This is a genomic window from Comamonas sp. SCN 65-56 (assembly GCF_001724135.1).
In the GTDB taxonomy this organism is placed as follows: Bacteria; Pseudomonadota; Gammaproteobacteria; order Burkholderiales; family Burkholderiaceae_C; genus Comamonas_C.
In genome coordinates, this window is record NZ_MEDS01000007.1 from 1 (window position 1) to 55,675 (window position 55,675).

The 55,675-nt window shown below is 64.0% G+C and carries 56 protein-coding genes (1 of these 56 cut by a window edge); 38 read left to right on the top strand and 18 right to left on the bottom strand.

Translation table 11 applies throughout. From position 1 onward, the window contains the following. Positions 1–10 precede the first annotated feature (10 nt). Positions 11–472: a JAB domain-containing protein gene (locus tag ABS45_RS04675; RefSeq protein ID WP_366246624.1), complete on the bottom strand. Its 462-nt coding sequence runs from the start codon at positions 470–472 to the stop codon at positions 11–13. Positions 473–926: 454 nt separating this feature from the next. Here ABS45_RS04675 and ABS45_RS04680 point away from each other — a divergent pair, with 454 nt between their 5' ends. Next, positions 927–2,183: an SIR2 family protein gene (locus ABS45_RS04680; protein ID WP_201395685.1), complete on the top strand. Its 1,257-nt coding sequence runs from the start codon at positions 927–929 to the stop codon at positions 2,181–2,183. Further along, positions 2,180–3,925: an ATP-binding protein gene (locus ABS45_RS04685; RefSeq protein ID WP_201395684.1), complete on the top strand. Its 1,746-nt coding sequence runs from the start codon at positions 2,180–2,182 to the stop codon at positions 3,923–3,925. Before ABS45_RS04680 ends, ABS45_RS04685 begins: the two co-directional genes overlap by 4 nt. Before the next feature lie 52 nt (positions 3,926–3,977). On the opposite strand, the gene ABS45_RS04690 is transcribed toward ABS45_RS04685, so the two are convergent. The 4 genes from ABS45_RS04690 to ABS45_RS04705 all read right to left on the bottom strand — a co-directional run bounded on the left by ABS45_RS04690 (position 3,978) and on the right by ABS45_RS04705 (position 8,723). After that, positions 3,978–4,280, bottom strand: coding sequence for a DNA-binding transcriptional regulator (locus tag ABS45_RS04690; RefSeq protein WP_201395683.1), 303 nt, complete (start codon positions 4,278–4,280; stop codon positions 3,978–3,980). After that, positions 4,264–4,647, bottom strand: coding sequence for a type II toxin-antitoxin system RelE/ParE family toxin (locus ABS45_RS04695; protein WP_201395682.1), 384 nt, complete (start codon positions 4,645–4,647; stop codon positions 4,264–4,266). Before ABS45_RS04695 ends, ABS45_RS04690 begins: the two co-directional genes overlap by 17 nt. A gap of 139 nt (positions 4,648–4,786) precedes the next feature. Further along, positions 4,787–5,989, bottom strand: a complete 1,203-nt coding sequence (locus ABS45_RS04700; protein ID WP_291553520.1) for a site-specific integrase — start codon at positions 5,987–5,989, stop codon at positions 4,787–4,789. 238 nt (positions 5,990–6,227) lie between these two features. Then, a complete protein-coding gene (locus ABS45_RS04705; RefSeq protein WP_291553523.1) occupies positions 6,228–8,723 on the bottom strand; it encodes a heavy metal translocating P-type ATPase in 2,496 nt (831 codons plus the stop codon). A gap of 159 nt (positions 8,724–8,882) precedes the next feature. On the opposite strand from ABS45_RS04705, the gene ABS45_RS04710 reads away from it, so the two are divergent. Further along, positions 8,883–9,512: a DUF6806 family protein gene (locus ABS45_RS04710; protein ID WP_291553525.1), complete on the top strand. Its 630-nt coding sequence runs from the start codon at positions 8,883–8,885 to the stop codon at positions 9,510–9,512. 7 nt (positions 9,513–9,519) lie between these two features. On the opposite strand, the gene murI is transcribed toward ABS45_RS04710, so the two are convergent. Further along, the gene (murI, locus tag ABS45_RS04715; protein WP_291553528.1) at positions 9,520–10,392 is read right to left on the bottom strand and encodes a glutamate racemase; all 873 of its coding nucleotides are present in this window, start codon (positions 10,390–10,392) and stop codon (positions 9,520–9,522) included. Positions 10,393–10,522: 130 nt separating this feature from the next. Here murI and ABS45_RS04720 point away from each other — a divergent pair, with 130 nt between their 5' ends. From ABS45_RS04720 to ABS45_RS04805, 18 genes are all read left to right on the top strand, one after another. Next, positions 10,523–11,314, top strand: coding sequence for an SDR family oxidoreductase (locus ABS45_RS04720; protein WP_291553531.1), 792 nt, complete (start codon positions 10,523–10,525; stop codon positions 11,312–11,314). A 5-nt stretch (positions 11,315–11,319) separates the two neighbouring features. Beyond that, on the top strand, positions 11,320–11,751 hold the full coding sequence (locus ABS45_RS04725; protein ID WP_291553533.1) for a PaaI family thioesterase: 432 nt from the start codon (positions 11,320–11,322) through the stop codon (positions 11,749–11,751). Positions 11,752–11,823: 72 nt separating this feature from the next. Continuing rightward, a complete protein-coding gene (locus ABS45_RS04730) occupies positions 11,824–12,840 on the top strand; it encodes an NADP-dependent oxidoreductase (protein WP_291553535.1) in 1,017 nt (338 codons plus the stop codon). A 9-nt stretch (positions 12,841–12,849) separates the two neighbouring features. Further along, on the top strand, positions 12,850–13,752 hold the full coding sequence (locus tag ABS45_RS04735) for an SDR family oxidoreductase (protein WP_291553537.1): 903 nt from the start codon (positions 12,850–12,852) through the stop codon (positions 13,750–13,752). A gap of 50 nt (positions 13,753–13,802) precedes the next feature. Then, positions 13,803–14,690, top strand: coding sequence for an EI24 domain-containing protein (locus ABS45_RS04740; protein ID WP_291553539.1), 888 nt, complete (start codon positions 13,803–13,805; stop codon positions 14,688–14,690). Continuing rightward, on the top strand, positions 14,687–15,508 hold the full coding sequence (locus tag ABS45_RS04745) for a molybdopterin-binding protein (RefSeq protein WP_291553541.1): 822 nt from the start codon (positions 14,687–14,689) through the stop codon (positions 15,506–15,508). The genes ABS45_RS04740 and ABS45_RS04745 overlap by 4 nt, the downstream gene beginning before the upstream one ends. 39 nt (positions 15,509–15,547) lie before the next feature. After that, positions 15,548–17,167 (top strand): PAS domain S-box protein, encoded by a 1,620-nt coding sequence (locus ABS45_RS04750; RefSeq protein ID WP_291553543.1) that lies wholly within the window; start codon positions 15,548–15,550, stop codon positions 17,165–17,167. Continuing rightward, positions 17,167–17,787, top strand: coding sequence for a response regulator (locus ABS45_RS04755; protein WP_291553546.1), 621 nt, complete (start codon positions 17,167–17,169; stop codon positions 17,785–17,787). Before ABS45_RS04750 ends, ABS45_RS04755 begins: the two co-directional genes overlap by 1 nt. Before the next feature lie 324 nt (positions 17,788–18,111). Further along, entirely contained in the window at positions 18,112–20,094 is a 1,983-nt protein-coding gene (locus ABS45_RS04760) for a hydantoinase/oxoprolinase family protein (RefSeq protein ID WP_291553548.1), read from the top strand. Between the two features lie 15 nt (positions 20,095–20,109). Continuing rightward, positions 20,110–20,505, top strand: coding sequence for an acetophenone carboxylase subunit beta (apcB, locus tag ABS45_RS04765; protein WP_291553550.1), 396 nt, complete (start codon positions 20,110–20,112; stop codon positions 20,503–20,505). Further along, positions 20,502–22,694 (top strand): hydantoinase/oxoprolinase family protein, encoded by a 2,193-nt coding sequence (locus ABS45_RS04770; RefSeq protein ID WP_291553553.1) that lies wholly within the window; start codon positions 20,502–20,504, stop codon positions 22,692–22,694. Before apcB ends, ABS45_RS04770 begins: the two co-directional genes overlap by 4 nt. Before the next feature lie 24 nt (positions 22,695–22,718). Beyond that, positions 22,719–24,773 (top strand): hydantoinase B/oxoprolinase family protein, encoded by a 2,055-nt coding sequence (locus ABS45_RS04775; protein WP_291553555.1) that lies wholly within the window; start codon positions 22,719–22,721, stop codon positions 24,771–24,773. Positions 24,774–24,794: 21 nt separating this feature from the next. Continuing rightward, a complete protein-coding gene (locus ABS45_RS04780) occupies positions 24,795–25,691 on the top strand; it encodes a hypothetical protein (RefSeq protein ID WP_291553557.1) in 897 nt (298 codons plus the stop codon). Continuing rightward, on the top strand, positions 25,688–27,037 hold the full coding sequence (locus ABS45_RS04785) for an AMP-binding protein (RefSeq protein WP_291553559.1): 1,350 nt from the start codon (positions 25,688–25,690) through the stop codon (positions 27,035–27,037). The genes ABS45_RS04780 and ABS45_RS04785 overlap by 4 nt, the downstream gene beginning before the upstream one ends. Positions 27,038–27,099: 62 nt before the next feature. Next, positions 27,100–28,290: a thiolase family protein gene (locus ABS45_RS04790; protein ID WP_291553561.1), complete on the top strand. Its 1,191-nt coding sequence runs from the start codon at positions 27,100–27,102 to the stop codon at positions 28,288–28,290. Then, the gene (locus tag ABS45_RS04795; RefSeq protein WP_291553563.1) at positions 28,290–29,330 is read left to right on the top strand and encodes a GTP-binding protein; all 1,041 of its coding nucleotides are present in this window, start codon (positions 28,290–28,292) and stop codon (positions 29,328–29,330) included. Before ABS45_RS04790 ends, ABS45_RS04795 begins: the two co-directional genes overlap by 1 nt. 69 nt (positions 29,331–29,399) lie before the next feature. Next, on the top strand, positions 29,400–30,815 hold the full coding sequence (gene glnA, locus ABS45_RS04800) for a type I glutamate--ammonia ligase (protein ID WP_291553565.1): 1,416 nt from the start codon (positions 29,400–29,402) through the stop codon (positions 30,813–30,815). A gap of 80 nt (positions 30,816–30,895) precedes the next feature. Beyond that, positions 30,896–31,369 carry a hypothetical protein gene (locus ABS45_RS04805; RefSeq protein WP_291553567.1) on the top strand — a complete coding sequence of 158 codons (474 nt, stop codon included), beginning with the start codon at positions 30,896–30,898 and terminating at the stop codon, positions 31,367–31,369. Here the strand turns inward: ABS45_RS04805 and ABS45_RS04810 are convergent. The 3 genes from ABS45_RS04810 to ABS45_RS04820 form a co-directional block, all read right to left on the bottom strand. Then, entirely contained in the window at positions 31,362–31,814 is a 453-nt protein-coding gene (locus ABS45_RS04810) for a low molecular weight protein-tyrosine-phosphatase (protein ID WP_291553741.1), read from the bottom strand. The two genes, ABS45_RS04805 and ABS45_RS04810, sit on opposite strands and share 8 nt — an antisense overlap. Before the next feature lie 65 nt (positions 31,815–31,879). Further along, positions 31,880–32,659 (bottom strand): exodeoxyribonuclease III, encoded by a 780-nt coding sequence (locus tag ABS45_RS04815; protein WP_291553568.1) that lies wholly within the window; start codon positions 32,657–32,659, stop codon positions 31,880–31,882. Positions 32,660–32,697: 38 nt separating this feature from the next. Further along, the gene (locus ABS45_RS04820) at positions 32,698–33,378 is read right to left on the bottom strand and encodes a sulfite exporter TauE/SafE family protein (RefSeq protein ID WP_291553570.1); all 681 of its coding nucleotides are present in this window, start codon (positions 33,376–33,378) and stop codon (positions 32,698–32,700) included. Between the two features lie 154 nt (positions 33,379–33,532). Here ABS45_RS04820 and ABS45_RS04825 point away from each other — a divergent pair, with 154 nt between their 5' ends. From ABS45_RS04825 to ABS45_RS04875, 11 genes are all read left to right on the top strand, one after another. Then, positions 33,533–35,866 (top strand): cation-translocating P-type ATPase, encoded by a 2,334-nt coding sequence (locus ABS45_RS04825; protein ID WP_291553572.1) that lies wholly within the window; start codon positions 33,533–33,535, stop codon positions 35,864–35,866. Beyond that, positions 35,866–36,003: a cbb3-type cytochrome oxidase assembly protein CcoS gene (gene ccoS / locus ABS45_RS04830; protein WP_291553574.1), complete on the top strand. Its 138-nt coding sequence runs from the start codon at positions 35,866–35,868 to the stop codon at positions 36,001–36,003. Before ABS45_RS04825 ends, ccoS begins: the two co-directional genes overlap by 1 nt. A gap of 65 nt (positions 36,004–36,068) precedes the next feature. Beyond that, the gene (gene ccoN, locus ABS45_RS04835; RefSeq protein ID WP_291553577.1) at positions 36,069–37,508 is read left to right on the top strand and encodes a cytochrome-c oxidase, cbb3-type subunit I; all 1,440 of its coding nucleotides are present in this window, start codon (positions 36,069–36,071) and stop codon (positions 37,506–37,508) included. A 29-nt stretch (positions 37,509–37,537) separates the two neighbouring features. Beyond that, positions 37,538–38,155 (top strand): cytochrome-c oxidase, cbb3-type subunit II, encoded by a 618-nt coding sequence (gene ccoO / locus ABS45_RS04840; protein ID WP_291553579.1) that lies wholly within the window; start codon positions 37,538–37,540, stop codon positions 38,153–38,155. A gap of 20 nt (positions 38,156–38,175) precedes the next feature. Next, positions 38,176–38,358 (top strand): cbb3-type cytochrome c oxidase subunit 3, encoded by a 183-nt coding sequence (locus ABS45_RS04845; protein ID WP_291553581.1) that lies wholly within the window; start codon positions 38,176–38,178, stop codon positions 38,356–38,358. Further along, positions 38,355–39,275, top strand: coding sequence for a cytochrome-c oxidase, cbb3-type subunit III (gene ccoP / locus ABS45_RS04850; protein ID WP_291553584.1), 921 nt, complete (start codon positions 38,355–38,357; stop codon positions 39,273–39,275). Before ABS45_RS04845 ends, ccoP begins: the two co-directional genes overlap by 4 nt. A gap of 64 nt (positions 39,276–39,339) precedes the next feature. Continuing rightward, positions 39,340–40,728 (top strand): cytochrome c oxidase accessory protein CcoG, encoded by a 1,389-nt coding sequence (gene ccoG / locus ABS45_RS04855; protein ID WP_291553587.1) that lies wholly within the window; start codon positions 39,340–39,342, stop codon positions 40,726–40,728. Between the two features lie 4 nt (positions 40,729–40,732). After that, positions 40,733–40,996, top strand: a complete 264-nt coding sequence (locus ABS45_RS04860) for a hypothetical protein (protein WP_291553589.1) — start codon at positions 40,733–40,735, stop codon at positions 40,994–40,996. Between the two features lie 36 nt (positions 40,997–41,032). Continuing rightward, positions 41,033–41,290, top strand: a complete 258-nt coding sequence (locus tag ABS45_RS04865; protein WP_291553592.1) for a hypothetical protein — start codon at positions 41,033–41,035, stop codon at positions 41,288–41,290. A 107-nt stretch (positions 41,291–41,397) separates the two neighbouring features. Continuing rightward, complete coding sequence (gene lipA, locus ABS45_RS04870; RefSeq protein ID WP_291553594.1) at positions 41,398–42,432, top strand: lipoyl synthase; 1,035 nt, start codon at positions 41,398–41,400, stop codon at positions 42,430–42,432. A 44-nt stretch (positions 42,433–42,476) separates the two neighbouring features. Further along, complete coding sequence (locus tag ABS45_RS04875) at positions 42,477–42,884, top strand: hypothetical protein (RefSeq protein WP_291553597.1); 408 nt, start codon at positions 42,477–42,479, stop codon at positions 42,882–42,884. Here ABS45_RS04875 and ABS45_RS04880 read toward each other — a convergent pair. Together ABS45_RS04880 and ABS45_RS04885 are read right to left on the bottom strand one after the other, a co-directional pair. Beyond that, the gene (locus ABS45_RS04880; RefSeq protein WP_291553599.1) at positions 42,881–43,117 is read right to left on the bottom strand and encodes a hypothetical protein; all 237 of its coding nucleotides are present in this window, start codon (positions 43,115–43,117) and stop codon (positions 42,881–42,883) included. The two genes, ABS45_RS04875 and ABS45_RS04880, sit on opposite strands and share 4 nt — an antisense overlap. Positions 43,118–43,145: 28 nt before the next feature. Next, on the bottom strand, positions 43,146–43,640 hold the full coding sequence (locus tag ABS45_RS04885) for a dihydrofolate reductase (RefSeq protein WP_291553602.1): 495 nt from the start codon (positions 43,638–43,640) through the stop codon (positions 43,146–43,148). A gap of 61 nt (positions 43,641–43,701) precedes the next feature. Between ABS45_RS04885 and nudB the strand changes: the two genes are divergently transcribed. From nudB to ABS45_RS04910, 5 genes are all read left to right on the top strand, one after another. Further along, positions 43,702–44,157: a dihydroneopterin triphosphate diphosphatase gene (gene nudB / locus ABS45_RS04890; RefSeq protein ID WP_291553604.1), complete on the top strand. Its 456-nt coding sequence runs from the start codon at positions 43,702–43,704 to the stop codon at positions 44,155–44,157. Beyond that, the gene (locus ABS45_RS04895) at positions 44,154–44,945 is read left to right on the top strand and encodes an endonuclease/exonuclease/phosphatase family protein (protein ID WP_291553606.1); all 792 of its coding nucleotides are present in this window, start codon (positions 44,154–44,156) and stop codon (positions 44,943–44,945) included. The genes nudB and ABS45_RS04895 overlap by 4 nt, the downstream gene beginning before the upstream one ends. Positions 44,946–44,952: 7 nt before the next feature. Continuing rightward, positions 44,953–46,182: a cardiolipin synthase ClsB gene (gene clsB, locus ABS45_RS04900; RefSeq protein ID WP_291553608.1), complete on the top strand. Its 1,230-nt coding sequence runs from the start codon at positions 44,953–44,955 to the stop codon at positions 46,180–46,182. A gap of 89 nt (positions 46,183–46,271) precedes the next feature. Further along, positions 46,272–46,982, top strand: a complete 711-nt coding sequence (gene folE / locus ABS45_RS04905; RefSeq protein ID WP_291553611.1) for a GTP cyclohydrolase I — start codon at positions 46,272–46,274, stop codon at positions 46,980–46,982. 19 nt (positions 46,983–47,001) lie between these two features. Further along, entirely contained in the window at positions 47,002–47,835 is an 834-nt protein-coding gene (locus ABS45_RS04910; RefSeq protein ID WP_291553613.1) for a DUF429 domain-containing protein, read from the top strand. On the opposite strand, the gene ABS45_RS04915 is transcribed toward ABS45_RS04910, so the two are convergent. Both ABS45_RS04915 and ABS45_RS04920 read right to left on the bottom strand, forming a co-directional pair. After that, positions 47,807–48,433, bottom strand: coding sequence for a hypothetical protein (locus ABS45_RS04915; RefSeq protein WP_291553614.1), 627 nt, complete (start codon positions 48,431–48,433; stop codon positions 47,807–47,809). The two genes, ABS45_RS04910 and ABS45_RS04915, sit on opposite strands and share 29 nt — an antisense overlap. Before the next feature lie 23 nt (positions 48,434–48,456). Further along, a complete protein-coding gene (locus ABS45_RS04920) occupies positions 48,457–49,236 on the bottom strand; it encodes an IclR family transcriptional regulator (protein ID WP_291553616.1) in 780 nt (259 codons plus the stop codon). Between the two features lie 79 nt (positions 49,237–49,315). Here ABS45_RS04920 and ABS45_RS04925 point away from each other — a divergent pair, with 79 nt between their 5' ends. After that, on the top strand, positions 49,316–50,446 hold the full coding sequence (locus tag ABS45_RS04925; RefSeq protein WP_291553618.1) for a homogentisate 1,2-dioxygenase: 1,131 nt from the start codon (positions 49,316–49,318) through the stop codon (positions 50,444–50,446). Positions 50,447–50,722: 276 nt separating this feature from the next. Here the strand turns inward: ABS45_RS04925 and ABS45_RS04930 are convergent, their stop codons facing one another. From ABS45_RS04930 to pth, 5 genes are all read right to left on the bottom strand, one after another. After that, positions 50,723–51,706 carry a TRAP transporter substrate-binding protein gene (locus ABS45_RS04930; protein WP_291553619.1) on the bottom strand — a complete coding sequence of 328 codons (984 nt, stop codon included), beginning with the start codon at positions 51,704–51,706 and terminating at the stop codon, positions 50,723–50,725. 62 nt (positions 51,707–51,768) lie between these two features. Continuing rightward, positions 51,769–53,046 carry a TRAP transporter large permease subunit gene (locus tag ABS45_RS04935; RefSeq protein WP_291553621.1) on the bottom strand — a complete coding sequence of 426 codons (1,278 nt, stop codon included), beginning with the start codon at positions 53,044–53,046 and terminating at the stop codon, positions 51,769–51,771. Next, entirely contained in the window at positions 53,043–53,609 is a 567-nt protein-coding gene (locus tag ABS45_RS04940) for a TRAP transporter small permease (RefSeq protein WP_291553622.1), read from the bottom strand. The genes ABS45_RS04935 and ABS45_RS04940 overlap by 4 nt, the downstream gene beginning before the upstream one ends. A 108-nt stretch (positions 53,610–53,717) precedes the next feature. Then, a complete protein-coding gene (locus ABS45_RS04945; RefSeq protein ID WP_291553624.1) occupies positions 53,718–55,127 on the bottom strand; it encodes an amidase in 1,410 nt (469 codons plus the stop codon). Then, positions 55,124–55,675 carry the 3' portion of an aminoacyl-tRNA hydrolase gene (gene pth / locus ABS45_RS04950; protein WP_291553626.1) on the bottom strand. The gene runs 24 nt beyond the window's last position, so the window shows 552 of its 576 coding nt (coding positions 25–576); its start codon lies off the right edge, out of view; the stop codon is at positions 55,124–55,126. Before pth ends, ABS45_RS04945 begins: the two co-directional genes overlap by 4 nt.

Below are 55,675 nucleotides of genomic sequence, written 5' to 3' on the forward strand. Positions count from 1 at the left end.
CGGGCTTCCATTATGTGCCCAGCCAGTGCTTGGAGACCATTGCGGTATGCCATGTTTCTAATGCCCGGCCACATAAGAAAACAGGGCACATAAGGCGCATTATGTTCCGCGCCACATAATGCGAAACGATGACCGCCGCCGCATTGAGCCGCAGTGCCTCCTTGACCAGCTCGCGCGGGTACACCGATGCACTGTCGATGATGCCGCGGAACATCTCGGCGTATTCGATCAGGCGATGCTGCGAATCGAGGAACAGCACCGCAAAGACTTCGTGCTCGTAGCCGGCCAGCTTGGCGCACAGGTACTCCTTGACCGCCGCCGGCGAACTGAACGCTTCACCGCGTTGCATCTTGTGCTCGATGGCCTGGCGCGCAGCCTCCAGAATCAGGTCAGTCGTCGCCAGCAGGTAGCGGCCCTGTGCGTCACGCACCATCAGCGAGGTATCGAACGAGGAAAAGGACAGTTGCGACATGATCGTGCTCCGGTTGCTCGGGCGGAATTGCCCGGAACCGTTGCCAGCACGGCGCAGCGCAAGCAGTCAGGGGGGCGTAGCCGGCCGCCAGGACGCAAGCGCGCATGGCGCGCGCTGCCCTTGACGGCGAGAACGCCGTGATACGGTGAAGGGAACAGCAAGACCGCCCACACCCGCCCACAGCACACAGTCGGCTTTCGGGGCAAGCGGAGCGCGCAGGCCCGAGAGGGCCGGAGGCGTCAGGGGTCAAAGCCGAATGGCCGCGATTCGGCACGAAGCGCGGGGCGCAGTTCGCGAACCCGACGGCGTATCGCGCCGGGACGCACGGCCTTGGCTTTCACAGATATTGGGGCGCGGGTCGGCCAGAATGTGCGAAGCGTTTTGTTACTATTCCAAAGGCAAGTCCGGGGCGATTGGGTATCCGGAAGTATCCAAATACATTTGTAGGGACGACATGACGACGCCACAGCCGACCACCTTCGGTCAACAACTTTTCTTCAGTCCGGAAGCCGGCACTTGGAAGGCGCTCAGGCCGGACGTGACTGGCGGGGCCGACGATGTGAAGAGGCAGCAGGTGCTATCGGAAGCTGCTGCCGCGCGCGAAGAACTGAAAGCAGTATTGCTGTCCTCGCTTCAGATGCAGCATGTGGTCGCCCTCGCAGGCAGTGGAACATCTCTGGGGGAGATCAACGGCCCTTCGATGTGGACGCTGTGGGATCACTGCGTGAACTCGAATCCTGATACTGGAAAGGATGAGCGAAAGCCGACCGAGCAGGCTAAAGCCGTCATTGCTGAGATCGGCTATGAGACTGCCGTCGAACACGAGAACATCGAGGCCTTGCTTTCGCGGTGCGATGCATACCTTCAGATCAAGAAAAGCGAGCAGGTCGAGAAATTCGTGTCCGCCTCAAAAGCCGTGATTCTGAAGAAGTGCTCCGCTTTTCTCGATGGCGCGGACGATTCCAAACTGGCCAGCCATCGCACGTTCTTGCACCGACTGTCTCGTCGCCGCGTCCGCGACTCGCGGATGAAGCTGTTCACGACGAACTACGATTTGTGCTTTGAACACGCTGCTGGCAAGCAGGGGCTGGTCTTGCTCGACGGCTTCTCGTTCACGCAACCTAGGCAGTTTGATCCGCGGTTCTTCCTGTACGACATCGTCCGCCGACCTTCAACAGGCGATGAAGTCGGCAACCCGCTGGAGGGCGTGTTTCACCTCTACAAATTGCATGGCTCGGTCAACTGGGATCAATCCAGTTCGGGCGATATCGAGATCAAGACAGATCCGACGCCAGCAACGGCCTGTCTCATCTATCCCGCCAAAGGCAAATACCAGCAGTCCTACGTACAACCGCACCTGGAGCTAATTTCCCAGTACCTGGCGGCGCTGCGTGAACCGAATACCTGCCTCATCGTTTCGGGCTTCGGCTTCAATGACGATCACTTGTCTGAACCCATTGTCGCGGCGGTTCGCACCAACCCGCATTTGCGGTTGATCATCGTCAATCCATCGGCGGACGACCTGGCCTCCCGGCCCAAGGAAAACAACCGATACTGGGATGCGCTCTACGGCCTCGCCAAGCAGGGCGAGGACGTGTGGCTGATCAATGCCACGTTCAGCGAGTTCGCCGAGATGATCCCGGATCTCAAGTCGCTGACGCCCGCGCAGCGGCTTACGCGCGACATCAAGTCGCTGGTCAAACCGACATGAGTACCGCGTTCGACGTTGCCGACGCCTTTCCGCGCGGCTTGCTCCGGCCAGAGTTGTATGTCGGCCAACTGTGCGCCGTCTCCGCCCAGGCGGTGAAGTTCAATCTCAACGAGGCGGGCTCGCCCAGCGGCTCCCACTTTCTCGGCGGCCGGTACGGAAAAGGTGAGGTGGGAGAGTTCGTCCTGATCGAAGGACAGATCAACTTGCTGCTTGGGCGGGTCGTCGAGATCCACTTACCGGACGCCGACCGGCGCCTGATCGACACCTCGCACGGCAGGGTGCCGGACCTGGATGGCATCGGGACGATCCAACTGCTGGGCTCCATTGCAATGGACTCGCTTCGGATCTCGGCGGGCGTTGACTCGTACCCTCGCTTGGGTGATCGCGTCTACGCGGCGCCGCACAGCTTCATCGCCAACCTGCCGAAGTTCATGGAGGCCGCGGAGGCTGAGGCTAGCCACGTCCTTCTCAAGCTGGGGTCGATCGATGTCGCGCCTGAAAGCTATGTGTCGGTGAAGCCAGAGAAGTTGTTCGGCCGGCATTGCGCGATTCTTGGTGCCACCGGCGGTGGCAAGAGTTGGACGACCGCTCGGATCATCGAAGAATGCCTGCGCTACAAGACCAAGATCATCTTGCTTGACGCGACGGGGGAGTATCGCGGGTTCGATGGAGAGCACGTCGCCAACTTTCATCTGGGCGCGCCGGTCAACACTGCGAAATCTTCCGCCCCTTGCACCTTGCCGCAAACGTCTTTCATTGAATCGGACTTCATCGCGCTGTTTGAGCCTGCCGGCAAGGTTCAGGGACCAAAACTGCGCGCGGCGATTCGCAGCCTTCGACTCGCCGCTCTCGCTCCCCACGTTGCGACGGGCGGGATCATCAAGAAGATTGATCAGTCCAAAGTCCCGATCATGACCGAGGAAGCCAAGGCGGGCATCGCGGAGAAGCTTGATGATCCGCAGCAAGCTTTCGACGTGTGGAAGCTCGTCTCTCAGATCGAACAGGAGTGCGTTTACCCAGATGGCTTCGGGTCAGCCAGGGGGCAGAAGGACTTCACCAAATGGGGTGGCGACTCGGGCGAGGTCTCGTTCTGCCTGTCCTTGATGTCGCGCATCAACGGCATTCTCAGTTCATCGTCCTTCGAGTGCGTCTTCAAGTCGAAGGCTCCCGCGTTGACCGAGAAAATCTCGTCCTTCGTCTCAAACGAGGATCGGTTGCTCCGGATATGCCTCAGCGGCGTTGCCTTCGAGTTCAAGGCCCGCGAGATCGTCGCGAATGTAATCGGACGGCATCTACTCAACATGGCGCGCAATGGCGCGTTCAAGAGCCGTCCTGTGGTCGTTATCGTCGATGAAGCGCACAACTTTCTCGGGCGACAGATCGGAGCCGATGATGCAGTCGCTCGCCTAGACGCATTTGAGCTGATCGCCAAAGAGGGCCGGAAGTACGGACTCAACATTTGTCTGTCGACTCAGCGCCCACGCGACATAACGGAGGGTGTTCTGAGCCAGATGGGAACACTCGTTGTGCATCGGCTCACGAATGATCGGGATCGCGAGGTTGTCGAACGCGCCTGCGGCGAAATCGACCGATCGGCATCGTCGTTTCTGCCCAATCTGAAGCCCGGCGAGGCTGCGATCATCGGCGCCGATTTCCCCATCCCGTTGACCATTCAAGTCTTCCCGCCGAGCGCGAAGCCTCTTTCTGACGGTCCCAACTACCAGACCAACTGGAAGGTATAGGGTTCTTTTCGAAACACTAATGACCGCAGCGGTCAGTAGATACGAATAGGCATCAGATAATGGCCTGCAAGCCCTTGTCGGCGATGACGTTGAGCAGTTTGAGTGCTGGCCCCGTGGGATGGGTGTCGCCTTGCTCCCACTTGCGTACGGTCGAGGCCGATGTGTGCAAATGAAGAGCGAACACCGGCTGGCTGAACTTCAAGGCTTCGCGCAGGCGTTTGATGTCGGCAGCGTTGAACTCCCGCACCGGCGGCGGGCAGATCGCGTCGAACTCGCGCATCGTCACCTTGCTGATCGCTCCCGCTTCGTGGAGCGCAGCCAGGTCGCCACGCAGGGATTCAATGATCTTGCTCACAATGCACCTCCAATAACACGCCCGACTGCAACGCCTTCGACAAGGCTTCGGCGGACAGTTCCAGGAACACCTTGCCGGCGAACTGCAGCGCCTTCTTTTCGTCCTGTGTGATGTTCGCCTTGTCGCTCTTGGGGAACCCATACAGGAACACGTAGCGGCTACCGAACCGGGCCGACAGCAGCGTGCGATAGCCGCCACTCTTGCCACCGCCGGGGCGGGCCACCCGCTTCTTGTAGAGGAAGCCGCCCAAGTCCGCGTCAATCAGACCGCTTTCCATCTCCTGAACCGCCTTGCACAAGGTGGCATCAGGCAGCTTTTCGCCCGCCTGCCACCGCGCAAAGTCCCTCCGCTTGAGGACGATAGTCATCTTGACCCCCAAACTATACCCGAAACGGGTACACTTTTCCAGGCCCCAGCGCGATGTACGGGCGGGGAGGGCCGCCGAACCACTTGACTTGACGGCGACACGGCAATCAGGGCCGGTATGGCGAGTTTCTGCTCACTGATCATGTGGTTACCTCTTTCGGTTCTTGGCGCGTGCTGACGACCGACTTGCGCCGGCTCGCTACCAACTCGGCCGCCTTACGCACCGGGTCGTCCTCGGTGTGGACGTAGCGCATGAACATCGCCACGGTCTTGTGCGCGGTCAGCGCCATGCCGACCTTGACGGGGATACCGGAATTGGCAATGTCGGTCGCCGAGCGGTGGCGGATACCGTGGGTGCCGACCTTCGGCACACCAGCACGATCAAGGATGCGCCGCCATGCCTGATAGTAAGAATGGGGGCCGAGTGGCTTGTCATGGTCGAGGATAGCCGGGCAGACGTAGGGCGACTGGCCATAGCGAGGCGCGTTCGTCAGTAGCTGGCGGACTTCCTCGCTCAACGGCTTGGACATATCGCCCGTCTTGCTGTCCGGCCAGACAACCCGGCCATTGGGCAAGTCAAGCCAATCCCACTGCAACAGCAGGATCTCCGACATGCGGGCTGCGAACTCGAATTGCAGCCGGACGGCCAGCAGATAGATCGGATGTTCCAGCCCCTCGGCCTCGGCCTTGCCCAAGTAGGCGAACAGGCTGACCATCTGTTCGTCGGTGATGAGCCGGGTCGAGCCTTTTTCCGGGTACTTGGGCACGTGGCGGCAGGGATTGGACCCGTCGGGCCGATAGCCCCAAAGTTCGGCCAGGTTGAACATCTTTCGGACGAGCGACAACACGCGGTTGGCCTGGGTGGGCGACTTCTCCATGCGCTTCATCAGCGCGGTGATGTCGTGGCGTGTGACCTCGTGAACCTTCTTGCTACCGAAGGCCGGGATGACGAAGCTGTCGATCTGGTACTGGTAGCCGGCCTGCGTGCTGGGCTTGTTGTGCGGCTTGGAGTGGTCGTCCATGAACCGGCCGCACAGTTCCTTGACCGTCGGCGCCTTGCGGGCTTCGGCCTTGTTGTGGCCAGGGTCGCCGCCGCGCCGGACTTCGGCCAGCCAGTCTTGCGCCAGCGACCGGGCTTGTTCGACCGTCAGCTCGCCGAATTGACCGAGTGCCGGCTTGCGGCGTACGCCCGAGTTCGTACGGTACTGAAGCATGAACACCTTGCGCCCAGCAGGTGTAATCTTGCACAAGAAGCCGGGAACAAGCGTATCCCGGAGTTCAACATCGCAGGTTTTGGCCTGCGCAGCGTCAATGAGGCTCTTTGTCAGTTTGATCTTTGCCATGAGGTGCTCCTGAAAGGCACCGATTCCAGGAGCCAGCTAGGAGCCAGGCGAAAGGGAACCGGGGCGGTTTGCATCGCGCACCGGGATATGATCGAAGCCATTAGCCTCGGGGAAAACCTGCTACAGCAAGCCTCATCCAAGCCCAGCGTTAACCCGGTGCGGATGCCATGCTCTGGCTTAAAATCCGCCGCTTTCCTGAAAAGGGGCGTGTCGGTTCGACCCCGGCCCGAGGCACCATTCATATCGCCGCCTGCTGCTGACGCAAGGGCGGCTGAAACCGCCTGAGGCGCAGCGCATTGCCCAGCACGAATACGCTGGACATCGCCATCGCTCCCGCGGCAAAGATGGGTGAGAGCAGCAGCCCGTAAACCGGATACAGCACACCGGCTGCCAGCGGAATCAAGGCGGTGTTGTAGCCAAAGGCCCAGAACAGGTTCTGACGGATATTGCCTATCGTCGCCCTGGAGAGCGCGATCGCATTGGGCACGCCCCGCAGATCGCCGGACATCAGCACGACATCGGCAGACTCCATCGCCACGTCGGTGCCAGTGCCGATCGCCAGGCCGACATCGGCCTGCGCCAGCGCCGGTGCATCGTTGATGCCGTCGCCGACATAGGCAATTGGGCCGTAGCTGGCACGCAGACGCTCGATGGCCTGCACCTTGCCTTCGGGAAGGACTTCAGCCACCACCTCGTCAATGCCCAGCTGCCGTGCAATCGCCTGCGCGGTGCGTGCGTTGTCCCCGGTGACCATGGCGACCTTGAGGCCCAGCTGGTGCAGCGCGGCGATTGCCGCGGGTGTGCTGGACTTGATCGGATCGGACACCGCGATGATGGCGGCCAGCCGCCCGTCGATCGCCGCGTACAGCGGCGACTTGCCCTCGGTGCCAAGACGTTCGGCCACGGCAGCAAAGCTCTCCACGGCCAGCCCCAGGCTGCGCATGAAACGGTCGGCGCCCACTTCCACCCGCACGCCCTCCACGCTGGCGCGCACGCCCATGCCGGTGACGGATTCGAACGCGTCGAGTGTGGGCAGTGCACGGTCTCGTGCGGTGGCAGCATCCACGATCGCACGTGCAATCGGGTGCTCCGAGCGTGCCTCTACCGCCGCAACCAGCGCCAGCACCTGGGCGCGCTCAAAGCCCGCTGCGGTCTCCAGGTCGGTCAGCACGGGCCGGCCCTCGGTCAGCGTGCCGGTTTTGTCCACTGCGACCACTTTCGCGCCCTTGAGCAGTTGCAGCGCCTCGCCCTTGCGGAACAGCACGCCGATTTCAGCACCGCGGCCGGTGCCCACCATGATGGATGTCGGCGTGGCCAGCCCCATCGCACAGGGGCAGGCGATGATGAGCACTGCCACGGCGTTGACCAGCGCGAAGCTCAGTGCCGGCGAGGGGCCAAAGGCCAGCCAGGCGAGGAAGGTGAGCAGCGCAGCCAGCATGACGGCAGGCACAAACCACAGCGTCACCTTGTCCACCACCGCCTGGATAGGCAGCTTGGAGCCCTGCGCCTGCTCGACCATGCGAATGATCTGCGCCAGCATGGTCTGCCCGCCCACAGCGGTGGCGCGCAGCGTGAGCGCGCCCTTCTGGTTGACGGTGCCTCCCACGACGGCATTGCCAAGCGATTTCTGTACAGGGATGGGCTCGCCGGTGACCATGGACTCATCGACAAAGCTGTTGCCCTCGGTGACCTCGCCATCCACCGGCACGCGCTCGCCTGGGCGCACCTGCAGCACATCGCCCAGCACTACGTCGCCCAGGGGAATATCCACGCTGCGGCCATCGCGCACTACGTGTGCAATCTTGGGTTGCAAGCCGATCAGCCGCTGTATGGCCTGCGATGTTCGCCCCTTGGCGCGTGCCTCCAGAAAACGTCCGAGCAGGATCAGGGCGACGATGACGGCTGCTGCCTCGTAGTAGACATTCACCGTGCCTTGCGGCAGCAGGCTGGGCGCGAAGGTGGCGACCACGGAGTAGCCGAAGGCGGCGGCGGTGCCAACAGCCACCAGCGAGTTCATGTCGGGTGCCAGGCGCAGCAACGCAGGGAAGCCTTGGGCGTAGAAGCGCCGCCCCGGAATGGCCAGCACCAGCGCGGTCAGCACGAACTGCAGATACCAACTGGGGTAATGGCCGATGGTTGTCATCACCCACTCGTGCATTGCGGGGATCAGGTGCGAACCCATTTCCAGCATGAACACTGGCAGCGACAGCGCGGTCGCCAGCAGCAGATCACGCTGCAGCCGGGCGCGCTCGGCGTCCTTTTTCTGCGCGGTTTCCTCGGCTGCGCCCGAGCTGGTATCGAGCGGGCGTGCCGTGTAGCCAGCCTTGGCGATGGCCGCCAGCAGATCGGCCGGCGCTGCCACGCCGCGCACACTGGCGCGTTCAGTGGCAAGGTTCACCGCCGCTTGTTCCACGCCAGGCACGGCTTTGAGTGCCTTCTCCACCCGGCCGACGCAGGAGGCGCAGGTCATGCCCTCGACGGCCAGCTCGATGCTGCTGGCAGGCACCGTGTATCCGGCCTTCTCGATGGCCTGGATCAGCGCCATCGGGTCGACGCGCCCGGCGGGGCGGATATCCGCCCGTTCGGTGGCAAGGTTGACGGCGACGCTGCCGACGCCGTCGACCCTGGAAAGCGCCTTCTCGACCCGGCCGACGCAGCTGGCGCAGGTCATGCCCTCGATCGGGAGGCTGATGAAAGGTGCGGCGACGGCGCCGTTGGCTCCTGGGCTGCTCATGGTCCGTTTCCTGTATCCAAGTTCACGATGCTGCAAGCGTAATGATTACCATCATGTCAATGTCAAGGGGCGTGCGAAAATACGACCTCTTGCGAGCGTTCAGTGCGTTCCCGGAATCGCACCCGCAGCCTCTCGGCTCAGGAGACCAAAGAAGGTTTTATGTCAGATTACAACGCTCCCTTTGAAATTCATGTCCACGGCCAGGTGCAGCTGCGCGCCGACGTGGATTTCGCGCAATTGCAGGACGCACTCAAGCCGCTGTGGCAGTACGCCGGGGCGCGCTCCCTGGCGGACGGCGCCACCAGCGCCTATGAGGAAGAGCCGGGCATTCAGTTTGATCCCAAGGAGCACCTGTTGCAGATGTGCTGGACGGTGCGCGGTGACGACGACTTCCGCCAGTCGCTGGACGAGATGTGCATGAGCCTCAATGAGCTGGCCGACCAGGGCGCCGCGATCGAGGTGACGTTCTACGACACCGAGTTCGACGAGGAAGAAATCGACGATGAGGCCGACGATGAGGCCGAGTCGCGTGACGATTTCGTGATGCTTTTCGTCGGCCCGACGCCGGCGGCCATCATGCAGGTGCAGCGCGACATGCTGGTGCAGGATGTGGTGAACGTGATGGAACGCCACTTCGATGCGGCCGAACTCGGCGGTGTCGTGGCCGAGATCGACAAACTGTTCACCCAGCGCTTTGACGCGCTGGTGAGTTCGCTGGATCTGGGTCGCCGGCCGCGCGGCGCCGGCGGACGCAGCGGCGGCAACCGCCGGCCGCGCCATCTGCACTGATCCGGTTTCAGGAAAATCCGGGTACTGAAATGCTGGCGCACTGCCCGGGGGGCAGTGCCAGCCAGCGCTGCGCCGCGGCCTGCAGCGCGGGGAGTTGACCGGTGGTGTACAGAGCGATGGCTGCTGGCTCGGCGCCGGGTGCGGCTTCCGGCAGTAGCAGCCCGGCCTGATCCAGAATGCGCCGGGTTTGCCGCGCCACCGCGGCTCCGGTTTCGATGATGCGGACTTGCGGCCCCACGAGCGCGCGCAGAGTGTCCAGGGTGAACACATAGTGGGTGCAGCCCAGGACCAGCGTATCCATCATCCCGGTTTGTGTGCCAAATACCCCCAAAGCGCTTGTGTAGCGTGCGCAAAGCGCTCTTGTTTTGGATAGCGCTTCGGTGTCGTCGACGCCTGTTTCGGTGCTTCTCTCAATCGCGTGGGCCAGTCCGTCGCAGGCCTGCACCGCAAATCGCGTGCGATCGCCATGCTGGGCCAGCAGATGCGCAAACCGCGCGCTCTGCGCCGTTCCGCGCGTAGCCAGCACGCCGACGTGGTGGGTGCTGCTGGCGAGTGCGGCGGGTTTGAGTGCAGGCTCCACACCCACCATGGGCAGTTCGGGCAGCGCCGCGCGCAAAGTCGGAATCGCCGCGGCGGTGGCGGTGTTGCAGGCGACGACCAGAGCCTTGATGGCATGGCGCTGGTGCAGATGCCGCGCGATGGCCAGGCTGCGCCGGCAGACAAAACCATCGCCCTTTTCGCCATAGGGCGCATGGCCGCTGTCGGCGAGATAAATGAAGTGTTCGTGCGGCAGTTCGGCGCGCAGCGCCTGGAGCACGCTCAGGCCGCCGATGCCGCTGTCGAAAACGCCTATCGGTGCGCTGCTGGGAAGGGGAGGCATGAAAGAGGGGGATGAGAGGCGGGCAAGCATACCGCGTTCACACAGGCGACAACGGCGGCGCGGCAGCCGCGCCACAATGAGCCATCCGGGCAGCATGGCCCGGCAACCACCCCTCAGGAGACGCTGCGCCATGGCACGCACGATTCAGCAATTGTTTGATCTTTCCGGCAAGACGGCGCTGGTCACGGGCGGCTCGCGCGGGTTGGGCCTGCAGATGGCGCACGCGCTGGGCGAGGCGGGTGCGCGCATCATGCTGGCAAGCCGCAAGGCCGCGGAGCTGGAACAGGCCGCCGCAGAGTTGCAGGCGGCCGGCATAGCTGCGCGCTGGATCGCCGCCGATTGCGCCCAGGAGGCAGACATCCACCGGCTGGCGAGCGAGACGCTGCAGCGCCTGGGCGACGTCGACATCCTCGTGAACAACGCCGGCGCGAGCTGGGGCGCTCCGGCCGAGGAGCACCCGACGAGTGCCTGGGACAAGGTGATGAATCTCAACGTGCGTGGCTACTTCCTGCTCTCGCAGGCCATCGCCAAGGCCAGCATGATCCCGCGTGGCAGGGGCGCCATCATCAACGTGGCCTCGATTGCCGCGCTGGGTGGCAACCCGGTCGGCATGAAGACCATTGCCTACAACACTTCCAAGGGCGCGGTGCTCAATTTCACGCGGGCGCTGGCGGGGGAATGGGGGCCTTACGGCATTCGCGTCAATGCCGTTTGCCCGGGTTTTTTCAAGACCAGGATGGCCGAGGTGCTGATAGAGCGCCTGGGCGAGGAGCAGATGAAGGCGCATGCGCCGCTGCAGCGCCTGGGCGATGATGAAGACCTCAAGGGCCTGGTGCTGCTGTACGCCAGCGATGCGGGCAAGCACATCACCGGCCAGTGGATGGCGGTGGATGGCGGGGTCAGTGCCATCGTCGCAGGGTGAGGGCGATGGATCGCCTGGGGTTTGACATTGACATCCCTTTTGTTCAGGCGCTGGGCATCACGCTGGCGGGCATGGGCGAAGGCAGCTCCGAACTGCATTACGAGGCCCGGCCCGAGCACCTGAACTCCTGGCGCATCACGCATGGCGGTGCCTTGATGACGCTGCTGGACGTGACGCTGGCGATGGCTGCGCGCAGCAGCACGCTGGTCAGCGGCATGGGCATGGTCACGGTGGAGATGAAAACCAGCTTTCTGCGTCCGGCCCAGGGCAAGCTGGTGGCGCGCGGCACGCTGCTGCACCGCACGCGCAGCCTGGCATTCACCGAAGGTACGGTGTTCGATGCCGAGGGCCGTGCCTGCTGCCATGCCACAGGGACGTTCAAGTACGTCTCGCGTATGGGAGACTCCACGGGTGGCGTGGCATCCACCGAAATTTGATAAAACACGGCGGTAGCACTTGTGCAGCAATCGCTAAACGCTCTTCTAAAGATAGTAAAAGGAGTCTAAAACATGCCCAGCAACCCGCAGATTCTGCTCGCCAGCCGCCCCCGGGGCGCGGCCACGGTGGAGAACTTCCGCCTCGTTGTCGGTGATACGCCGCCGCTGGAGGACGGCCAGGTGCTGGTGCGTCACCACTACCTGAGCCTGGACCCCTACATGCGCGGACGCATGAACGAGGGCAAGAGCTACGCTGCGAGCCAGCCGCTCGGTGAAGTGATGATGGGCGGCACCGTGGGTGAGGTGCTCGAGAGTCGCAACCCGCGCTATGCCCCGGGCGACAAGGTCGTCGGCATGGGCGGCTGGCAGGAGTACGCGGTGGTGGATGCCAACGCCCCGGGCGCGCTGCGCAAGGTGGATGGCAGCCAGGTGCCGCTCTCGTATTACCTGGGCGCCGTCGGCATGCCGGGCGTCACGGCCTGGTATGGCCTGACGCAGATCATTGCACCCAGGGCGGGCGAGACCGTCACCGTGAGCGCCGCCACCGGCGCTGTGGGCAGTGCCTTCGTGGCGCTGGCCAAGGCGCGCGGCTGCCGCGTGGTGGGTATTGCCGGCGGCCCCGAGAAGTGCCGCTACGCGACCGAGGCGCTGGGTTTTGATGCCTGCATCGACCACCGCCAGCACGGCGATGTGAAAAGCATGTCGCGGGCGCTGAAGGAAGCTTGCCCGGACGGCATCGACGGGCATTTCGAGAACGTCGGCGGCACGATTCTGGATGCCGTGCTGCTTCGTGCCAACGCATTCTCGCGGGTGGCGCTGTGCGGAATGATCGCGGGCTACGACGGCGCGCCGCTGCCGCTGCAGAACCCGGCGCTGATGCTGATCAATCGCATGCGCGTGCAAGGCTTCATCGTCAGCGAACACATGCAGCTTTGGCCCCAGGCCTTGCAGGAGCTCGCTGGTCTGGTGGTGGCAGGCCAGCTGCATCCGCGCGAGAGCATTGCGCAAGGTCTGGCGAGTGCGCCGGCGGCCTTCATCGGGCTGTTGCACGGCCAGAATTTCGGCAAGCAGCTGGTCAAGCTGATCTGAGGAAACGGGATGATCGAGGAATTTGCAGGCAGGACGGCGGTGCTCACGGGCGCCGGTTCCGGCTTCGGGCTGGAGTGCGCGCGCATTGCCGCACGGCGTGGCATGCGTCTGGTGCTGGTGGATGTGCAGCAGGATGCGCTGGACAAGGTGGCGGCGGAATTGAGCGATGCAGGCGCGGAGGTGCTGGCACGCCGCGTCGATGTGGCAGATGCCGCCCAGATGCAGGCGCTGGCCGATGCGGTGGCCGAGCGCTTTGGCGCGCCGCACCTGGTCTTCAACAACGCCGGCGTGGGCTCGGGCGGTCTGGTCTGGGAGAACACGCTGGCCGACTGGCAGTGGGTACTGGGCGTCAACCTCTGGGGCGTGGTGCACGGCGTGCGCCTGTTCACGCCGATGATGCTGGCGGCCGCCAGGGCCGATCCGGCCTGGCGCGGTCATATCGTCAACACCGCCAGCATGGCAGGACTGCTGACGCCGCCCAACATGGGTATCTACAACGTCAGCAAGCATGCGGTGGTGGCGCTGACGGAGACGCTTTACCAGGACTTGAGCCTGGTGACCGAACAGGTCGGCGCCAGCGTGCTGTGCCCCTACTTCGTACCGACCGGGATCACGCAAAGCGATCGCAACCGGCCGCAAAGCCTGCGCGATGCCGCGCTGACGCCCAGCCAGCGCATCGGCCAGGCCATGATCGACAAGGCCGTGGCCAGCGGCAAGGTCTCCGCTGCCGAGGTGGCGGCCAAGGTCTTTGATGCAGTGGCGAGCGGCACTTTTTACATCTACAGCCACCCGCGGGCACTGGGCAATGTAGAAAGTCGCATGCAAGCCATCGTCGAAGGACGCAATCCGCCAGACCCCTTCGCCGAGCGGCCCGAGGTGGGAGAGCAGCTCAAGGCAGCGCTGCGACGCTGAGCGCCGGAGGACGCCATGGTGATGGTGCCCGACACTACACTAACGCGACCATGGGTCCATTGATCGATTCCTTCTGGCGCGCGGTGGGCTATTGCCTGATGCCGCGCATCATCGCGCTGTCGCTGCTGCCGCTGGTGCTGATTGGCGCGGTGGCCGGACTGGGTTGGTACCTGTTCTGGACACCTGCCGTCGCATGGACGCAGTCGCTGCTCGATGGCATGGCTTGGTTGGGCACGGTCTGGGGCTGGCTCGCGCACTTGGGGGTGAGCGACGTTCCCTCCATGTTGGCGCCGCTGTTGCTGGTGATGGTCACCACGCCCGTCGTTGTCTTTGCGTGCGTGCTGGCGGTCGCTGTGCTGATGGTGCCGGCCATCGTCGATCTGGTGGCCAAGCGGCGCTTTCCCGAGTTGCAACGCGTCAAGGGCGCGGGCTTCGTCGGCAGCCTTTGGTGGTCGCTTTCCTCGACCGTGCTGGCGCTGGTAGCGTTGGTGCTGTCCATGCCCTTGTGGCTGATCCCTCCGCTGGTATTGATTTTGCCGCCGCTGATCTGGGGTTGGCTGACTTATCGCGTGATGGCGTTTGATGCGCTGTCCGAGCATGCCAGCAAGCAGGAGCGCAAAGCCCTCTTTCAGCAGCATCGTGGCAGCCTGTTGGTGATCGGCGTGTTTTGCGGTTTTCTGGGTGCTGCGCCGGGCATTGTCTGGGCCTCCGGCGTGGTGTTCGCTGCCGCCTTCTTCATTTTGATTCCGATCGCGATCTGGATTTACACCCTGGTGTTTGCGTTCTCGTCGCTGTGGTTTGCGCATTTTTGCCTCGCCGCGTTGCAGCAGATGCGCGGCCAGCAGGCACCGGTGCCAGTCGCGCAGCCGCCCGTCAGGGCTCCCGATGTGATCGACGTGCAGGCCAAGCCGCTGCTGCCCGGGGGCGATGCATCGTGATGCCGGCGTTCGGTCTCATCATCGTTGGCGACGAAATCCTCTCGGGCAAGCGCGTGGACAAACATCTGCCCACGGTCATTCGTCTGCTGGGCGAGCGCGGGCTGTCTCTTTCGTGGATGGAGTTGGTGGGTGACGACCGTGAGCGCATCACCGCTGCGCTGCAGCGAGCCTGTGCAGGCAGTGACGTGGTCTTCAGCTGCGGCGGCATTGGCGCCACGCCCGACGACCACACGCGCCAGTGCGCGGCGGCGGCGCTGGGCGTGCCACTGCAGCCGCACGCCGAGGCGCAGGCCCTGATCACCGAGCGCATGCAGGATGTGGCACGCGAGAAGGGCGAGGCGTTCGAGGCGCAGCGGCCAGACAACCGGCAGCGCCTGCAGATGGGGGTGCTGCCCGAGGGCGCGCGCATCATCCCCAATCCGTACAACAAAATTGCGGGTTTTTCCTGCGCCGGGCGGGGTGGCAGTCAGGTGCATTTCGTGCCTGGTTTCCCCGTCATGGCCTGGCCGATGATCGAGTGGGTGCTGGAGAATACCTGCCGGCCGTGGTTTCACCGCGCGCCGCAACTGGAGCAATCGGTGGTGCTGTACGGCGCAATGGAGTCGGCCTTGACGCCGCTGATGGAGCGCATCGAGGCCGAGCACCCGGACATCAAGGTCTTCAGCCTGCCCAGTGTCGATCACCCGGTGCATGGCGCGCACATCGAGCTTGGTGTGAAAGGCGCGGCGGCGCGCGTGCCGGCGGCCTGGCAGGCGCTGCTTGCGGCGCTGCACGAGATGCGGGTGAGCATGGGGCCGGAGATCGAGCGACGGCATTGAGGCCGCATCCGCGTTGACACATCCGATAGCCTTGCCCCGATGTCACAAGCGCCGCCACCGTCTTTTGCCGACAAGCCGTCACGGCACATGCTTTGGCGGATCGTCCTTGAAAACACCATCGTCGGGATCTCGTACATGCGCGACCGCAAGCTGGTGTGGTCCAACCCGCGGATGGCGCAGATCTATGGGTACGAACCCGGCGAGCTCGATGGACAACCGGTGCGCATCCTGTATGCCAGCGATCACGATTACGCTGAAGTCGGGCAAATGATCGCGGCGAAATTCAACAACCACGAGTTCTATACCCACGAGCGTTCGCAGATTCGCAAGGACGGCGAGGTTATCTGGTGCCGTATTTCCGGCAGATTGCTGGAGCCCTTGGGGAAGGCATCGGCATCGGTCTGGGTTATCCAGGAGATCACCGACAAAAAACGTGCGGAAGACCAGATTCGCCGCATCAATCAGCGCCTGGAGCAAACTGTCGCGCGCCGCACGCTCAACCTCTCGCGCAAGAATGCCGCGTTGCGTGAAGAGATCGAGCGACGACGGGCCGCGCAGGCGGCTTCGGTGGAGAGTCGGGAAAAGTACCAGACCCTGTTTCGCCACGTGCCTTTGGGTTTACTGGTTTTGGATGCCGGCGGCGAGGTGGTCGAGGTCAATCGTACGCTGCAGCAGTACCTTGGCGTTTCCACGCGTTCCGCTCTGGCCAAGGCATTGAGCGATTCCTCTTATGTGCAATTACCCGATGGAGGAACGACATCATTGGCATCCTTGGTTCGGGAGCATCGTTATGTCCCTACATCCGCAGATCCGTTGATCTTCGTTTGGGAGCGATCCAGTCGCAGGAGAAGGGTCATCACCATGGTGGCCACCGCCTTGGCGCACGGACTCGGCCATGCGTTCGTGTTCACTGATGTGACGGAACAGCGTCGGCGCAGCGAGCGTGAGCGGGTGCAAGAAGCCGCGCTGGCCCATGCGGGTCGGCTCTCGTTGATGGGACAGATGACCTCGGCGCTGGCGCACGAGTTGGGCCAGCCACTGAATGTGGCCCAGAGCTATCTGGCTGGGGTAATGCGGCGCTTGGACGCGGATGCGTCGCCCGAGATCGTGCAGGCGATGGCCAAGGCTGCCGCACATCTGGAGCAGGCCGGTGCGATCATTCGCAATGTCCGGGGGTTTGTTTCGCGCCAGCACTACCGACCTGCGCAGGCAGTGGATTTGCCGGAGTTGCTCAATCAGACGCTGACACTTTTGGAACATCCCTTGCGCTCGGCGTCGACCCGCGTGAAGACATCGATTGATGATGGGCTAGTACCCATCAATGGCAATGCCGTCGAGGTACAGCAGGTTCTGGTCAATCTGGTGATGAACGCGATCGAGGCCATGCACGGCACCCCGGCGGCCGAGCGCTGGGTCGAGATCAGGCTGGCACAGGAGGCGGATGCGTTCGCGTCCGTCACGATTGCGGACCATGGCCCGGGCGTACCCGCCGAACTTGCGCCGCGATTGTTTGATCCCTATGTCACCACCAAGGCCGATGGCCTGGGGATGGGGCTCATGATCTGCCGGACCATCATCGAATCGCACGGTGGTGCATTGCGGCTGCTCAATGCCCGCCGTGGCGCGGTCTTCCGTTTTACCCTGCGCCAAACCAAGTGATGGAACCGAGATCTGTTCTCGTTTTGCTGGTTGATGACGAGCCAGACGTGACGAATGCGTTGAGCTGGCTGCTCGATTCCGTCAAGCTGCGTTCGCGTGCATTCAATTCTCCGCGCGCGTTTCTTGACGCTTTGTGCGATGTTCCGCAACCGGCTTGCGCGGTGCTCGATTTGCGCATGCCCGAGATGAGTGGCCTGGAATTGCAGGTCAAGATGGCGGAAATGGGTTTGGATTTTCCCCATCTTTTCCTCAGCGCCCACGGCGATGTGCCTGCGGCGGTTCGGGCGATGCAGGGAGGGGCCGTCAATTTTTTGCAAAAGCCCTTCAATCCCGAGGAATTCCTCAATGCGGTTCAAAAAATCGTCCGGATTGCCCGCGAGCGTTACGAGTCGCAAACCCGTGAACGGGATTTGAAAGATTTGCTGGAACGCCTGTCCGGCCGCGAGGCCGATGTCCTGGGCGAATTGGTGCGAGGGCGCACTAGCAAGGAAATTGCCAGGGCATTGGCCATCAGCCCCAAAACCGTCGATGCCCATCGTGCCAACATCATCCGAAAGCTTGACGTGCGCAATGTCGTCGATCTAGTTCGCATGGTCCAAAAGCTGCACAGCCAGCCGTAGCCACTCTTCCCTTTGCGTGTATCAATGAGGCATCTGCACGCCTGCCAAATAGTTGCAGGAAGGCAGAGCCTCAGGGTTTTTGCCTAAGGCAAATCCCTTAGGAAAATGGCTTGTGCGCATGGTAGTCGATCCGGATGCCAAGCTTGGCGCGCGCTCGTAAAGTGACGCCAGTCCTGCAGAGGCGCACTTGGATCAAAGGCGATGGTGGCAGCCGGCGGCACTTCCAAAGGGAGTGCTGCAACCTTGGCTGAGGCACTGTCTGCTGGCTTGACTGGCGCGAAGCTCCCGGGCTCCCCCTCGATTGGATCAACAAAGGAGACATTCATGATCACCGTGGACATTGACACGGGCGGCACGATGACCGACGCACTGGTGTCGGATGGTGTGGCGCGCCATGCCTTCAAGGTAGACACCACGCCGCACGACTACACGCAATCCTTTCTGGGATGCCTGCAAGAGGCGGCGCGCGTGCTCGACTACCCGAGTGTCGAACAGTTTCTGGACAAGGTGGGGTTGATCCGGTGGTCCTCGACCATCACCACCAATACCCTGGCCGAGCGCCGGGGCTCCAAGGTCGGCCTGTTGGTGGGCGAGGGCCAGGAGGAGCGCCTGTACGGTCCGGTGCGCTCTCCCGTCGTCGGCGAGTTGGTGGACGAAGAATCCATCATCGGCCTGCCCGACAACCCCACGGCCACCGATATCCTGGTCGGCGTCAAGCAACTGCTGGAGACCGGCGTGCGTCGCATTTGCGTGTGCATGCCCAACTCGTTTCCCGACAATGCGCAGGAGCGCGCCATAAAGACAGTCATCGAAGGGCAATATCCGGATCACATCATCGGGGCCATTCCCGTCATGCTTGGCAGCGAGATGGCACCGCTGCGGCACGACCAGACACGCGTGCATTACTCGTTGATGAACGCCTACACGCACACGCAGCTTGCGTCGTCGTTGTTCAAGGCCGAGGACATGTTGCGTGACGACTACCAGTTCCGCGGGACCCTGCTGATCGGCAATACCAGTGGCGGCGTCGCGCGCATCAGCAAGACCAAGGCGGTGGACACGATGGAGTCCGGCCCGGTGTTTGGCACCTTTGGTGGCGCGCACATGGCGGGGCTTTACGGGCTCAAGGACGTGCTGTGCTTCGATGTCGGCGGCACCACGACCAAGGCTTCGGTCGTGCGCGATGGACACCCGGTCTACCAGCGCGGCGGTGAGCTCATGGAAGTGCCGGTGCAGACCTCCTTTGCCATGCTGCGTTCGGCGGCTATAGGCGGCGGCTCAATCGCCAGCGTCCGCGACGGGGCGTTGGCGCTGGGCCCCAAAAGCATGGGCGCAGCCCCCGGCCCAGCCTGCTACCAATTAGGCGGCAAGCAGGCCACCTTGACGGACGCCCTGCTGGTGCTGGGCTACATCGATCCGGCAAATTTCCTGGGAGGACACCGTCAGCTCAGCGTGGACGCGGCTCGCTCCGCGATCGAGCAGAACGTGGCCAAGCCGATGGGGCTTTCGGTGGATGCGGCGGCACTCGCGATTCGCGAGGAAGCCGTGGAAATGATGGCCGACCTGGTGCGCAATCTTCTGGACGAGGCCAAGCTCGAGGCCAAGTCCACGACGCTATTCGGTTTTGGCGGCAACGGCCCGATGTTCATTGCCTTTCTTGCGGAAAAGCTGGGCATGCCATCGGCCTATGCGTTTGACCTGGGGCCGGTGTTTGGCGCGTTCGGTTCATCCATCTCCGACGTGGTGCACGGCTATGAGCGCGGATTGTCCATGCGCTGGGGCGGCGATGACGCGCAAGCCCGTTTGCCCGGCATCGTGCAGCAGATGAACGATCAGGCGCACCGCGACCTGCGTGGCGAAGGGTTTGATCCGAATGGAGCGGCGTACGACTGGGAGCTTGATCTGGGCGCTGGCGCGGACGAGGTTGCCACGGTCCGGGCCAGGACTGAGCCATCGGCGACGTCCGATGCGGTTGTCGCTGCCCTGGGCACCAGCGTGGTGTCGCAGGGGTTGGGCAAACCGCTAGTGTTGGCGATCCGCTTGGCCAGCCGCTTTTCAGTCGGTTCACACGCTGTGGCCGAAAAAAAATCAGCGGGCGTGAAGGCCAAGGCGGCATCGCGCGCGCTGCTGTTCGGCATTACGCCCGTGGCCGATGCGCGGGTGTTGGGCTGGGAGGCCATGAACCCCGGTGATGCCGTGCAGGGTCCTGCCGTGATCAATGGCGCCACCTTCACCTGCCCGGTGCCCCCGCACTGGACGCTGCGCATGGACAAGTTCGGCAACGCCCAACTCAGTCCGACGAAATAAACACGGAGACACATCATGGCCTACGAACGAATCCGCTTTACCGAATATCTTGATCTCGACATGAACGATGAGCACTGGCTTTGTCACGACTGCGGGACAAAGCTCATATCGGCACGGGAAAACTACAAGAAAGGTTGCATGGTCGCCGAGCGCATGCCCGAAGAAATCCACAACCCGGTGATAGAGGGTGAGTATTCCTTCGCACCCGACAAGGACTGGGTCCGCATCGTGGAGTTTTATTGCCCGGGGTGTGCCCGGCAAATCGAAACCGAATATTTGCCCCCGGGACATCCGATCACGCACGACATCGAGCTTGACATCGACAGTCTCAAGCAGCGCCTTGCCAGCGGCGACTTGGTCGTGCGCGAGGGCAAATTGGTCAAAGGCAAAAAGCAAGGAGAGCACGCATGACTTCGCTGACGATACGTGACGCAGTCGATTCGATCGACATCGACATCGGCGGTACGTTCACCGACCTGGTGCTGACTTTCAACGGCGAACGCCATATCGCCAAATGCCCGACCACGCCACACGACCTGTCGGTCGGCTTTCTAAATGCGATCGAGGCGGCCGGAGAAAAGGTCGGCTTGACCACCGAGGAACTGCTGCCCAAGATCGACATCATGCGCTACAGCACCACCGTGGCCTTGAATCGCTTGCTGCAGCGCAAGGGCCCGCGCATCGGCCTGCTGACTACGGAAGGCCATGAGGACGTGATCCTCATCGGTCGCGGTGCCCAATGGACCGATGGCAAGCGCGTGACGGAACGGCGCAACATCGCCATCCAGACCAAGCCGCTGCCGCTGGTCGATCGGTCACTAACCCTGGGCGTGCGCGAGCGCATCGACTCGGCGGGCCAGATCGTGCGCCCGCTGGACGAGGAAGATGTGCGCCAGAAGCTGCGTACGCTCATGGAGCGTGGTGCGCGCGCCATCGTGGTCTCTTTGCTGTGGAGCTTTGCCAACCCGATTCATGAACAGCGGGTGCGCGAGATTATTCGCGAGGAATACAAGGAGTACCACATCGGCTTTCTGCCGGTGGTGCTGTCGTCGGCTGTGGTGTCCAAGAGCGGCGAGTACGAGCGCACGATGACGGCGGTGCTCGATGCCTACCTGCAGCGTTCCATGCAGAACGACATCGGGGCCACTTGGGACAAGTTGCGCGAAAGCGGCTATCGCGGTGCTTTCCTGATGATCCACAACTCGGGTGGCAGCGCCGACATCTTCAAGACGCCCGCTTCACGCACGTTCAACGGCGGCCCAGTCGCAGGCCTCATGGGCGCTGCCTATTTCGCCGAGCGGCTTGGCTACCGCAATGTGGTTGCCGCCGACGTGGGCGGCACCAGCTTCGATGTCGCGCTGGTGGTCGAGTCAAGTGTGCGCAACTACAACTTCCGCCCGGTAATCGATACCTGGATGGTCAACGTCACGATGATGGAGACCATCTCGATCGGGGCGGGTGGTGGCTCCATCGCCAAGGTGGACGGCAGCCGCCTGTCCGTCGGGCCAGAAAGTGCAGGCTCCATGCCGGGGCCGGTTTGCTACGACCTTGGCGGCACCGAACCCACGGTGACGGATGCCGACGTTGTGCTCGGCTATATCAATCCGGATGGCTATTTTGGTGGCCGCATGCCGCTGAGCCGCGCCAAGGCTGAAAAGGCGATTCGCGAGAAGGTTGCCGCGCCCCTGGGCGTCGAGGTGGTGGAGGCTGCGGCCCTGATCCGCCACGTGGTCGATGAGAACATGACCAGCGCCATCAAGCGCCAGGTGCAGATGCGCGGGTATCACCCGGAGGACTTCGTCGTTTTCGCGTTCGGCGGCGCAGGCCCGACGCACATGACTGGGTTTCGCGGCGATGTACCCAAGGCTGTGGTCTTCCCGGCGGCACCGGTTTTCTGTGCGATGGGCTCGTCCATCATGGATATCGTGCACATGTACGAACAGTCCCAGCGCATGGTGTTCATGCAGCCGATGAGCGAAAAGCTGGTGATCGCCCCTGCGCAATTCAATGCCGTGGTCGATGTCCTCATCGACAAGGCCCAGCGCGAGCTGCAAAGCGAGGGCCTGGCGGTAGAAGATGCGCAATACACCCTGGAGTTGGACATGCTCTACGGCGGGCAGGTGAACGTCAAGCGTGCAGCGTCTCCGCTCTTGCACATTCGCAGTGACGCGGATGCGCAAGCCATCTATGACGCTTTTGAAAAGGAATTTTCCGAAGCCTTTTCTCCGCTGGTGGTGAATAAGCCGGGAGGCGTCTTTTTGGACAACTTCGTGCTGCGCGTCACCGTGCCGACCTGGAACCCGGAACTGCCGGTACATCAACTGCAAGGCGTGGACGCTTCTGCGGCGCGCATTGGCGAGCGCAAGGCCTACTGGCCTCAGACCAAGCAATGGGTCCAGACACCTGTGTACCAGTGGGAGCAGTTGCAGCCGGGCAACGAGATCATGGGCCCGGCAATTATCGAAGCCGAGTTCACGACCATCGTTGTGCCACCGACCGACAAATTCGGGATCGAAAAACACGGGCTGGGCGTGTTGGAGCCCATCACGCCGCCGACCCGCCGCAAGCGCGTCATGTCGCGCATCGCAGTCGCTGCTTGACCCCGTTTATCCAAGGAGAATCACATGCCTATTCCCAGCCTTGAACAAAAGCTCGAATGGCTCAAGCCCTCACCCGCGACGGAACGAGAGCTGGACCTTGCCGCGCAAATCGACCCGGCCACGTTCGAGATCGGATTCCAGCGCACCAACGACATTCTTGATGAGGCGATGGACGTTTTTGTGCGCTCGTGCCGCTGCGCCATGGGCGTCGCTGGCGATTCGCTGGTGGCCATCATGACCGCAGAGGGCGACATCATCAACGGCTCATGCGGTACTTATCTGCACGCAGTAATACCGCCGCTGTTCATCAAGTACATCCTCACCCACCACAAGGACACCATCCGCGATGGCGACCTCTGGTTCATGAATGACGCCGTCTATGGCGGCGTGCACAACCCCGACCAAGCCGTCGCGATGCCGGTGTACTACGAAGGTAAGCTCGTGGCGTGGACCTGCGCGCTCGTGCACACGACGGAAACCGGAGCAACTGAACCAGGGGGCATGCCGGTTTCTGCGACCTCGCGCTTCGAAGAAGGCATGAATCTGCCGCCGCTGCGCATCGGCACCAACTTCAAGTTGGCCGATGACGTGGTGGACATGTTCGTTGCCTTTGGCATTCGCGCGCCTTCGATGATTGCGGTCGACTTGAAGGCGCGCTGCACCACGGCCGACCGGGTTCGCACGCGCTTGATCGAGCTGTGCGACCGCGAGGGCCCTGACTATCTCGTGGGACTGTTTCGCAAGATGCTCCAGGTGGCCGAGGCTGGCGCCAAGGAACTGATCGACCAGTGGCCCGACGGCACCTACCGCTGCGTGACCTTCAGTGACGCGGTGGGGTTGAAGCAGGGTCTGATCAAAAACTGCGCCATGACGGTCGTGAAGAAGGGTGATCGTTTGCTGGTTGACCTGAGCGGATCGGGGCCGGAAACCCCGTCGCCCTACAACGCGCACCCGCAAGCAGCGATCGCGCATTTTTCCAACTACATCTACGAATATCTCTTCTACGATCTGCCCATCTCCAACGGCACGTTCGCACCGATCGACTTCAAGTTCGGCCAGAACACCTGCTTGTCGCCGGATGCGCGCGCGGCAACATCGTGCTCGGTGATGATTTCGACGGGCGTCATGAGCGCGGTGCACAACTGCGCCGCCAAGGCCATGTTCTCTACTGCCTTGTGGAAACAGGCAGGCGCCCCGCTGGGCTACGGTGGCAATGCGCTGGTGCTGGCGGGCCTGAATCAATGGGGCGTACCGTTCGCGGACATGCTGGCGTATTCCATCAATACCGAAGGGCAGGGCGCGCGCCCAGAGCAGGACGGGATCGATGCGTTTGGTTTCCCGTGGTGCGTGTTTGGTCGAGCGCCCAATACTGAAGTCGTTGAAAACGAATTCCCGCTTTTGATCCCCTTGTCCAACCACTGGGCCGACTCCTGCGGCCACGGCAAATACCGGGGCGGCGTGGGTACGGCGCAGATGTGGGTTGCGCACCACGTGCCTGCTGTCTACATGATGGCCATTGCCGACAACTCCAAACTGCAGACACCGCAGCCCCTGTTCGGCGGCTATGCGCCCTGTACTGTGCCGGGGTTTGGCATTCGCCGGGCCAACGTCAAGGAGCTCATGGCTAAGGGCGATCCCAAACTGACCATGGATCTGCAGAAAGTACTGCAGGACAAGCCTATCGATGGCGACTACGAGGTGGAGTTCCAAGGTCGGTCAGTGCGCCCGTACAACAACGGGGACATTGCTACCTTCGCTTTCTCCGCCGGTGGGACGGGCTATGGCGACGTGCTGGACCGCGATCCGCAGGCGGTGGGCGTGGACATTGCCAAGGGCATCGTGACGGCAGATACCGCGCGCAGCGTCTACAAGGTGGTCTGGGACGAAGGCAACCAACGTGTGGATGCCGATGCGACGGAGCAATCGCGCAACAAGGAGCTGCAGGCGCGCAAGCAGCGCGGGCGGCCCTATGCAGAGTTCGAGGCTGACTGGCTCAAGCAGAAGCCGCGCGACGAAATCCTGATGTACTACGGTAGCTGGCCTGACGCGCGTGTGACCACGCCGCTGATGCGTGCCTGATGGAGAGGGCTGGAGAAGGCCATGAGCAGTTCAGTCTGGTTCAAGCGCATGCAGGATTTGGCGCGAGGCGCGGGTTTTGCCCATGCACCCTTGTTTGCCCCCTTGTTGTTCGGCGCCGCGGCACAAATCGAGGCGATTGCGCCCGAGGCAATGGCGCAGGACGGGACTCGATTGCGCAAAAATATGACGGAGCTGCGCCGGGCGCTCGGACTGGAGACCGTGGCGTGCGCCGTGCCTAGCGCCATGGAGGCGCAGGCGCTGGGCGTGCCTGTAGCTGAAAACCAGTGGCCACCTCGGCCTTCAGGCGAACTCTCTGCCCTGAACATGGAAATCTCCAGCGAACAGTTGCTGGCCGTCCCGCGGATCGCGGCCGCGCTTGAGGCGATTCAGCAGTGGAGGGCCACCCCTGATGAGCAGGTGATCGTCGCCGCGCTCACCGGACCGGCCACGCTGCTGGCGCAATTGCGCGCAGCAGGTGCCGCGTTGACCGATGAGGAGGGCTATGACCTGGTGGGGCGCACGCTGGCCACTCTGGCCAGGATGTACGCCGAGGCACAGGTGCAGGTGCTGCAGTTGCACGAAACGGAACTGCCCGGCGACGAGGGGGCCATCGACGGCTGGAAGGGCGCGTTGGGCACGATCGGCAATGTCTCGCGGTTTCATCGCGTGCCCCCGCTGCTTGTGGTCGAGGGGGCAGCGCCGGCGAGTTGGCCGGTGCAAGTGGTGGCGTGCCCGGGGAGTACTCAGACGCCCGTCCCTCCTCGCCCGCATGGACAGGCGTGGGCGAGCGATCCTGTCGCTTGGCCGAGCCTGCCCACGCAGAGCGGCAACCTGCGCTTGATCACGACCGTGGCCGAGGTGCCTGCCTCGACACAGGTTTCGGATCTGGTTGCAGCTATGGGTCGGATTCGCTCATGAAGTACTGGAATGAAGAGCTCGAAACCAAACCCTGGGCAGAGGTCGAACAGTGGCAGGCTGGGCAGATCGCTGCCATGCTGAAAGACCTGCGTCGACGCTCACTGCTTTATGCAGAGTTGCATGCAGGTGTGGCGCGAGATCTGCCGTTGCGCGGTTTTGCGGATTTGCAGGCGCTGCCCTTCACGCTCAAGGACCATGTGCGTGCCGCGCAGGAGGCGGCCTCGGACGAAAGGCCCTTTGGCCGCAATCAGGCGATGGCCAAGAGTGAGATCGTTCAGGCGATCGCTTCGTCTGGCACCACCGGCAAGCCTTTGTACTACGCGCTGACGCAACGCGACACCGAGATGTTTACCGATGCCATCGCCAACACCTGGTTCACCGGAGGCGTGCGCAAAGGAGATACGGTGGCCCATTTGGTCGGGCTCCCGATGGTCGCGGGCGGTATGCCATATGCCGAGGGCTTTCGGCGCATCGGAGCCACCTTGTGCTGGCTGGGGGGGTTCCCGACCGACAGAATCCTGCGGGAGTTGCGCAACCTGCGTTGCACAACCTTGCTGGCGACCACGTCGTTTGGCCTCTATCTGGCAGACCAATGGGAGCAATTGGGGCGTGAACCCGGTGCCGTGCCTTCTCATTTGCATACGGTGCTTTGTGGCGGCGAACCCGGCTTGAATCAGCCGGAAATCCGTGAGCGCATCACGCACGGTCTGGGTATCAAGGCCTTGCGGGAATGCATGGGCCTTGGCGACGTGGTTTCCGCGATGTGGTGCGAATGCGAGCACGGTGGCGGCATGCATTTCAACGCCCAGAAATACGTGGCAATCGAATTGATCGATCCGGCCACGGGAGAGGTACGCCCTTGGGAAGATGGGGCTACGGGCGAGATCGTCTACACCACGTTTGCGCGGGATGCCACGCCGGTCGTGCGTTATCGCTCGCGCGATCACGCCTTGATCACCGGTGTGGGTGCTTGCAAATGTGGTCGTACCAGTCCGAGGATTCGATGCATTGGCCGCACGGACGATATGCTCATCTACAAGGGGATGAATGTCTTTCCGACGGCGATTCGCGATCTGATTACCACCCATTTTTCGGGGCGCGTCGAGCCCTTGCTGCGTATCTGGAAGGAGAGCAGGGACCAGGTTCGATTCGATGCGCCGATTCCGGTGGACGTGGAGGTCGCGGAGGCCTTTTCGATCGAACATGGCCAGGCACTGGCCCGGCAGATTGAGGAGCAGGTGCGAGGCCAGTTGCAGGTGCGTGTGGCCGTCAATGTCCTGGCGCATGGCGAGTTGCCACGTGGGGTCTACAAAAATTCCCTACTTGCGGTACGTGAGCCCGCCTGACGGGTGACCGCGTAGGCTCAACATCGCTCTGTGGAGCACATTTTTGTTTTGCAGGGTCAACAATGAAGTTCGAACGTGCAGCCCTTCCAGTAGGCCATCTATGGTCTTCCCCCTTCGTACGCTGGCAAGGCGCACTGCAGGACGTGTCCAGCATCGACCTGGCGGCCGCCGTAACCAACGACGCGCTGGATGCACGCGGGATTGAACGTGCAAACATTGATACGCTGGTGTTGGGTACTACCGTGCCGCAAGCCTCGTCGTTTTACGCAGCCCCCTGGCTTGCGGCGCGATTGAAGCTGCCGAGCATCAGTGGGCCGCACTTGTCCCAGGCCTGTGCCACGTCAGTGGCTTGTCTCGTCGATGCCGCGATGCGGGCAGAGGTTGCGCCTGATGCCATGTCGCTGGTTGTAACCAGCGATCGCACAAGCAACGGCCCCTTGCTTGTCTATCCGCGAAATCAGGGGATGGGTGGCAGCCCGGCGGTGGAAAACTGGGTGCTGGACAATTTTGCGGCTGACCCGAATACTGGCCAGCCCATGATCGCGACGGCCGAAAACGTTGCACGCGATGGCGGCATGTCGCGTGAGCGGTTGGACGAGCTGACGTTGCTGCGTTGGCAGCAATACCGAACGGCGCTGGCTGATGACAGGCGTGTGCAGCGCGCGTGGATGCAACCGGTTCGACTGGCCCGCGGGAAGGCGAAGCTGCTTGTGGTCGAAGAGGATCAAGGCGTTCACCCGTACACGACCGAAGGGCTGGCGCGGTTGGCGCCGGTGCAGCCTGGCGGTGTGGTCACATATGGCATGCAAACGCACCCGGCCGATGGCTGTGCGGGTGCGGTGGTCACTTCCAGTGAGCGTGCCAAAGCGCTTGATCGGGAGAAAGGGACAGTACGCTTGCTTGCGGCAGGATTTGCACGGGCTGGGCTGGCCGAAATGCCCAAAGCTGCCACGCTAGCTGCTGAGCGGGCTTTGGCTGACGCCGGTTTGACGGTGAATGACCTGGCATTGGCTCAGACCCACAACCCGTTTGTCGTCAATGACCTTTGGTTCCATCAGCGCACCGGGTTTGATCTGGAGCGCATGAATGTATGGGGCTCGAGTCTGATTTACGGGCACCCTCAGGGGCCGACGGGTTTGCGCGGGATCGTGGAGCTTGTGCATGCCCTGCGCGAGCGAGGCGGCGGTATCGGACTGTTTACCGGTTGCGCGGCCGGCGACACGGGTGCTGCCCTGGTACTGAGAGTGGACTGATGGCAGTCCGGCTGACCATACCGGTCACGATTGTCACGGGCTTCCTTGGCGCCGGCAAAACCACGCTGATCAATCGCCTGCTGCGCGAACCGCATGGTGAGCGCATCGCCGTCATTGAAAATGAATTCGGAGCGGTGGGAGTCGACGCCGAGTTCCTTGCCAAGGGCGGCGAAGAAATCATCGTGCAGCTGGACAATGGCTGCCTGTGTTGCACGGTGCGGGGCGACCTTGCGCGCGCGCTGCAGCAGTTGCTGGAGCAGGCCAAGGCGGGAAATTTTGAGTTTGACAGGGTATTGATCGAGACCAGCGGCATGGCCGACCCCGGCCCGGTCATCCAAACCTTTATGGCCGAGACGGCGATCGAAGCGCGGTTTCACCTCGATGGAGTCGTGACGCTGGTTGACGCGCTCAACGTCCAGGCTGAAATCGAGCGTATTGAGCATCGCTCCCAGATTGGGCACGCAGACCGGTTGCTGCTCACCAAGACCGATCTTGTTGGCCCTGAGCGCGTGGCAGAGGTGCGTGATTTGCTCGCTAGCGTCAACCCGCGCGCACCAGTCGTGGAGGGTAGTTTGCCGACCGTTGCCATCGACCAGTTGATGTCGCACCTGTTCGAGATTCGGGGGTTTATGACCGATTACATCCCGCGTGACGAAATAGCACGTTCGCTGCACGGTCTGGCGTTGCTGGAAGCGGGGCAGCAACGCATGCGCCCAGTGGGACTGGCGCGCCACACCAGAGACGTGGTGACCACCGTCTTTCTCGCAGACAAGCCGCTGGATTTGGACCTGCTGAACGGATTTCTGGATGCTGCGATTGCGCGTTATGGCGCGCGGTTGTGGCGCTGCAAAGGCATTGTCCATGCACTGGGCCAGCGTCAGCGCCTGATTGTGCAAGGGGTGCAAGGTGCCATTCAGATTGGTAGCGGCACCACATGGCGCCCTTACGAGCCTAAGCAGACTGTGCTGGTTTTCATCGGCGAATCGATAGAGGCGAGCCATATTCAGGCGGGCTTGGGTGCGTGCATCGCACCGGGCTGAGCGTCTTAGAATCGCACTCTTTTGCCTGCGGCCTGCCGGGCCGCACGGCCCACTTACTGGAGCAGCCTGATGGCCAAGACCGTCGCCGACGTGATGCGCATGGTGAAAGAGAGCGAGGTGCGCTTCGTCGACCTGCGCTTTACCGACACGCGCGGCAAGGAGCACCACGTCACCGTCCCCGTCTCGCATTTCGACGAGGAAAAATTTGCCAGCGGCCACGCGTTCGACGGTTCGTCGATGCCGGGCTGGAAGGGCATCGAGGCCTCGGACATGCAGCTTATGCCCGATCCGGCGACGGCCAACATCGACCCGTTTTTCGAGGAAACCACCCTCATCCTGCAGTGCGACGTGGTCGAGCCGGGCGATGGCAAGGCCTACGACCGCGATCCGCGCTCGATTGCCAAACGGGCAGAGGCGTACCTCAAGGCGTCGGGCCTGGGTGATACCGCGTACTTCGGGCCTGAACCGGAATTTTTCATCTTTGACGGCATCCGCTGGGGCACCGAGCCGGGCCGCGTGTTTTTCGAGATCGAGGAGTACGAGGCGCCGTGGAATAGCGGCACCAAGTTCGATGGCGGCAACCGCGGCCATCGCCCCGGCACCAAGGGCGGCTACATGCCGGTGCCACCGGTGGACAGCAGCCAGGATTTGCGCGCCGAAATGGCTGGGGTGCTGGAATCGCTGGGTATTCCGGTCGAGGTGTTCCACCACGAGGTGGGCGGCGCGGGGCAGAACGAGATTGGTACCAGGTTTTCCACGCTGGTGCAGCGCGCGGACTGGACCCAGTTGATGAAGTATGTGATCTGGAATGTCGCCAATTCCTACGGCAAAACCGTCACCTTCATGCCCAAGCCCTATGCGGGCGACAACGGCAGCGGCATGCATGTGCACCAGTCGATCTGGAAGGATGGCAAGAACCTGTTCGCGGGGGATGGCTATGCCGGGTTGTCGGATTTTGCGCTGTATTACATCGGCGGGTTGATCAAGCATGCCAAGGCGCTCAACGCCATCACCAACCCGGGCACCAATAGCTACAGGCGCCTGGTGCCGGGCTTCGAGGCGCCGGTGAAGCTCGCCTACAGCGCACGCAACCGCTCGGCGTCGATCCGCATTCCCTACGTCGCCAACCCCAAGGGGCGGCGGGTGGAGGCACGCTTCCCTGATCCGCTGATGAATCCTTACCTGGGTTTTGCCGCACTGATGATGGCGGGGCTCGATGGGGTCGAAAACAAGATCCACCCCGGCGAGGCTGCGACCAAGGACCTCTACCACCTGCCGCCCGAGGAAGACCGGCTGGTGCCCACGGTCTGCGCCAGCCTGGAAGAGGCGGTGGCGGCGCTGGATGCCGATCGCGGCTTTCTCACGCGCGGCGGCGTTTTCTCCGATGGCATGCTCGATGCTTACCTGGAGCTCAAGCAGGCCGAAATCCAGCGCGTGCGCATGACACCGCATCCGGTCGAGTACGACCTGTATTACGCTTTGTGACGTCAGCCGCAGGCATGCGCGTGCGTTTGGGTAATACTTGTCCGCACGATCGCATCTGTGGCTGCTCTTCAAGGGATTGCATGAAGATTTTTTTGTTCGCCCTGACCGCTCTTGCCGGCACGCTGGTGCTGCAACCCGCCAGTGCCCAAGACAAAATTTACCGCTGCGGCAACGAATACACCAACAACGTGAGCGATGCCAAGGCCCGCGGCTGCAAACTGGTGGAAGGCGGCAATGTCACCGTGCTGCAGGCCACCAAGCCCGCGGCAGCGCCGGCAGCAACGTCGCCGGCCAATGCGCCCAAGGTGAGCGATGCCGACCAGAAGGCGCGCGACTCGGATCGGCGCGCCATCTTGCAGGATGAATTGCGCAAGGCCGAGGGCAAGCTGGCAGAACTGCGCAAGGAATACAACGGCGGCGCGCCGCAGAAAAGCGCGCTGGAGCTGCGCAACACGCAGGTTTACCAGGATCGCGTGACCGAGCTCAAGGCCAACATGGACCGCGCGCAGGCCGACGTGGACGGCATCCGCCGCGAGCTCGACCGCACTAAATAAGCCGCAGCGCGGTGAGCAGGCCCTGGCAGGCGTCTTCGACCAGGTCCAGCACTTCTTCAAAGCCGCGCTCACCACCGTAGTAGGGATCGGGCACCTCGCTGGTCCGATGCCGGGTGCAGAACTCGGTCAGCCGCATCAGTTGCGCTCGCGGCTGCGCGGGAGCCAGGCGCCGTGCCAAGGTTTCATTGGCCGCATCCATGCTCAGAATCAGATCGAAACGCTCGAAGTCTTCCCGCAGGAGCTGGCGCGCGCGCTGCGTCGACAGGTCGTAGCCGCGGCGCAGCGCATGCTGCTGCGCGCGGGCGTCGGGCGGGTTGCCGATATGGTAGTCATGAGTACCAGCCGAATCGACCTCCAGCGCTTGCTGGGCATGCGCAAGGAGCACCTTTTTTTGTAGTACGCCATGGGCGGTGGGGCTGCGGCAGATATTGCCCATGCAGACCATCAGCACGCGCACGGGGCGGTGCTCGGCTTGCGCGGCCAGCGCGGTGAGATCGGGCAGCGCAGGCATCAGAGGGCGAGAGTGGCAATCACCGGCGCATGGTCGCTGGGTTGCTTGTTCTTGCGTGGCGCGCGGTCGATGGCGCAGGCGGTGACGGCGCTGTGCAGCGCGTCGCTCACCAGGATATGGTCGATGCGCATGCCGCGGTTCTTCTGGAAACCCAGCATGCGGTAGTCCCACCACGAAAACGTCTTCTCGGGCTGCTCGAATAGGCGGAAGCTGTCGGACAGACCGAGTGAGAGCAGCTCCCGGAAATGCGCACGTTCTTCGGGCGTGTGGTGGATGGTGCCGCGCAAGCCATCGGGGTCCCAGGTGTCGCGGTCATCGGGCGTGACGTTGAAATCCCCCAGCAGCACGAGGCGTGGGTGCGCGGCCAGCTCCGCACGCACAAACGCTGTCAATGCCGCCAGCCAGCGCAGCTTGTAGGCGAATTTCTCGCTGCCAGGCTCTTGTCCGTTGACGAAATAGCCGTCGATGACACGCAGTTCCCCGGCCGGTGTCAGCACGGTGGCGGCGATCACGCGCGCCTGTTCATCTTCAAATCCAGGAATGTTGCGCACCACGTCTTGCATCGGATGGCGGCTGATCAGTGCCACGCCGTTGTAGGTCTTCTGGCCCAGGCACACGCTTTGGTAACCCGCCAGCTCGAAAGCGTCGTGCGGAAACTTGTCATCGGTGAGCTTGAGCTCCTGCAGGCCGAGGACATCGACGGGGTTGGCCTGCAGCCAGGCGAGCACCTGCGGCAGGCGCACGGCAAGCGAATTCACGTTCCAGGTGGCGATTTGCATGGCGCCGATTGTGACTGGTACGACAGTCCGCGTCAGGGCTACGTCGGCATGACGCACCAGGGCGCCTGGTCGTGCACCAGGCCCATCCACAAGGCCCAGAGCGCCGAGGCCAGCAGTGCCAGCCCGGCCAGGCGCATGCCCCAGCCGTCGCGCCCCCGGCGGCCCAGGCGCAGCAGCAGCCACGGCCCGAGCCAGAGCATGACGCCGGAACCCAGCGCGAACAAGGCCATGACCACGGCGCCACCGGCAATCCCATCGGCCAGCGCTGCGACCATCACGGCCGAATACAACAGGCCGCAGGGCAGCAATGCCCAGGCCGTGCCCACGCCCAGCGGGGCGGCTCGCCCCATGGAGCCGGTGGCGCTTCGCACCCGTGCCCAGACGCGGCGCGCCCCCAGCTCCAGCCACAGCGGCTGCCGCCCCTGGATCAGCAGCACCAGCCCGACAACGGCGGCGGCCACATGCAGCAGGCTCCAGACCGGTCTGAGCGCTGCCGAATACACCGTGAGCCAGCCCAGACCCTGCATCGATGCAGCCGCCAGAGCCCCCAGCAGCATGTAGCCCATGAGGCGCCCGAATTGAAACAGCGCGATGGCGCGCCCGCTGTGGGGCGCGGCGCTCTGGCCTATGCCTGCGCAGGCCGCGCCGCACATGGCGATGCAGTGCGGGCTGCCGACCAGACCCATGAGCAGGCCCGTGGCCGCCAGTGAAAGTTGCATGACGGGATTCTATGAATACCCGAATTTCGAGCCATGGCAGGCCGGGATTTGACTTGCCTCAAGGGTGCGACATTCCCCTGTCTGAAATCAGGGTTTTCCATTAGACTGCGCCTGCCTTTTAGCTTTGCCACCCATCCGTGGCACCCCACCCACCATGCAGGGAGCCGACGCTCTGCCCCCCACCCCATGGCCGCTTCCCGCACCGGGCGAGGCAGCCGCGCCGCCCGAACTCACGCTGCTCGATGAGCGCGATGAGTGGCTGGCGTTCAGCCACGCCTGGGCGCACCCCGGCGCGGTGGATGCGCCCGGCATGTGGGAGTCGATGGTGGCTTTCCAGGGCATGCACTGCGCCGCCTGCGCCGTGACGCTTGAACAATTGATAGCGCGCGTGCCAGGCGTGGTGCGCGTGGATGTCAGCGCGGCGGCGCAGCGCGGCCGCATCGTCTGGGACGAGGCGCGCACCCGCCCCTCGCGCTGGATGCAGGCGCTGGCAGGCAGCGGTTACCGTGCGCTGCCGGTGCATGACGTCGGCGCCGGCGCACGCCGTCAGGAGGACAGCCGCCGCATGCTCTGGCGTCTGGGTGTGGCGGCGGTCTGCATGATGCAGGTGATGATGTATGCGGTGCCCGGCTACATCGCCGGTCCCGAGGTGATTGGCGCCAACACCGAACAGTTGCTGCGCTGGGCGCAATGGGTGCTGTCGCTGCCGGTGATGCTGTTCTCCTGCCGCCCGTTCTTCGCATCGGCCTGGCGCGATCTGCGCGGCCGGCGCATCTGCATGGATCTGCCGGTGGCGCTGGGCATGCTGATCACCTTCGTGGTCAGCAGCCTGGGGACGTTCGAACCTGCGGGGCCGTTCGGTCATCAGGTGTACTTTGATTCGCTCACGATGTTCGTCTTCTTCCTGCTGGCCGGGCGCTGGCTGGAACTGCGGCTGCGCGATCGTTCGGCGGGCGCGCTGGAGGCCTTGATGCATCGCCTGCCCGATGGCGTGGAGCGCCGTGAGGCGGATGGGCGCTGGCAGCATGTCGCGGTGCGGCGCCTGCATGTCGGCGATGTGGTGCGGGTGCTGCCGGGCGCGGCATTCCCGGCCGATGGCATGGTGTTGGCGGGCAGCACCACGGTTGACGAGGCCTTGCTGACGGGAGAGTCGCGCCCGCTGGCGCGTGGCCCGGGGGATGCGGTGATTGCCGGCAGCCACAACCTGAGCGCGTTGGTGCAGATGCGCGTGCAGGCCGTGGGTGGTGAGACACGTTACGCGCGCATCGTCGGCCTGATGGAACAGGCGGCCAGCAGCAAGCCCGATCTGGCGCGCCTGGCGGACCGCCTGGCCAAGCCATTTTTGATCGCCGTGTTGCTGGTGGCCGGGCTGGCGGCGCTGTGGTGGTGGCCGCAAGACCCGGCGCGCGCGCTGATGGTGGCGGTGGCGGTGCTGGTGGTCACCTGCCCCTGCGCGCTCTCGCTGGCCACGCCGGCGGCCATGCTCGCGAGCGCCGGGGCACTCGCCAAGCGCGGTGTGCTGGTGCGCCAGTTGCAGGCGATAGAGGCGCTGGCGGGCGTGGACAGCGTGGTGTTCGACAAGACCGGCACATTGACCAGCGATGCCTTCGTGCTCGCCGGTGTGCGGCTGCGTGACGGTATTGAGCGGGCAGAGGCCTTCGCCTTGGCCGCCAGTCTGGCACGCCACAGCCTGCATCCGGTCTCGCGTGCGATCGTGGCAGCCACGGTTGGGCAGGGGCCTGCGCTGCAGGCGCAGGGCGTCAGCGAGGTGGCGGGCCAGGGCGTGGCGGGATGGGTTGAACTGGAGGGAGCGTCAAGGCATTGCCGACTGGGCTCCGCGGCGTTTTGCGCGGCGCCGCAAGGCGAGCAGGCCGATGCGACGCAGGGCCCGGTCAGTCATCTGGCCGACGACGCTGGCTGGCTGGCGAGCTTTCAGTTCGAGGAAGACCTGCGCCCGGACGCCGCACGCGCCGTGGCGGCGTTGCAGGCACAGGGCCTGGGCGTGCAACTGCTCTCGGGTGATCGGGCGGCGTCAGCCTTGCGCGTCGGCGCCCTCGCCGGGGTAGACCAGGCGGTGGGCGATTGCTCGCCCGACGACAAGCTGGCGCAGGTGCGCGTTCTGCAGCGCCAGGGACGGCATGTCGCGATGGTGGGTGATGGCCTCAACGATGGGCCGGTGCTGGCGGCCGCGCAGGTCTCGTTCGCCTTTGGCAAGGCAGTGCCGCTGGCGCAGGCACGGTCGGATTTCGTCGTGCTGGGCGCGCGCCTGATGGCGATCCCCGCGGCACGTGCGCAAGCGCGGCGCACGATGGTTGTCGTGCGCCAGAACCTCGCCTGGGCGCTCGCCTACAACCTTGCCGCACTGCCGCTGGCGCTATTGGGCTACATGCCGGCCTGGGCGGCAGGGCTGGGCATGGCCGCCAGCTCGCTGCTGGTGGTGGCCAATGCGCTCAGGCTCAACCGCGGCGAAGCATTGGAGAACGCCTGATGGACATCCTCTACCTGCTGATTCCGCTGTCGGTGGTGCTGGCGCTCTTGATCGTCGGGGCGCTGGGCTGGGCGATCTTTCGCGGCCAGTTTGAAGACCTGGAACGCGAAGGCGAGCGCATTTTTGAACAAGATTGATCCAGGTCAAATTGGCCACTCTGGTGCCATGGATAATCCGCGTCTGTATTAGAGGAAACCCTTAGATGTCTACAACGAGTCACTCGATGCCGACCTATAACGACAAGGTAGTGCGCCAGTTTGCGGTCATGACCGTGGTCTGGGGCGTGATCGGCATGCTGGTCGGCGTGATCGCCGCCGCACAACTCACCTGGCCCGAGCTCAACCTGGGCATTTCCTGGCTCAGTTACGGCCGCCTGCGGCCGCTGCACACCAATGGCGTGATCTTCGCCTTTGCGTGCTCTGGCCTCATCGGCACCTCGCTCTATGTGGTGCAGCGCACCTCGCAGGCGCGGCTGTTCGGTGGCGACGGCCTTTCGGGTTTCGTGTTCTGGGGCTGGCAACTGGCGCTGGTGGGCGCCGTGATCACGCTGCCGATGGGCCTGACTTCGTCCAAGGAATACGCCGAGCTGGAGTGGCCGATCGACCTGCTCATCACCGCGGTCTGGGTGGCCTACGCCGTCGTGTTCTTCGGCACGATCTCCAAGCGCAAGATGAGCCACATCTATGTGGCCAACTGGTTCTACGGGGCTTTCATCATCGCCATTGCGCTGCTGCACATCGGCAACAACATCGAGCTGCCGGTGGGTGCGTTCAAGTCCTACTCGGCCTACGCCGGCGTGCAGGACGCGATGGTGCAGTGGTGGTATGGCCACAACGCGGTGGGCTTTCTGCTCACCACCGGGTTCCTGGGGATGATGTACTACTTCATCCCCAAGGCGGCCGAGCGGCCCATTTACAGCTACCGCCTGTCCATCGTGCACTTCTGGGCGCTGATCTTCACCTACATGTGGGCGGGGCCGCACCATCTGCATTACACCGCGCTGCCGGACTGGACGCAGTCGGTGGGCATGGTGTTTTCCATCATCCTGCTGGCCCCGAGTTGGGGCGGCATGATCAACGGCATCATGACGCTCTCGGGCGCCTGGCACAAGCTGCGCACCGATCCGGTGATCCGCTTCCTGATCGTTTCGCTGTCGTTTTACGGCATGTCCACTTTCGAGGGCTCGCTGCTCTCGATCAAGACCATGAACGCGCTCAGCCACTACACCGACTGGACCGTGGGCCACGTGCATTCCGGCGCGCTGGGCTGGGTCGGCTTCATCACCATGGGCTCGCTCTACTGGCTGATTCCGCGCCTGTACGGCCGCACCAGCATGTATTCCACGCGCGCCATCGATCTGCATTTCTGGATTTCCACGCTGGGCATCGTGCTGTATGTGGCCTCGATGTGGATCGCAGGCGTGATGCAGGGCCTGATGTGGCGCGCGGTCAACGAGGACGGCACGCTCACCTACGCCTTTGTCGAGAGCGTGAAGGCCACTTATCCGTTCTACGCGGTGCGCTTCCTCGGTGGCCTGCTGTATCTGAGCGGCATGGTGGTGATGCTCTGGAACACGCTCAAGACCATGAATGCCGGGCGCGCCCCGGTGGTTGCCGTGCCGCCGCTGGTGGCTGCCGCCTGAAGCCTGCCTGACGAAAGAGAACCCAAGACATGGCGCAAGAAGACATCCGCGGCCACGGCCGCATCGAAACCAACAACTTCCTGATGATCGTGCTGGTGCTGCTGGTCATCGCGATCGGCGGGTTGGTGGAAATCGTTCCGCTGTTTTTCCAGAAATCGACCACCCAGCCGATCGAAGGCCTCAAGCCCTACACCGCAATGCAGGTGGTGGGGCGCGACATCTACATCCGCGAGGGCTGCAACAACTGCCACTCGCAGATGATCCGCTCGCTGCAGCATGAGTCGCTGCGCTACGGGCCGGTCTCGGTGGCGGGCGAATTCGTCTACGACTACCCGCATCTGTGGGGCAGCAAGCGCACCGGCCCCGATCTGGCGCGCGTCGGTGGCCGCTACAGCGACGACTGGCATGCGGTGCACCTGAACAACCCGCGCGCGGTGGTGCCCGAATCCAACATGCCGGCCTATCCCTGGCTGGCCAAGACATCGGCCGACAGCACGACCATCCAGGCGCACATGCGCGGCCTGCGCACGCTGGGCGTGCCCTACACGGATGAAGAGATAGCCAAGGCGCCCGCCGAGGTTGAGGGCAAGACCGAGCTGGAGGCCTTGATCGCCTACCTGCAGGTGCTCGGCATCCATCGCAAATAACCGGTTGCAGGAGATACCGCATGAATGTGGAATGGCTGCACAGCCTGTATACGGTGCTCGCGTTCGTGACCTTTGTCGCGATCGCGTTCTGGGCCTGGTCGGGGCGCAACCGACCGGGCTTTGACGAGGCGGCGCGCTTGCCGCTGCTGGACGATGAGAGCGCCGCGCGCAAGGTGGTGGCTGCGGGGGAAGGCAAGTCATGAGCGACTTCACGAGCAATTTCTGGTCTCTGTACGTGGCGGGCATCACGCTGCTGGGTGTGCTGGCCTGCGCCGCGCTGTTGTGGTGGACGTTTCGGATGAATGCCGAGGTCAATCCCGACCAGTCCACCGGCCATGTCTGGGATGGCGACCTGACCGAGCGCAACAACCCGCTGCCGCGCTGGTGGGTGATGATGTTCGGCATCAGCTGCATCTTCTCGTTGCTGTATCTGCTGCTGTACCCGGGGCTGGGCACCTTCAAGGGGGTACTGGACTGGTCGCAGGACGGTCAACATGCGCAGGAGCAGCAGCAATATGAAGCGCGGATCGCACCGATCTACGCGGCATTTGCCAACCAGAGCATCGAGCAGCTGGCCAAGGACGCCAATGCCCGCGCCATCGGCGATCGGTTGTTCATGAACAACTGCGCGCAGTGCCACGGCAGCGATGCGCGCGGCAGCAAGGGCTTTCCCAATCTGGTGGACGCCCATTGGAACTGGGGCGGCAGTCCGGACGCCGTTCTGCAGACCATCGCCGACGGCCGCATGGGTGTGATGCCGCCCATGGCTGCGGCGGTGGGCACGCCCGACGAGGTGCGTGCGCTGGCCAACTACGTGATCGCGCTCTCGGGTGGCAAGCACGACGCGGCCTTGGCCGCCAAGGGCAAGGAAAAATTCGTCGTCTGCGCGGCCTGCCATGGCGAGGCGGGCAAGGGCAATCCCGCGCTTGGCGCCCCCGACCTGACCGATGGCATCTTTGCCCACGGTCCGGACAACGTGGACCATGTGGTCGAGATGATCGATCACGGCAAGATGGCGCAGATGCCGGCCTGGAAGGACAAGTTCTCGCCCGAGCAGTTGCGCGTGCTCACCGCCTATGTCTGGGGGCTGGGCGGCGGCCAGCCAGCGGCCGCGCAGTGACGCGTCTGCCATCGCCTCTTTCTGAACGCTGGTGCGGGTCGCATCGGCGTTGCGCGTGATTCGCATGGCCACCGTTGGCAGCACCGGGCCGGCGCGCGGGTACTCCAAGATCTACCCGCGCAGCGCCAAGGGCTTCTATACCCGCTGGCGCTGGTTCTTCGTCTTTGCGACGCAGCTCTTCTTCTACGGCATGCCGTGGCTGCAGTGGGGCGGGCGCCAGGCGATGCTGTTCGACATCGAGGCGCGGCGCTTCTACATCTTCGGCCTGGTGCTCTACCCGCAGGATGTGTTCTACCTCGCGGCGCTGCTCATCATTTCGGCGTTACTGCTGTTTCTGTTCACGGCGGTGGCGGGGCGCCAGTGGTGTGGCTATGCCTGCCCGCAGACGGTCTATACCGAGATCTTCCTGTGGGTGGAGGAAAAGTTCGAAGGCAACCGCGCGCAGCGCATGCGCCTGGATGGCGCGCCGCTGTCGTGGGCCAAGTTCTGGCGCAAGGGCGGCAAGCACCTGGTCTGGCTGGCGATCGGCCTGTGGACGGGCTTTACCTTCGTGGGCTACTTCACGCCGATCCGTGAACTGGCGCTCCAGGTACTGGCGTTCTCGGTGGGGTCGTGGGCGCTGTTCTGGATTCTGTTCTACGGCTTTGCCACCTGGGGCAATGCCGGTTTCATGCGCGAGCAGGTCTGCAAATACATGTGCCCGTATGCGCGCTTTCAGGGCGCGATGTTCGACCGCGACACGCTCATCGTCACCTACGTCGCCAAGCGCGGCGAGCCGCGCGGCAAGCGCTCCAAGAAGGCCGATTACAAGGCTGAAGGTCTGGGCGACTGCATAGACTGCACCATGTGCGTGCAGGTTTGTCCCACCGGCATCGACATCCGCGATGGCTTGCAGTACGAGTGCATCAGCTGCGCCGCCTGCATTGACGCCTGTGACGATGTGATGGACATGATGGGCTATCCGCGTGGCCTGATCCGCTATTCGACCGAGACCGCGATCGAGAAGGACTGGGGCAAGCGCGAGATCGTGCAGCGCGTGAAACGGCCACGCGTGCTCGTCTATGCGCTGGTGCTGGCGCTTGCCAGCGTGGCGCTGGCTGCGAGCCTGTGGCTGCGCACGCCGTTCAAGGTGGACATCATCCGCGACCGTGCAACCATGGCGCGACTGGTCAAGGGCGGCGAGATCGAGAACGTCTACCGCGTCCACGTCATGAATGCGACCGAGCAGGAGCAGACCTTTGTGCTGGCGGTCGAGGGCTTGCCGCACCTGGCATTGGCCGAGGGTACGCGCACGGCCGTGACGATAGGGCCGGAGCAATCGGCTTCGGTGCCGGTGCAACTGCGCCTGCCCCATGGCGAGGCGTCGCCTGGCTCGCATCGGATTGCGTTCGTGGTGAGCTCCGAGGGCGTGGGCACGGTGCGGGAAAAATCCGCGTTCATCGTGCCGCGGTGAGGCCATGAGCAAGCACCCGGGTCCATCGCTTGCGCAGCACCCCATGCCGTGGTGGCGTTCGGGCTATCTGTGGCTCATCATCGGGTTGACGCTGGCAATGCTTGCAGGGGGCGTGGTGACGGTATGGCTCGCATCGCAGCAGCCCCATGCGCCCGTGGCTGCGCCGCCATCGCAGGCAGAGCAGGGCGGCTCGCTGGAGCCCGCGATGCAGGCACGCAACCGGACATCGAGCCGCAACGCCAAGGCGCTGGGTACGGGAGGGGACTGAATCCCCCTCTCGCCATCACAAAAAACAGGAGGCAGGATGGCAGGCAAGAAATGGATGCTGATCGTGTGGCCCGCCTTCATGGTGGCCGCGGCGCTGGAGATGATGGTTTTCGCGGTGCTCGACCCTGAGTCACTGGCGCTGCTGGGCGAGCAGGTGGATTGGTCGCGCAATACCGTCTATTCGGTCACCTTTCTGATCTTCTGGTGCATGTTCATGCTCTGCAGCGCGATCACGCTGCAACTGGCCAGCCCGGGTACGGAGGTGAACCGGCAGCTGACCCACGAGCAGCCCTGAGCTGCGGCGCGGCGTTTCGGCACTACCGTGCAGGGGGTTGAAGGGGCGCCGGTAAAATCGCAGGTCCCTTCAGCCAGCAGGCTGCGCCTGCCCATCAGGTTTTGTCCATGCAAGCACCCGCCGCACGCCCGGCTTCCGGCACCAAGTTCACCAGCCGCCAGGGCACGCGTGCCGTCAAGGACGGCGTCAAGCCCAGCGGCCTGACGACCATCCCCAATGCCGAGCGCAAGCCCGACTGGCTGCGCATCAAGCTGCCCAACGGGGCCAAGTACCAGCAGATCAAGGAGATTGTCGATTCGCACAAGCTCTCCACGGTCTGTGCCGAATCCAAGTGCCCCAATATTGCCGAATGCTGGGGGCGTGGCACGGCCACACTGATGCTCATGGGTTCGGTGTGCACGCGCGCCTGCAAGTTCTGCTCGGTGAGCACCGGCAACCCCAACGGCTGGCTCGATCCGCTGGAGCCGGTTAACGTGGCCGACGCCGTGGCGCTGATGGGGTTGAAATACGTGGTGCTCACCTCGGTGGACCGCGACGACCTCAAGGACCTGGGCGCAGGGCACTATGCCGCCTGCATCCGAGAAATTCACCAACGCATGCCGGAGACGGCGGTGGAAGCACTGACACCCGATTTTCAAGGCCGGCACGCGCTGGTGGCCAAGGTGCTCGATGCGGGCCTGGCGACCTATGCGCAGAACCTGGAAACCGTGCGGCGCCTGACGCACCCGGTGCGCGATCCGCGGGCCGGCTACGAGCAGACGCTGGATGTGCTCAAGTTTGCCAAGGGCTATGCGCCGCAGACCATCTCCAAGACCAGCCTGATGCTGGGGCTGGGCGAGACGGATGCGGAGATCGATGAAGCGCTGGACGATATCCGCGCTGCCGATGTCGATGTGGTCACCATGGGCCAGTACATGCGGCCCACGCAGCACCATCTGCCGGTGCAGCGCTATGTTTCCCCCGATCAATTCGCCGAGTACCGCGAGATGGCGCTGGCCAAGGGCTTTGTCGAGGTGGTGGCGGGGCCGTTCGTGCGCTCCAGTTACCGCGCCGAACGCGTGCTGGAGCACAACAACGTCGGGCTCGATGAGAGCGTGCTCGAGAGCATTCGCAATTCCGCCGCCAACGCGATGCGCTGCTGATGCCGGGGATGCCTGCCAGGGTAAGTCCTTTTTCCGTCGCGGGCATGGCGGCCGTTGTCGGCGGCGGTGTCTTGGCGGCAGCCATTGCGCACCGGCCCACGCAAGGCCTGGTGTGGCTGGTGGCCTATCTGGTGCTGGTGGTGGGCGTTGCCCAATACCTGCTGGGCGCGGGGCAAACGCTGCTGGCACCCGGGGCGCCGTCCACCGGCGGACCCTGGGGCCCGTGGGTGTTGCTCAACCTGGGGCATCTGGGAGTGATCCAAGGGCGGCTGGGTGAGCAGCCTGGACTGGTGTTTGCCGCAACGCTGGCCTATGCGGCGGCCTTGCTCTGGCTGGTGTACTCGGTACGCGGCGCGCTTCGTGGCAGGCGCCTGTGGCTGTACCGGGGGTTTGCGCTGTTTCTGTTGCTCAGTTCACTGGCCGGCGTAGTGCTGACGGTGCTGCGGCGCTAGAATTTTTTCGCGTCGTAGTCCCAAGGCTGGGCTTGCTGCAGCAAGGTGCGCAGCGCGCCATCGTCCAGTTGCGCAAGCTCGTCTTCCGCTTGCGCCAGCGTGTCGGCAGCCATTGGCTGATGCAGGATGGCGCCCCCTTCCATTGCGCTGAAGACCAGCAGCATCTGCCCATAGGAGGCGTACAGCGGCGCGGCCTGCCAGCGCCGTCCGTCGGGATCGAGAAAATCGCGCATGCCATCGAGTCCTTGAAGTAAACAGACCTTACGCCAGCCGCTCGTAGCGTGCAAAGCGCAGGCCCAAGCCTTGGGCGCTGACATGGTCGCTGTGCGCGGTGAGCCGCCATTCGCTGCCAAGCGCGGGCGCCCAGGTGTCACCCTCGAATTCCTGCGCGATCTCCGTCACCTCGGCGCGTGTGGCCAGTGGCAGGGCCTCGGCAAAGATCTGCGCCCCGCCGATGACCCAGGCGGTGGAGGCGCCCGATTGCTCTGCCGTTGATAGCGCTTCGCGCAGACTGGTAGCGCGTTGAGTGCCGTTTTCGCTCCAATTTTCCTGGCGCGTGATGACGATGTTCAGGCGCCCGGGCAGCGGGCGAAAGCGCGACGGCAGCGAATCCCAGGTCTTGCGCCCCATGATGACCGGCTGGCCTTGTGTCAGTGCCTTGAAATGCGCCAGATCCTCGGGCAGATGCCAGGGCATGCTGCCCCCCTGGCCGATGACGCCGTTGGCGGCGCGTGCGTAGATCAGTGCGATTTCCATGAGGGTTTGTGCGGTGCTTGCTGGCACCCAATATAACGGCACCCTACGATAGCGCCTGTTCATGGCTAAGATTCCGCTTTCCGTCCTCGTCGTCATCCATACGCTGGATTTGCAGGTGCTGCTGATCCGCCGTGCCGATGCGCGCGAGGAGTTCTGGCAATCGGTCACCGGCAGCAAGGACAGCGTGCAGGAGAGCTGGCGCGAGACGGCGCTGCGCGAAGTGCGGGAGGAGACCGGCATCGATGGCGCGGCACCGGGCTGCTGCCTTGTCGATTGGGGCCTGGAGAACGTCTACAGCATCTATCCCCAATGGCGTCATCGTTACGCACCGGGCGTGATGATGAACACTGAGCATGTGCTGGGCCTGCGCGTCCCCGTGGCGACGCCGGTGACCTTGAATCCGCGCGAACACACGGCATATGCGTGGCTGCCGTGGCGCGAGGCGGCCGACCGCTGCTTCTCCCCTTCCAACGCCGAAGCCATCCTCTGGCTGCCGCGTTTTGAATCGCTTGCATGACCGCTGAACGCTTGGCTGAAATCGAATTTGCGCCGTCAGAGTTGCCCGCTCTGCCGGGTGGCATCCTGCGCGTGGCGACCTACAACATTCACAAGGGCGTGCAAGGTCTGGGCCCGGCGCGGCGCCTGGAGATCCACAACCTCGGGCTGGCGATAGAGCAGCTCGATGCCGACATCGTCTGCCTGCAGGAGGTGCGGGCCAGCAATCGGCGCGAGGCAGCCTACTTTGATCGCTGGCCGCAACTGCCGCAGGCGCAGTACCTTGCGCCGGAAGGCTATGAAGCCGTCTACCGCACCAATGCCTACACGCGCGATGGCGAGCATGGCAATGCGCTGCTCACGCGCTGGCCGGTGCTGGCCAGCAGCCATGAGGACATGTCCGACCACCGTTTCGAGCAGCGCGGCCTGCTGCATGTGCAGCTCAAGGTGGCGGGCCGCCTGGTGCACGCCATTGTGGTCCACCTGGGGCTGGTGCCAGGCAGCCGCATCCGCCAGGTGGCGCAATTGCAGGCCTACATCCGGCGCAAGGTGCCGGACGATGCGCCGCTGGTGGTGGCGGGCGATTTCAACGACTGGGGCAACCAGCTGGCGCAGATGCTTGCGGGCTTCGGACTGCTGGAGTTTGCCGATGCGACGAATCTGCACACCTACCCGTCGCGCCTGCCGATTGCGCGGCTGGACCATGTGTATGCGCGCGGGCTGCTGCCGCTCTCGCTGACGGTGCCGCGCGGGCGCATCTGGTGGCGCATGTCCGACCATCTGCCGCTGATCGCGGAGTTCCGCCTCTGAGCGGAGGATGGCGCGCATGGCCTTGCCACCCTATGCCGGTTCGGACCACCAGATACGGCTGCTGCAGGGCGCGCAAGAGCTGTTTCCGGCACTGATTGCCGAGATCGACGGCGCGCGCTCGGACGTGCAGTTCGAAACCTACATCTTTGACGTGACAGGCGACGGTGCCGAGGTGGCGCGGGCCCTGGAGCGCGCGGCGCAACGCGGCGTGCACGTGCATCTGGTGGTCGATGGCGTAGGCACCGGGCAGGTGGCCGAGCCCTGGGCTTCGCGCCTGGCCGATGCCGGCGCGCAGCTGCAGGTGTATTCGCCGCTGGGGCGCCTGGGGCTGCTCTTGCCGCAGCGCTGGCGGCGACTGCACCGCAAGCTCTGCGTGGTCGATGGCGGCGTGCTGTTTTGCGGTGGCATCAACGTGCTGGGCGACCATGAAGATCCGAACTGGGGGCGGCTGGCCGCGCCGCGGCTGGATTTCGCGGTACGGGTGGAGGGCACGCTGGTGGATTTCGGCAGCGTCATCATGGAGCGGCTGTGGCTGCGCATGCTGGCAGTGCACGACGTGCGCCATCGCCATCTGACCCAGGCGCTGGCCGATTGGCGCGCCGCGCAGGCGCTGCACCATCGCCCGCGCCGCGGCGCAAACGGTGGGCGCGGCATGCGTGCGGCGCTGCTGCTGCGCGACAACCTGCGCTTTCGCACGCGCATCGAGCGCTCCTACCGCCGCGCAATCGCCCAGGCGCGCGAGGAGATCATCATTGCCAATGCCTACTTCATCCCCGGCGGCAAGCTGCGCCGCGCACTGATCCTGGCGGCGCAGCGCGGTGTGCGCGTACAGCTGCTGGTGCAGGGTCGCTATGAGTATTTCATGCAATACCACGCCGCACGTCCTGTCTATGGCGCACTGCTGGCGGCCGGGGTGCAGATCCATGAATACGCCTCGAGCTTTCTGCATGCCAAGGTGGCGGTCATCGATGCGCATGGCGCCCGCCCCTGGGCGACGGTGGGTTCGAGCAACCTCGATCCGCTGAGCCTGCTGCTGGCGCGCGAGGCCAACGTGATGGTGCGCGATGCCGGTTTTGCGCAGCAGCTGCGCACGCGCCTGGTGGCTGCCATCGCGCAGGGCAGCGGGGCGCTGGACCCGTGTACCTACGCCAGCCGCCCCTGGCGCGAACGGCTGCTCGATCGCGTGGCCTGGGCGGTGATGCGGGCGGCGCTCTGGGTGACGGGGAAAAACTACTGAAACAATAGCTTTTGACGCTTTCTGAGCAAGCGCTAGAGCCTGATTTCATTCAAATTTCTGGTCTCTGAATTCACTGGTACGATCGACGCATGAGCGAACCATCCAGCCCCGTGCCCTTCGAAGGTGTGCCCGTTTCGGTCAAGATCCGCGAGCGCCTCAAGGCCGCCGGTCAGCCCTTCCTGGCCAACGACAACATCGCCGGGTTTCTTCAGCCCGGAGAGGTCGACGGCCTGCTCGACGAGGTCGAGGCCAGGATGCAAACGGTGCTCGACAGCCTGGTCATCGATACCGCCAACGACCACAACACCCGCAACACCGCGCGCCGCATCGCCAAGATGTATGTGAATGAGGTGTTTCGCGGCCGCTATGTGGCGCAGCCGCCGGTGACCGAATTCCCCAATGCAGCGCGGCTGAACGAGCTGATGATCGTCGGCCCGATCACGGTGCGCAGCGCCTGCAGCCACCATTTTTGTCCGGTCATCGGCAAGATCTGGGTCGGCGTGATGCCCAACGAGCACACCAACGTGATCGGCCTGTCCAAATACGCGCGCTTGGTGGACTGGGTGATGGGGCGACCCCAGATCCAGGAAGAAGCCATCGTGCAGCTGGCCGACCTCATCATGGAAAAAACCCGGCCCGACGGCCTGGCGGTGGTGATGGAAGCCAGCCACTTCTGCATGTCCTGGCGCGGCGTGCGCGAGATGGACAGCAAGATGGTCAACTCCATTATGCGCGGCGCCTTCCTGACCGATGCCACGCTGCGCCGCGAATTTCTGTCACTGATCCCCGGCAGGCAGTAGATCGTCGGCAGGCACGCCCGTGCTTGTCGGCGTGGATTTCACCAGCCGCCCCGCGCGGCGCAAACCCATCGTGATGGCCTGCGGTGAGCGTGATGGCGACCAGGTGCGGCTGCAGGGTCTGCGCCGCCTGGAAAGCCTGGATGCGTTTGCCCGGTGGCTTGCCGAGCCCGGCGACTGGGTCGCCGGGCTGGATCTGCCGTTCGGCTTGCCGCGCGAGCTGGTCCAAGCCCTGGGCTGGCCCACGGACTGGCGGGCCTGCATGCGGCATTACGCCAGCCTCTCCCGCGCGGAAATACGCGCGTGCTTTGCCGCGTTCTGCGCCGCTCGTCCCACGGGTGGCAAGTTCGCGCACCGCGCCACCGATGGCCCCGCGGGCTCCAGCCCCTCGATGAAATGGGTCAACCCACCGGTGGCGTTCATGCTGCATGCCGGGGTGGCACCCCTGATCGCCGCGGGCGTGCATCTGCCGGGGCTGCACGACGGTGACCGCCGCCGCGTGGCGCTGGAGGCTTATCCGGGCCTGCTGGCGCGCGCATGCATTGGCCGCACGACCTACAAGAGCGATGAGCCGCGGCGCCAGACCCCCGAGCGCGCGGCGGCACGGCGGCAGATGCTGGAGGTGCTGCAGCAGGGCGCGCCTGGTCTGGGCCTGCGCCTGGTGCTCGATGCGGATCAGCGCGAGGTGCTGGTGCAGGATGCCAGTGGCGACTGCCTCGACGCCGCGCTGTGCCTGCTGCAGGCCGCCTGGGCCGAGCGCGCGCATGCCCGGGGCGATCTGCGTTACGGCCTGCCCGGGCGCTTCGATCCGCTGGAAGGCTGGATCGTCACCGCGCCGGAGCGCTCTGCCCGTTGATCAGCGCAAGGTAAGCACTGCGTGTTGGCGGGGTCACCGATGCGATGACCTGCGCCCACGGCGTGTGCTGGCGCGCCATCAGCCGCGCGGAGGCCACGCTGCGCGATTTGCAGAACCAATGGCAGCTGTGTTGAAACAGCAGCAGCTCGGCGGTCACGGTGAAGGCTCGGTCGCGCGGGCTGACGGTGACATCGGCCAGGGCGCGGGCGATGCCTTCTGCATGGATGGTGAACGCGCGGCGCAAATCAAAGCTGGAGGACGCCAGCCATTGCGTGGCCCAGGGCAGCGAAATGGGCAGGCGGCTGGTGCGTGCGAGCGCCGCCGGTGTTTTCTGGAACTCGGTCGCCAGGCGCTGCATCTGCGCGCCCAGCTGTTCCTCGCTGCCGTGCAGCGTGCCAAGCACCTGCATGCGCCGCTCGTCCCCAGCCTCGCCCATGGCCCGCAGATAGCCCTGGATCAGCGTCTGCATCAGGCGCTCGATCTGGTAGGGCTGCAGCGCCCGGGCCAGCAGTGCGATGCGCTGGCGCTGCTGGCGGTAGTTGACGAAGTACAGCAGCCCTGCGGCGAAGAACAGCTCGAGCAAAGTGTTGGGTGACATGGGCTGGTGATTGTGCCTTGCCGTCACGCCGTTGGCGGCTGCCAGCCCATCGCCGCCGAGATGCGTCCGCAGGCGTCCCGCAAGGCGCGCGCCGCCTCGCCCTGCGCATCGGCTTGCAGCGAAGCCTGCGGACCCACGATGGTCAGAGCCAGCAGCAGATGGCCGTGCACGTCGAACACCGGCGCTGCGATGGCGTTGATGCCAGGCGCGTGCTCGCCCTCGACCACGGCGACGCCGTGCTCACGGATGCTGGCGCGAAGTGGCGCGGGGATGGCTGTCGAGGGTGGGTCGGACCAGGTGGCGAACACCCTGCCGGTGGCCGAGGTGTACAGGTCAAACACCGCACCCTGCGCCACGCCCACCGATACCCCTTGCCCCGGTTGGCACACGCGTATCGCGGTCACCCCGGCCTCGGCTTGCACGGCCACCAGGCAGGTATTGCCCAGCGATTGTGCCAGGGCGCGTGCCTCGGCGGCTGCCAGTTCCAGCCAATCCTGATGGCTCATCCAGGCCAGCGCCAGCTTGCGCATCGCAGGCCCCAGCTCGTAGAGGCCGCTGCGCGTGCTCTGTTGCACCCAGCCGGTGCGCACCAGGCTGACGAGGTAACGGTAGGCCTTGGCCCGATGCATGTCGGCCTGGCGCGCAAGCTCGGACAAACCGCAGCCCCGAGGCTGCCGGGCGAGCAGCTCAAACAACGCGAGGCCGACTTCCAGGGACTGTATGCCTGTGGGGCCAGCGGCGGTTGCTGGCGGGCTTTCGGCGGCGGAGGTGGCCCGCTTGCGGGTGCGGTCAACGCTTGACATGTCAAGAAGTATGCCTTAAATTTCGCCTGTCTCTTTAATCATAACGTTGTTAACGTAAAAGTAACATTGGAGCAAATGCATGAAGAAGTACCTCAGTTTTCCCCTGCGTGAGGGCGTGCACAGTCGTCAGGCGCACTGCGACATTCCCGACGGCTTGTATGAGCGCGAGCATGGCCGCAATGGCTTCTTCGGTCCCGCCAGCCACATCCTGCACAAGCACAAACCGACCGGTTGGAGCAAGTGGGAAGGGCCGCTGGAGCTCACGCTGCTGGACTTGAACAAGCTCGAAGACAGCGCGCCGTGCCCGTGGAAGGCGCGCCGCTTCATGCACAACGCGCAGACGCAGGTGCATTTCTGGAAGTTCGGCGCCTCCATGCCGGATCTGGCGCGCAACGGCGACGGCGACATGGTCCTGTTCTTCCACAAGGGCGAAGGCGATTTCTATTGCGACTACGGCCACATGAGCTACCGCGAGGGCGACTACATCAACATCCCGCGCGGCACGAGCTGGCGGCTGGAAACCAAGGTGCGCAACGAGGTGCTCACCATCGAGGCGACCGAGGATTTCTTCATGCTGCCCGAGCGCGGCATCCTCGGCCACCACGCGCAGTTCGATCTGGCGGCGCTGGATACGCCCAAGATCGACGACGCCTTCAAGGCCCAGTACAGCGACACGCAGGAAACCCGGGTGCGCGCCAAGCGCAGCGGCCAGGTGACCACGGTCACCTTTCCCTACAACTTCCTCGACGCGGTGGGCTGGCACGGCGACTGCGTGCCGGTCAAGCTCAACTGGCGCGACATCCGCGAGCTGCTCTCGGACCGCTATCACCTGCCGCCGACGGTGCACGCCACCTTTTTGTCGAACACCATCATCGTCTGCACCTTCGCCCCGCGCCCGATCGAGAGCGACCCCGGTGCGCTCAAGGTGCCGTTCTTTCACAACAACGACGAGTTCGACGAGTCCATCTTCTACCACCAGGGCAACTTCTTCTCGCGCGACAACATCAAGCCCGGCATGTTCACGCTGCACCCCTCGGGCTTTCACCATGGCCCGCACCCCAAGGCGTTTGCTGCGGCAGCGGCCAACAACAAGGGTGAGCGCAAGTACACCGACGAGGTGGCGGTGATGATCGACTCGCGCTATCCGCTGATCCTGGACGACGTCGCCGCCGTCAAGGTGCCGAACTACATCGACTCCTGGAAAGAGTAAGCACCAGGGCTTGAACCTGGAAACGGCAGTTGGCCGCTTGGGTGAAAGCGCTATGCACTCGCCAGCACCACTGTTGCCGCGCCATGCGGCGTTGCTTCTCCTTGCAGGCAGTAGCCTGCGTCGTCGTCGCGTCTTGCCTGGCACGCCATCAGCGGCACTGGCGGGCGCATCCAACGGCCGTTTCCAGGTTGAATGAAAAAGCGCTGCAGGGCTTGTGCCTTGCAACGCCTTTTTTTGATAGCTTGACCCGCATGATTCATGCGGGCTGGAGCCAAGTTATTTCTTGATTTCTGCCTCTACTTCCTTGACCAGATCGGCCCCCACGTCGGGTGTGAACATGTCCCACACCGGCTGCACCGCGGCGCGCATGCGTGCGCGTTCCTGCGCGCTGACCTCGTTCACCTGTATGCCTTTGTCAGCCATCATTTTTTGCGCTCCTGCCGCCTGGGTGCGGGCCACCTCGCGCTGGTAGCTGCGCGCCTCGATGGCGGCATCCTTCACGATCTTTTGCTGCGCCGGGCTGAGCTTGTCCCAAAACTTCTTGGACGCAAGCGGGATGAAGGCACCATAGGTGTGCTGGGTGATGGAAAGATATTTCTGCACCTCGTAGAGCTTGAGCGCGGCAATCACCGCGTTGGGCGTTCCCTGGCCGTCTATGGTCTTGGTCTCCAGCGCGGTGTAGAGCTCGGGCACTGCCAGCGGCACCGGGTTGGCACCCAGCGCCTTGATCGTCTCCTGCGTGATCCTGGCCTGGATGGAGCGGAATTTCAGGCCCTTGAAGTCTTCCACCTTGGCAATCGGATGCTTGCTGTTGGTGGCGTTGAAGAAACCGTTTTCCCAGTAGGCCAGGCCCACCAGGCCCTGCGCGGGCAGCAGGTCCATGAGCTTTTGACCGATGGGGCCATCAAGCACCTTTTCAGCCTCCTGCGTGTTGGCGAACAGGAAGGGGAAATCCAGGATTTCGTAGGGCTTGACCATGCCGGTCAGCGTGGAGGTCTGCGGGACGGTGAACTCGATCGTGCCGCCCTGCAGCGCCGAGGTGACCTTCACGTCGTCGCCCAGCGCGCCGCCGTAGTAGGGCTTGATGTCGATCTCGCCGCTGCTCTTGGCCTTGACCAGTTCGACGAACTTGGCCACGCCCTGGCCCTGGTGCGATTTCTCGGGCAGCGTGACGGCGAACTTGGCCGTGATGGCGGCGAGCGTGGTGCCCGAAAGCCCTGCGGCCAGCAGGCCGATCAGCATGGTGGTCTTGAATTTCATGGAGATCTCCTCTGAGGTGGTGTCAAAAAAGGATGAAGTGGGGTGGTGCCGCGCAAGACGCTTCAGGCCCACCAGCGGGCAGGCACCGTCACCAGTGCCGGGAACACGATCACCAGCACCAGCAGGATGGCCAGCGCCAGCAGGAAAGGCAGGATGCCGCGCACGGCGTCGTCCATCGTCACCTTGCCTATGGAGCTCACGACATTGAGCACCACGCCCACGGGCGGCGTGATCATGCCGATCGAGCAATTCATGATGAAGACGACACCAAAGTACACCGGATCAATGTCCGCCGCCTTGATGATGGGCAGAAACACCGGGGTGAAGATCAGCACGATGGGGATGAAATCGAGCACCATGCCGGCGAAGAAGATGACCAGCATCATCGCGGCCATGAGCAGCATGGGTGAGTCGATCAAGCCCTGCAGCCAGCCACCCACCTGGCCTGAAATGTCGGTGATGGTGATCATGTAGGAGGCCACCATGGCCAGCGCCGCCAGCAGCAGCACCACCGAGGTGGTGCGCGCGGTGGAGAGCAGGCTTTCGTAGATGTTGTGCCACTTGAGCTCGCGATACACCACCGCCCCGACGAAGAGCGCATAGGCCGCGGCGACCACGGCGGATTCGGTGGGCGTGAAGATGCCGAAGCGCAGGCCGCCGATGATGATGACCGGCATCATCAAGGCCCAGCCGCCCTGGCCCAGCAGGCGCAGGCGCCGCCCCCAGCCCACGCGCGGCGTGACGGCCGCCTTTTGGTTGCGCGCGACAAACCACCAGGCGACCACCAGCACTGCGCCCATCAGCACGCCGGGCACGATGCCGGCCAGAAACAGCCGGGTGATCGAGACGTTGGCCGTGACACCGAAGATCAGGAAGCCGATCGAGGGCGGAATTACCGGCGCGATGATGCCGCTGGCTGCCATCAGCCCGCAGGCGCGTGCCGGGTCGTATCCGGCGCGCCGCATCATCGGCACCAGGATGGCCGCAAGCGCGGCGGTATCGGCCACCGCCGAGCCTGACAGGCTGGCGAGCATGATGCCGGCGCCGATGGCCACGTAACCGAGGCCGCCGCGCAGGTGGCCGACAAAGGCGCTGGCCATGTCGACGATGCGCTTGGACAGCCCGCCCGCGTTCATCAGCTCGCCCGCGAGGATGAAGAAGGGCACCGCCATCAGCACGAAGTTGTCGGCCCCGGCGATCGCGTTTTGCACCACAATCTGCGAATCGAACTGCCCGGTGAGCAGCATCAGCGCGATGCCCGAGAACATCAGCGCGAAGGCGATCGGTACGCCCAGCGCGATCAGCCCCAGCAGGCTGATGAGAAAGACGGCGGCGCTCATGGCTTGTCCAGTCCTTGTGGGTTGTCAGACTGCGTGCCGCCCATGCGCTCGGACAGGGTTTCGATGCGATCGCCCAGGTCTTGCGTCACATCCCGCTCGCTGCCGCGCAGCGCTTGCAGGATGTTGTGCGTGACAGGAAAGATCAGCGCGATTCCGAACACCAGCCCCACGCCGTACAGCCAGGCGTAGGAGATGCCAAGCACCGGATAGGTGTTGCCCAGGTTGATGACCGTCTGGTGCCAGCCGCCGATGATGAAGATCACGCAGCCGATCAATATCAGCACGCCCGAGAACACCACCAGCGCGCGGCGCGTGCGCGGGCCGACGTGGCGCTGCAGCGTGTCGAAGCCGATGTGGATGCGCTGTGCCGAGGCCAGCACCGCGCCTAGAAAGATCAGCCAGACGAAGAGCAGGCGCGAAAGCTCTTCCGATATGGCGATGCCGGAATTGAAGGCGTAGCGCAACACCACGTTGCCGAACACCAGAATGCCCATGATGGCAAGGCACGCGACGATGAGGATTTCGAAACTGCGCGTGATGCCGCGTGACAGCCGCTCAAGCATGGCAGCGGCCTGTGTTTGGTTCTTTTCGCATGGGCTTCCTTGAAAGCTTGCGATTGAATCGCGTTTCTGTCCGTTTGAAAAGCCAAACCCTTGCTTGTTTGTGGTTGGTCAACTTTCATGCGCGGGCAACGATGGCCATTGCGGGAGCGGAGCGCGCAGTTGCTCGAAGGCGCGTGCCACCTGCAGAACGCCCAGATCGTCAAACCGCTGGCCGGCAATCTGCAGGCCGATCGGCAGGCCATCGCCCGTCATGCTGCAGTGGATGGAGGCGGCTGGCTGCTCGGACATGTTGAAGGGCACGGTGAAAGCGATGTGTTCCAGCGGGCGCAGCGGGTCGTTGGTGGGCGATGGCAACCCGGCATCGAAGGAGGTGATCGGCGCGGTGGGTGAGAGCACGTAGTCCACCAGTGAGCAGGCGAGCACCGTCGCCACGCGGGTGACGTGAAACTGTTGGCTCGCCTCGAAGACATGTTCGGCGCTGAAATCGGCGGCGCTTTCGGCCCAGGCGCGGATGAAGGGCAGGATCTTGTCTTGCTGTGCCGGTTGCAGCTGGCGCAGATCCATGAGCGAGCGCATGCGCCAGAAGTGGTCCATGCCGTCGAGCATCGCGCGGGTGAGAAACGGCTGCATCGGCACGATGATGGCGCCGGCCTGCTCCAACACGGTGGCGGCGCGTTCGATGGCGGTGCACACCTCGGGCGCGGTGGCGAGGCCACAACCCGCGTCCAGCAGCAAGCCCAGCCGCAGGCCGCGCAGCGATTCGGGCGTGGCGGCGTGCTGCTTCCATGCGATGTTCTGCGGCGGCAGCGCCATGCTGTCGCGCACGTCGGGTTGCGCGAGAACCTGCATCATCAGCGCCGCGTCCTGCACGCTGCGCGTGATCGGCCCGGCGGCGCGGCCAGTGTAGGGCGGGTCTATGGGCACACGTCCGAGACTCGGCTTGAAACCGAACACGCCGCACCACGCAGCCGGCAGGCGGATCGAGCCGCCGATGTCGGTGCCCAGATGCAGTGGTCCGTAACCTGCGGCAGCTGCCGCGCCGGCGCCGGCACTGGAGCCGCCCGGGCCCTTGGCCAAGTTCCAGGGGTTGCGCGCGAGCGCGTGAAAGCTCGAAAGCCCCGAAGACAGCATGCCGTAGTCGGGCATCGTGGTCTTGCACAGCAAGACGGCGCCCGCTTCGCGCAGGCGCTGCGCCGGGGGTGCGTTGACCTGTGAGGGCGTGAGGTCCGTGGCTGCCGTGCCCAGTGGCGTGGGATCGCCCAGGGTGGCGATGTTGTCCTTGATGGTAACGGGAACGCCGTCCAGCGGCCCGCAGGGCGCGCCGCGCATCCAGCGCGACTCGCTTGCCCGGGCCTGCTCCAGCGTGCGCTCGGGAAGCAGCCGCCAGGTGGCGTGCAGCAGTGGCTCCCAGTGCTCGATGTGCGCCAGCAGCGCACGCGCCACTTCCACGGGCGACAGGCTGCGGCTGCGGTAGGCGGTCAGCAGTTCTGCTGCGCCGAGTGCATGCACGGCGGTCATCGGGGCGGCGTGTTGATGCGCTGGACGGCCTTGTCCATCGCGCCTTCCAGAAGCTCGGGCAGGGCAGTGAGTGCGTGGTCCATCGCCATGTGAATCAATTTCCTGTCATCGGGCGCTGGACGGCCGAGCACCCAGTGAATCACCTCGGCCTTGGCGCCGGGATGGCCGATACCTATGCGCAGCCGCCAGTAGTCGCTGGCGCCCAGCTGCGCATGGATGTCGCGCAGGCCATTGTGTCCGCCGTGACTGCCACCGTGTTTGAGCCGGATCTGGCCGGGGGAAAAATCAAGTTCGTCGTGCACCACCAGAATTTCTTGTGGCGCGATCTTGTAGAAGCGGGCCAGCGCAGCCACCGATTTGCCCGAAGCGTTCATGAAGGTTTGCGGCTCCAGCAGCCAGACGGGCTTGCCCTGCACGCTGGCGCGGGCCATGAGGCTGAAATAGCCGCGTTCGGGCGCCAGATGCAGCTTGAGCTGGTCGGCCAGCTGATCCACCCACCAGAAGCCGACGTTGTGGCGCGTGGCTTCGTATTCGGGCCCGGGGTTGCC

Bases quoted from the DNA above. Each gene is read 5' to 3' on its own strand.
- ABS45_RS04675 (WP_366246624.1), bottom strand. From the start codon at position 472: ATGTCGCAACTGTCCTTTTCCTCGTTCGATACCTCGCTGATGGTGCGT.
- ABS45_RS04680 (WP_201395685.1), top strand. From the start codon at position 927: ATGACGACGCCACAGCCGACCACCTTCGGTCAACAACTTTTCTTCAGT.
- ABS45_RS04685 (WP_201395684.1), top strand. From the start codon at position 2,180: ATGAGTACCGCGTTCGACGTTGCCGACGCCTTTCCGCGCGGCTTGCTC.
- ABS45_RS04695 (WP_201395682.1), bottom strand. From the start codon at position 4,647: ATGACTATCGTCCTCAAGCGGAGGGACTTTGCGCGGTGGCAGGCGGGC.
- ABS45_RS04700 (WP_291553520.1), bottom strand. From the start codon at position 5,989: ATGGCAAAGATCAAACTGACAAAGAGCCTCATTGACGCTGCGCAGGCC.
- ABS45_RS04705 (WP_291553523.1), bottom strand. From the start codon at position 8,723: ATGAGCAGCCCAGGAGCCAACGGCGCCGTCGCCGCACCTTTCATCAGC.
- ABS45_RS04710 (WP_291553525.1), top strand. From the start codon at position 8,883: ATGTCAGATTACAACGCTCCCTTTGAAATTCATGTCCACGGCCAGGTG.
- murI (WP_291553528.1), bottom strand. From the start codon at position 10,392: ATGCCTCCCCTTCCCAGCAGCGCACCGATAGGCGTTTTCGACAGCGGC.
- ABS45_RS04720 (WP_291553531.1), top strand. From the start codon at position 10,523: ATGGCACGCACGATTCAGCAATTGTTTGATCTTTCCGGCAAGACGGCG.
- ABS45_RS04725 (WP_291553533.1), top strand. From the start codon at position 11,320: ATGGATCGCCTGGGGTTTGACATTGACATCCCTTTTGTTCAGGCGCTG.
- ABS45_RS04730 (WP_291553535.1), top strand. From the start codon at position 11,824: ATGCCCAGCAACCCGCAGATTCTGCTCGCCAGCCGCCCCCGGGGCGCG.
- ABS45_RS04735 (WP_291553537.1), top strand. From the start codon at position 12,850: ATGATCGAGGAATTTGCAGGCAGGACGGCGGTGCTCACGGGCGCCGGT.
- ABS45_RS04740 (WP_291553539.1), top strand. From the start codon at position 13,803: ATGGGTCCATTGATCGATTCCTTCTGGCGCGCGGTGGGCTATTGCCTG.
- ABS45_RS04750 (WP_291553543.1), top strand. From the start codon at position 15,548: ATGTCACAAGCGCCGCCACCGTCTTTTGCCGACAAGCCGTCACGGCAC.
- ABS45_RS04755 (WP_291553546.1), top strand. From the start codon at position 17,167: ATGGAACCGAGATCTGTTCTCGTTTTGCTGGTTGATGACGAGCCAGAC.
- ABS45_RS04760 (WP_291553548.1), top strand. From the start codon at position 18,112: ATGATCACCGTGGACATTGACACGGGCGGCACGATGACCGACGCACTG.
- apcB (WP_291553550.1), top strand. From the start codon at position 20,110: ATGGCCTACGAACGAATCCGCTTTACCGAATATCTTGATCTCGACATG.
- ABS45_RS04770 (WP_291553553.1), top strand. From the start codon at position 20,502: ATGACTTCGCTGACGATACGTGACGCAGTCGATTCGATCGACATCGAC.
- ABS45_RS04775 (WP_291553555.1), top strand. From the start codon at position 22,719: ATGCCTATTCCCAGCCTTGAACAAAAGCTCGAATGGCTCAAGCCCTCA.
- ABS45_RS04780 (WP_291553557.1), top strand. From the start codon at position 24,795: ATGAGCAGTTCAGTCTGGTTCAAGCGCATGCAGGATTTGGCGCGAGGC.
- ABS45_RS04785 (WP_291553559.1), top strand. From the start codon at position 25,688: ATGAAGTACTGGAATGAAGAGCTCGAAACCAAACCCTGGGCAGAGGTC.
- ABS45_RS04790 (WP_291553561.1), top strand. From the start codon at position 27,100: ATGAAGTTCGAACGTGCAGCCCTTCCAGTAGGCCATCTATGGTCTTCC.
- ABS45_RS04795 (WP_291553563.1), top strand. From the start codon at position 28,290: ATGGCAGTCCGGCTGACCATACCGGTCACGATTGTCACGGGCTTCCTT.
- glnA (WP_291553565.1), top strand. From the start codon at position 29,400: ATGGCCAAGACCGTCGCCGACGTGATGCGCATGGTGAAAGAGAGCGAG.
- ABS45_RS04805 (WP_291553567.1), top strand. From the start codon at position 30,896: ATGAAGATTTTTTTGTTCGCCCTGACCGCTCTTGCCGGCACGCTGGTG.
- ABS45_RS04810 (WP_291553741.1), bottom strand. From the start codon at position 31,814: ATGGTCTGCATGGGCAATATCTGCCGCAGCCCCACCGCCCATGGCGTA.
- ABS45_RS04815 (WP_291553568.1), bottom strand. From the start codon at position 32,659: ATGCAAATCGCCACCTGGAACGTGAATTCGCTTGCCGTGCGCCTGCCG.
- ABS45_RS04820 (WP_291553570.1), bottom strand. From the start codon at position 33,378: ATGCAACTTTCACTGGCGGCCACGGGCCTGCTCATGGGTCTGGTCGGC.
- ABS45_RS04825 (WP_291553572.1), top strand. From the start codon at position 33,533: ATGCAGGGAGCCGACGCTCTGCCCCCCACCCCATGGCCGCTTCCCGCA.
- ccoS (WP_291553574.1), top strand. From the start codon at position 35,866: ATGGACATCCTCTACCTGCTGATTCCGCTGTCGGTGGTGCTGGCGCTC.
- ccoN (WP_291553577.1), top strand. From the start codon at position 36,069: ATGTCTACAACGAGTCACTCGATGCCGACCTATAACGACAAGGTAGTG.
- ccoO (WP_291553579.1), top strand. From the start codon at position 37,538: ATGGCGCAAGAAGACATCCGCGGCCACGGCCGCATCGAAACCAACAAC.
- ABS45_RS04845 (WP_291553581.1), top strand. From the start codon at position 38,176: ATGAATGTGGAATGGCTGCACAGCCTGTATACGGTGCTCGCGTTCGTG.
- ccoP (WP_291553584.1), top strand. From the start codon at position 38,355: ATGAGCGACTTCACGAGCAATTTCTGGTCTCTGTACGTGGCGGGCATC.
- ccoG (WP_291553587.1), top strand. From the start codon at position 39,340: ATGGCCACCGTTGGCAGCACCGGGCCGGCGCGCGGGTACTCCAAGATC.
- ABS45_RS04860 (WP_291553589.1), top strand. From the start codon at position 40,733: ATGAGCAAGCACCCGGGTCCATCGCTTGCGCAGCACCCCATGCCGTGG.
- ABS45_RS04865 (WP_291553592.1), top strand. From the start codon at position 41,033: ATGGCAGGCAAGAAATGGATGCTGATCGTGTGGCCCGCCTTCATGGTG.
- lipA (WP_291553594.1), top strand. From the start codon at position 41,398: ATGCAAGCACCCGCCGCACGCCCGGCTTCCGGCACCAAGTTCACCAGC.
- ABS45_RS04875 (WP_291553597.1), top strand. From the start codon at position 42,477: ATGGCGGCCGTTGTCGGCGGCGGTGTCTTGGCGGCAGCCATTGCGCAC.
- ABS45_RS04880 (WP_291553599.1), bottom strand. From the start codon at position 43,117: ATGCGCGATTTTCTCGATCCCGACGGACGGCGCTGGCAGGCCGCGCCG.
- ABS45_RS04885 (WP_291553602.1), bottom strand. From the start codon at position 43,640: ATGGAAATCGCACTGATCTACGCACGCGCCGCCAACGGCGTCATCGGC.
- nudB (WP_291553604.1), top strand. From the start codon at position 43,702: ATGGCTAAGATTCCGCTTTCCGTCCTCGTCGTCATCCATACGCTGGAT.
- ABS45_RS04895 (WP_291553606.1), top strand. From the start codon at position 44,154: ATGACCGCTGAACGCTTGGCTGAAATCGAATTTGCGCCGTCAGAGTTG.
- clsB (WP_291553608.1), top strand. From the start codon at position 44,953: ATGGCGCGCATGGCCTTGCCACCCTATGCCGGTTCGGACCACCAGATA.
- folE (WP_291553611.1), top strand. From the start codon at position 46,272: ATGAGCGAACCATCCAGCCCCGTGCCCTTCGAAGGTGTGCCCGTTTCG.
- ABS45_RS04915 (WP_291553614.1), bottom strand. From the start codon at position 48,433: ATGTCACCCAACACTTTGCTCGAGCTGTTCTTCGCCGCAGGGCTGCTG.
- ABS45_RS04920 (WP_291553616.1), bottom strand. From the start codon at position 49,236: ATGTCAAGCGTTGACCGCACCCGCAAGCGGGCCACCTCCGCCGCCGAA.
- ABS45_RS04925 (WP_291553618.1), top strand. From the start codon at position 49,316: ATGAAGAAGTACCTCAGTTTTCCCCTGCGTGAGGGCGTGCACAGTCGT.
- ABS45_RS04930 (WP_291553619.1), bottom strand. From the start codon at position 51,706: ATGAAATTCAAGACCACCATGCTGATCGGCCTGCTGGCCGCAGGGCTT.
- ABS45_RS04935 (WP_291553621.1), bottom strand. From the start codon at position 53,046: ATGAGCGCCGCCGTCTTTCTCATCAGCCTGCTGGGGCTGATCGCGCTG.
- ABS45_RS04940 (WP_291553622.1), bottom strand. From the start codon at position 53,609: ATGCTTGAGCGGCTGTCACGCGGCATCACGCGCAGTTTCGAAATCCTC.
- ABS45_RS04945 (WP_291553624.1), bottom strand. From the start codon at position 55,127: ATGACCGCCGTGCATGCACTCGGCGCAGCAGAACTGCTGACCGCCTAC.